This is a genomic window from Corallincola platygyrae (genome assembly GCF_039544265.1).
Lineage (GTDB): Bacteria > Pseudomonadota > Gammaproteobacteria > Enterobacterales > Neiellaceae > Corallincola > Corallincola platygyrae.
In genome coordinates, this window is the sequence record NZ_BAABLI010000007.1 from 115,344 (window position 1) to 173,014 (window position 57,671).

The following is a 57,671-nucleotide window of genomic DNA, read 5'->3' on the forward strand; positions in this document are numbered from 1 at the left end:
TTCATTCTGGTTCAGTACGGCCACCATCCCGAGAGCTACGGGTATTTCGACTTATTTAAACTGTCGTTGGGGCTGTCGCTAATCACCAGTCTAGCTAGCTTTCTAATCGCGATGGTTTTGTTAGTTCCTTTTTACAAACTGACAAGCCACTATCGTTTCGTTAGTTATTCCAGTATGGCTTTTTGTGGTGCATTGCCAGGTTTTGCTTTCTACCTGTATGAGTCGAATAGGTTTTATCTCTGTTGCATATTTATCGGCATGCTCATTGCGCTGTCATTCACCAAGCTAAAGGCTACACGCACCTCTAAACGGAATTATGGAAGAAAGTACGAAGAATAAAATTCTTAAGCTATACGATGATGGAGAGCTTGAAGAGCTTCATGAAATCCTTGCGCCTTATGTCGCCAATGGTGAGCCTTTCGCGCTTCATATAAATGCCAGTTTTAGTTTGGCTGGTTCGATGGAAACTGAAGCGGAGTACTCTAAAAGATACGTAGAGCAAATGAAGAAAGCTTCAGAAGGTGGTATTGCTGCAGCTTCTTACCGAATGGGTGTAAATCATCTGTATGGTGACGATGTGAAACAGGATTATAAACTAGCGTCCATGTACTTTGAGAGGGCGATTGCTCAAGGCGATTCATACACGAAGTTTACATATGGTTTTAGCATCTACTATGGAACAGATGAAAATCCCCAAGATAAAGTTCGAGGGCTCAAACTAATGCAAGAAGCTGCCGCAGAGGGTATCGAAAAGGCGGCTCGGGAGTTGGAGCTGATTAGTAAATCGCAGTAAAGCATAAAAAACTATCCGCATTAGTTGCTCGCATGTTCGCAGAGGTGTTACTGGTATGAGTTCAAATCGAATCGCCATAGTATTATCTGAAAACGAAATCGAGATAAAGAATCTCGCCGCCCAAATGCATGTTTGGATTGCTGGAACGAAATCGAATGTGAAAGTGGTGAAAGCTCTTTGGAAGAGTTCACTGCCGAGCCAACTAACACAAACATACTTTGATATTTCCTCAGACTCATCAAAGGAAGAGCAGTGCATTGGCGCAATAGATCAAGTAGATGCACACCATTGCACAGCTTTTGGCACTGAATCGTGGTCAGAAATACAAGTTCATGGCACACCTCTAACGCAGCGACTTTCAAATGAATTTGAAATGTTTGGCAATGTAGCAATCAAAAGAACAGATTATGGCTTCACAGTGCATAGACAGAGTCAAACATAACCCAGCAATGGAAGCCGCCAACTCTTCTCTACGCTCTTCGAGAACAACAAACACTACGCCACCCAACCGCCACCTTAACAAACTACTCCTCCAGCCAGTTCATCAAGCGTCGAGTGACATCAGGATGACTAAGCAGCTCCATGTGCGTCATTTGGAAAGCAACCCATTGGTTCGACGGCAAAAACGCAAGCGTGCGGTCGGGGTCTTTTTGTTGACCTAATGCGCTATTAAGCGGAACCAAGCCATCACCAACCAAATGGTTGGCTAACATGCTGCGCCTGGATGCTGTGGTTGCTGCAATGCAGTAGTGGTCAATATGTTCTGTCAAAGCCACGTGCTGATGCTCATTAGGTCTGGTATCAGATCGGCGGTGAGGCTGACCATGTTGGTCCATCCAATCATCATCCACAAGGTAGCCATAACGTAGGTCCGTGATCCCAGCGCTACGTAGCTTTGTTAACCTGACAAAGGGCGCGGTATAAGGCGTTTTGTCGAGAACAACATCCACTTTGCTACCGGCTTTTTCCAACGGAGCACCATGGTGGGGCGTACCAAGATACACAATCTTGTTAACCCGCTGCAGCCAACGACATTGCTGTTGCTCCCCGTAATAGCAGGCGCTGCGTATCACCAGCCCTCCCATACTATGGGCAACCACGGCGATCTCCTTAATCTGCTCAGCAGAGTCCGAAAATAACTGCTCCAATTGCATTGATAGCTCTTTGCCGTTTTGTGAAATATGCCGACCAGAGTTGTACCGGAGATATACAGGGGTATAACCCAAATGCTCAGCCAACATCTCCCCATGGTTGACCACGGTTTCATTATCCTTGGCGTTCCATTGCAGGTCGTTCATGCACAAGCCGTGAATCATCAGCAAGATCCTTGGCGATGGATGATCGCTATGCTCTCGTGCTAAACACTCTGGCGTAAGCAACTGCCCTTGGAAGCGAAGACTCATAGGCGTCGCAAGTGGATTAGCTGATTCCTCCAGGCGATCACCTACCACACCATTTAATGTGGCAATAATCGCTTCCCGCTCGGGCGTGCTGGGTTTGTCCTTATCGATGGCATCAAAGACTGGTTGTAGTTTTTGCAGGACTGCGTCGGCACTTTTTCCAAGCAGCGTGGTGATAGCGTAAATGGAGGCATAGCTGATGCGGGTGATGCCGCGAGTCTGACCCTCTGACTTTCCCTTTGGTGCACCAACCGATCGCCACACAGATTGGTGTACACCCTCCGAGATGCGGGTCACTCCCGTGACCGCTTGGGTACCTAATAGGCTAATACCTCTGAGATCGGAAGCACGGAGATGCTTGATTAGATCCTTACTTTTCCATTTGGTCATGTTGGCTCCATGCTTGGACGGCTAGGGACTCGTTAAGGTAAAGAGCCATCGAAACGCTTACTATCAGACTAGTTCTAAAGTCCGACCAGTACACGGATATGAGTGACCCCAAGCGCAGAAAAGTTAACTTTGGCGGAATAGCGCATTCAAAAAGCGCATATGTTGATAGGCTGCTTTCACCACTAAGGCAAAGTGGATGAGGGCGAAAAGCGAGTATTGTTGACGCTAGAAATGACCCGTTTCTACGAAGAGAATCAATCTACTTCAAGCAGTTCCATCCGCTCGGCGACTAGCTTCTTGAACTGCTTTAACTCTTTGCCTGAAAGAGACTTAGCCATAGGGATATTGGCTTTCATGGCATCCACCGGACGGCCATTGATATGAAATTCGTAATGAAGGTGCGCTCCACTTACCCTGCCAGTCGCACCAGACAGCGCAATCACTTGGCCGCGGCTTACACGTTGGCCCTTGCGCACTTTGGATCTAGACAAGTGCAGATAGCGGGTGCGGTATGAGCCACCGTGGTCAATCACCACATATTTACCCGCGTAGCGGTGTTTGGCCACAAGGCTGACCACGCCATCTCCAGCAGCCAAAATCGGTGTGCCGGTTGGGGTGGCAAAGTCGGTGCCGTTGTGGGGGGCGATTCGGCCTGTGACCGGGTGTTTGCGACGCGGATTGAAGTGGTCACTGATGCGGTAACGTTTCTTCAATGGCACACGGAGAAATGCTTTGGCTAAGCCCTGCCCTTGTGCATCATAGTAAGAGCCATCGCTATGGCGGAATGCCGAAAGTTGTTTTCCACGAACTTCAATCACCACCGCCTGAATATCGGTATTGCCAGTCCGTTCGCCATCAATCAGCTGCTCGTTGCGCAGCACAAAAAAGTTATCGCCGGCGCGGAAATCGCGGCCGAATTTCACCTTCTCTTTGAATAATCCCTCGATCTGTTGAACATCACGGGCAGTTAACCCCGCAGCAGCGGCAGATTGATAAAGGCTACCATGCACTTCGCCACGCAGCGGCACTGACTGCCACTCACCATCAACCAGTATCTCGTTGTAGGTAAAATGGCTATCGCTGACACGTTCGAAACGCACCTGGCGGGAAGGATCGAAATAGAGTTCTAACGCAGTCAACTCGCGGGTGAGGTCATCGACCCAAAAGCTCAGTCGGTTGCCGGGTTTTAGCGTATCCAGCGCAAGAATCGTCTGGTCACTCTCCAGCACCTGATACATGGTTTGTTGGCTGATGCCAATTTTGGAAAAGAGGCCGCTGAGGGTATCCCCCTGGGCAATGGTCAGTTGGATATTTGGTAATTCAACATCGACGGTTTCTTCGATGATGTCGCTGACAGGCTCAGCAGCATTCTGTGTTAAAGGCAGTTCAATTGAAATCGAGATAGGTGCATCAATGGGCGAACGGCTGGACGGCATCATCACGCCTACGGCTACCAGCAGCCCCACTCCCATCAGGATCATCCGCTGTTTAGAGGAGGAATTAAATCTATCTGCCGAAATAGCCGGAGGTAATACGTCACGTAGTCGCGCTAATGATTGAGTAAGCCATTGCTGCATGATTACGTAGTGCTCCGCTCGCTGATGCTCTGAAAAATCGAGCAAGGAGCATGTCAAAGAACCGCTGGGCGGTCAAACCACACAGCATGCTTTCTAGATCTGGGGCAAATAGCGTTTAGCCAAGCAGATCTTAATTAGGCTCTTTAACCAAGCTCAACTTTCCTCTGTTAAACTTGCACTAAGCTGTTAACCAATGCATTTTCAAAGCTTGCTAACACTATGAAATTATTGATTGCCTCCGATATCCATGGCTGTGCCCACGCCACCCGCGAGTTGATGCTCTGCTTTCATCAGGATGATTTTGATTATCTGGTACTGCTGGGAGATATCCTGAATCACGGCCCACGCAATCCCCTGCCCCTTGGTTATGACCCTCAGGCCACTGCAGAGCTGTTGAATCAGGATGCGGATCGAATTATCGCCGTACGTGGTAACTGCGACAGTGAAGTAGACCAGATGATGCTGACATTTCCGATGATGGCGGATTACAACCAGTTGCTGATTAATGAGCGCCGCTGGTTTCTGAGCCACGGCCATCAATATGGGCCGGATAGCTTACCGCCACTGCGCAGTCATGACGTGTTTGTCTCAGGCCATGTGCATGTGCCAGAGATTATTCAGGGACCGCACTGCTACCTGTTGAACCCGGGATCAATCACCATGCCTCGAGGCGGACACCCGGCGACATACGCGGTTTATGATAACGAGAGGATTAGCATCCATCGTTTGGATGACGATGTTGTGGTTAATGAGTTGAAGTTAGCGTAATAACTACCTGACTTGTCTCTCTGATGGGAGATAGATCTTTTTTTGTTTGTTGACCATGTGCTACGGTCACTAACCCAATTTCAATGGAATGAGATTAGATATGGCACTACCAGATTTCGCTTGGCAAATGGATAATAAAACCTCGCTGGTATCTCCGCTGATTAGAGAAGAGTTGACCGGACAGGTTTTCCGCTTCGCTGTAACTCGCAAAGAACTTCCCACCATACGCAGGCAAGTATTCCACCAAAGCAAAGACATAGATCGCATTACCCGAGAGGAAATACTTAAAGCCTTTGATGTTATGCTGCCGGGAGACCGTACCTGCTATATTGAAGCTGTTTTGATTAAACCATTAAGTCGCCGAACGGCAGAAAGCAAAAATGGTGACTATGACCAAATTTCGGATGGCGTTTCAGCAGTAGGAGCAGCCGCTGTAGGTGGAATATCGGGCTTCTTAACTACTGTTTATACTGGCAACCCCAAAGTTGGTAAACAAGTAGGCGCAGGGGTAACTACTGGAACGGGGTATGTATTAAACAAAGCCATCAGAGATGCGCTTCCAACGCTGCATGAAAACGATGTTTTGTTCTACCTGCACGCCTATGTAAGCGGTGGCATAGGTCCTCAAGTTAGATCCAGAATGCGAATAATCAAGCCGAGTGAATACTTAAAAAACCCTTATAGGTGATGACATGATGGACATAATGCAGTGGGTATTAATGGCTCTGGCGTACTGGTTTGTAGTAGCCAAGCTAACCCCTGAACGTTACCAACATTGGGCAGGAAGAGTATTGTTTGTCTTAGGCTTGATAGCTTCCTTTGCTTTCGCAGGGAGTGGCGCCGCTGCATACACTATTACTGCGGTTTGCATAGGATCTGTGTACTCCTTCAAAACTCCCCATAGATCTCAAAGTGCCTAAAAAGCCTCCTCACCAAATCGTCTCCCATGGGAGAAGAAATCGAAAGCCCTCTCGCTTCAGAGAGGGCTTAATCTTAACTCGCTTTAACGCTTAGTCGTGTATGGGTCTGAAGCCAGCAAGTAGTCTTTTAGCTCTGCAGCGTTTTCCTGCTCTGCCAACCAATCACGTATCTCGCGCAGGCGACGATAGTTTTCAGCCCCGAACTTTTCGATATAGTGCTTCTCAAAGTTCTGCTTGGTTTTGTCTGACTTAACCTTGTCCTGCCAGTGCTGGGTTACCAGAGTGTTGAGGATGTCCGCCAGGCCGCTGGCTTTAATCAGCTCCCACTCGCCTTTATCTAACCAGATACCACCAACTGCAGCGCTGTAATCGATACGGTGTGGTACGTCAGTGGAGATTTTCAGCTTACGCATCAAGCGGCCTGAAATTGGGCAGGCAATCGCGTGTTGAGTATCCGTGGCCTCAATCTCTTCGATCATCAGATCGGACATTAATAACTGGTCCGGGTTTTCTGCCTTCCAGCCAACGAAATGTTCGGTTAGTACCCAAACCCCACCACAATAGTCGCAGACATCGGCCTTAAACAAACCATCCAGCAATTGTGGCTGCAGGCGCCCTTCGTTACAACATGTACAGTTCATGAATGCTTCCCTTTCACATATACGGAGTGCACTGCCCGGCTCAGGCAAACTGCGCCCATAAAGTTTCAAATTGTTTTTGGAACGGTTTCACCAATGATTCGCTTTGTGTTACCAGAATGTTCTCTTCGTTCTTGTCTGTGGCACTGCGGGTCCAGTTAAAACTGCCATTCAGCAAGGTGTCACCATCCACCACCATAAACTTGTGATGCATATGGTATGGCGATGTATCCATGCGCAGGTCAACCCCTTTGCGCTGCAGATAATCAACATCACTACCTGCATCATTCGCCTTGTCGTTGTCAGTTACCACGCGCACAGTGACGCCCCGTCGATGCGCCTTCAGAATGGCCTCGGTGATCCTGTCATCCGAAATAGTAAACACACAGATATCCAATGACTTCTTAGCTTGATGACACAAGTCCAGGATCTGACGCAGACAAGTATTGCCAGGGCTAAAACACGCACGCTCGACACCCTTTTTATTGCTGGTCGGTGTCGACAACGTTTTGACTACTCGCTCCAGCCAGTTCATTGTTTTTATCACGGCTTGGCTGTCACCAGGAGACTTACTGAGTTGCTCGCGGGCAATGGCAAACGCCTTGTTACGTAGAAAGCTCTGTTTCTCGCTTGGCAGTTGGGCAACAGTGGCCGCCAACGTGCGGCGCTCATCATCGTCTAATCGACCGTCAGCAAAGCTTTCAATTAGCTGGTGTTCAAGCTCGGCGATGTTTGGCTGTTCCATCGGCTGCTACTCCATTTCCTCTGTTAGCGACTTGCTACCAGATTTGGCCCCGGTTTTAGCCAGTTGGGCTTCCAGCTGACCGATATTTTTCAGCAGGATATCGATCTGCTTACTCTCGTGATTGCTAAGTTTTTGGGTTTCAGCAAACAACCGCAGCAATTCAGCGATCTGTTTTGCCATCCGCTCCAGTCCCGGGATAGGTTGATTAACTACCTCCACACGCGACAGTGACTTGGAGAACACCTTGGCAAGCACCAGAAACGCTTTGGCTGACTTATTGAATTTGGTGCGTGAAGCCGCGTGTTGCTGTTCAATGATCTCAACCTGTCGGCCGCTTGCCTCGCGTTGAGACTCGGCCAGGTTATTGAGCGCCTGAACCGTCTGAGCACCGACCTCTTTCACTCCATCCTGCTGACCGTCAATCAGAGACACCGCCTGTTTTACGCCTGCCACCAGGTCATACAGTTGAGACACCACTTGCGTGCCGGTATCAGCGTCATCACCACCCAGCGAACGGGCACGAACAAAGTCAGCTTTAATCTGCTGCCAACGCTGTGCTTCCTGCTCGCTGTGTGTATCACGCATCTCACCCAGTTTGAGCAAGTTCTCTTCGGCGCCACCGGTCAGAAGCTGCGCTTCGCCCAAGTAGTGGTCAGCAATGACTTGCTGCAGTTCGGCGTCATTCATCACGGCAGAGATTTTTTCTGCCATCTTGTTCATGTTTCGATAAGAGCCCTGCAGCTTAAAGGCAGGCTCGGTACGATATTTCTCTGCCTGAGATGCACTGACAATGTACTGCTTGTTTACCTTCAGCAGCACATCACGCACCACCATCAACTTACGCAGCACATCGAGGATCTCGTTCACCTCGGCGCCACTGTAGCTATGGCTCAGGTCATTGGTATTTAGCGTGTTAGTCTCAACCATGCTGACAAAGCGATAGAGATCTTTCATATCCCGCGTTGCCAGCGGCTGAAGCACAGCGTTTGAGGTCAGGCTGTTCTCGATATAACTGAGCGCAAACTGCTCATCCATTCCACCTAGCACTTCACCCAGGTTGTAGATATCCGCACGGTTGGCCAGCATATCTGGGATTTTGAACACCTCACCGGATTCGGTGTAAGGGTTACCCGCCATCACCACGCAGAACTTCTTGCCGCGCATATCGTAGGTTTTTGACTGGCCCTGCCAGACGCCTTCAATGCGTCGGGTACCATCACACAGCGAGATAAACTTCTGCAGAAACTCTGGATTGGTATGCTGAATATCATCCAGATAAAGCATCACGTTGCTGCCCATCTCCAACGCCAGATTGAGCTTATCCAGCTCTTGTTTGGCGGTGGCGTTAGGCGCCTGAGTCGGGTCCAGTGAATCCACTTCATGACCGAGTGACGGACAGTTGATCTTCATAAAGATCAGGCCGAGTCGGTTAGCCACATACTCCATCAGGGTGGTCTTACCGTAACCCGGTGGTGAGATCATCATCAGCAAACCCATCAGGTCGGTTCGCTTGTTCTCCCCCACGGTACCCATCTGTTTGGCCAGGTTGTCACCAATAATGGGCAGGTAAACCTCGTTGATCAGTCGGTTGCGCACAAACGAGCTAAGTGGACGTGACACAAACTCATGCAGCTTAAGCTGTTTACGGCGATCTGAGATCACCTGCTGACGCACTTCCAGATAGTGATGATACTTAGGAACAAAGTCGTCACGGTGAGACTGGTAATTCGCCAGGAAACTGTCGAGACGCAGCTTAAGCGCTTGCTGTTCGATACGTTCGTGCTCGCCCAGCAACTCATCCACGGTAAAGTTGAGATCGGCTTCGCTGTGACGACGCCCTACTCGCTCTTCAGCATTGATAATGGCCACAGCCTCAGCAATGTAAGGCGCGCAATCAGCAAGCTTATCGCCCTGGCTATCAACCATGGCAGTCAGCCAGCTCTGGGTCAGAGCCCAGCGGTCTCCGGCCAAACCTTTAAGTTGTGACAGCGCAGTTTCGAAAACTTGGAATGTTCTTCCGGTGCTTAACGCTTGTTTAAGTGAAGCGACTAAGCGATCGGCATATTTACTGGTAACAAATTCAGTGCGGTCGCGGGCCAGCTCTTCTACCAGGTATACAGCAGCCGTTCTTATCTCCAGCTCAGACGCCGGAATGGGATGCTGTTGTATGAAGGCAGACAAACAATCAGTGACTTCCTGCTGTAACAGGGTCAGCGCCTGGTTGCTGGAAAACAGGCTTTGCATGGTAACGGCAGAGCGTGCGCGCTCAACCCAGCCTTTTACTGCGTTTGATTGCTGATTGTTGGCCCAGAATACGATCGCCAGACCACGGCTCTTCGGGTCATATACCAGTAGATCCACACTGGCTTTAAGCGGCACGACGGCGGCCAGGATCCGACCGGCATCATGGTCGTGAACGCCTTTTTGATAGCCCTCTTTGTAGCGTGGTGCAGCAAACTCACGCACTTTCTTGATCAGGGCTTCCTGATCAGACACCAGCTGTCTGAGGCTTTCAGGGCTCAGGTCATCCTGATACTGCTCAGCGGCATCGAGGATCTGCCCGGCCAGATATTCAGCTCGGTATAGTGCAGGCGATTCTGACGGCAGCTCAGCCTGCCAGAAGTCACTGAGTTCAACCAAACGTTGGTCATCAACCGCCTCGAAGTAATCGGTGCCGGTCAGGTGATAATTCAGCACCTTGTTACGCGGCAGGATGGTGATATCCAACGGCTGAGTGTTAACACTGAATTTGTGGCGAGGACCCAGTTTGATGACGTTGCCGCCCTCTTCGTAGATCTCACTTTTGTCGCGAAGCGATTTAAGGGCCTGGTCTTTGCCCATTTTAAAGCGGGCATCGATGTCATCGGCTTTTACTGGGTCGTCCAGTTGCCGAAGCTGCTCGCTGATCTCGCGTACTTTAAGTACCAGCGGATCAGCTGCATAGAAGCTGTTTAGTTCGTCGGGCTCAGTAAAACGGGTGACCCGTTTTTGAATATTGGAAAGAATGCGGCCCGCGGCATCCTGCAGGTTCTGGGCTTTGCGCTGGCGCTCATCAAGCAGCGCCTGTTTTTGCGCCTCAAAACTCTCGTAAACCTCTTCCCGCTTACTGAGAATGTCGGCAAGGAATTCATCGTGTTCGCTGAATTTGCTTTCTAACTCTTCGAGTTGAACCAGCAGCCGTGTTAGCTGTTCATCGCATTTTTCTGGCGTGGTCGCTGCGCCGAGGGCGTTGGTAATGCCCTGTGAGAACAACTTGAATGACGCAGAAAACTCAGCGACAGCTTCCGCCGAACCCAGCTCTTTTTGCTTAAGACGGGCTCTTGCACGGCTTTGATTTAACTTGGCATAGACTTCTGAAATCGCTTCAACGATAGCGGTACGCTGCTGTGCATCATCGACTTTCAGGCTGGTCATCAGCTCAGAGAGCAGGTCCAGCTCCGCGGCCATTTTCTCAAGGCCAGCGACAGGCTGTTCAACAGATTGCTGAGAATCCGCCTCTGCAAGCTCGCCGTCCAGCTTGTCGAGACGGTCATGATACGGCGCGATCGCCTCGGCGCTGGAGAGGAACTCGCCCGTCTTGATCGACACCTTTTCACTGGCATCAATCAGCTGTTGCTCCATCTCGTCAATACGCGCAGTATTGATATAGCGGTAATCACGAATGGTAAGCAGGTGGCCACGTAACTGTCTTAACTGGTCCAGCGCATCAACAAACTCATCGGCGCGATGCCAGCTATCGATATTTAGGCCTTTCAGTAACGCCGACTGCTGCGCTTCTGCTTCCACCATTGCCTGCGTGGATTGCTGGCGAATGCTTTCAACCTTTTCAAACTCATCCAGCACCAGTTCACTGGTTTGGGCGATCTCTTTAAGCAACGCAGCAATGGCTTCGATCTCAGGCTTATCAAGCCAGTAATAGCTATCGAACAGCTTCAGTGAGGTTTTGCAGAGCTCGTCGTATAACCGCTCAGACACCGCTTGGTCTTCAATTGCACGACAAACTGAATAGAAATCGGAAATAGCTCTTACTAATTCGGCGTTACCGATGCGGCCGTAGAAACTGTCTCGAACCGGTGCCTGGCTGGCGTGCTCGTCACTACAGTAAGGCGTCGACCACACCTGCATTGGATGCACTCGGGTTGGCTCTTCACCTTCGGCGTAGAAGATCACCATGGTGCCATCTTCCAACAGCGCGTAACCGTGGCCCAGCAGCGGTACCTGCAGACTCTTGTTGATCAGGTTGTAGGCAAACAGCGCAACGGTGCCATCTTCTGGTTTATAGAAGATGTACATGGCGTCTTCGCCGTTGGGCGAGCGCCTGACCCGGCGGAAACGCATGCCGGTCATATCTTCATCAAACTGTTTAAGGCCAGCAGATTCCAGATAGATGCCGCCGGGGAAAATAATGCCGTGGTTTTCTGGCAGAGAGACACATGCCTGCCCCACCGCATCCTGCCGGATCACCTCTTGGGTCAGACGGTTGAAAATGAAGTAGCGCCAGGTCTCTTCTCGATAAGGCAATACTTTCAGTAGAATCAGCTGGCCGACTTCGGCGTAGAAAATCTCTGCGTCATCAAGGGATTGGGTTTGGTCGGTCACCTCTTCGGCATAGATGCCCATGCCCGATTCGGTGTTGTCTTCAACCTTGATGGTCAGATCGCCACCAATAGTTTCCACAAACAAGGTGTCGAGGATATTGATATGGGGGTGTTTGCCGTTGACTGCATCGTCGCGGCCGGTTGTCTGCCACTCAAAATCATGGCTGGGAGGCAGTGCAATGTCGCGCTCGCCGCGGTTATCTATGTAACGGATATCTTTGCCATCGGCGCTGACAGACCAGCGGAATACCCGGATATCTTCCAACCGTTCACCGATCTGGAAGCTAACCAGCAGCTTGCCATCTTTCACCACCAGCTGAGACAGACGGGTGTTTTTGTAATAGGCGTATAACTCGTGAAACTCTTTAACGAAATTAGGATCCGCTAGGAAAGTTTGCTCAAGCGCCACAGGCTCAAGATCGAACTCGTCGTTATCACGGCTGAAGTGATAAAGGGCAAACACATCTGAGGTATGTGTTTCTTTTTTAAGGCCAATAAAAACATTAAAACCAAACAGCAAGTAGTCGCCGACACGAACAATGTCTTGCGCGATACAGTTGTTTTCGGTGCGCGTTCTCAAGCGCCCGATCACCTGCATCTCTGTGCTGCCAAACTCTTCTGTACGTGCTTGGTTTAACTGATCAACTTCACCGCGGAGACGTTTACCCTGATCGGTTAAACGTTTGCGGATCACCTCGTAAGCGCCACCTTCGGTGACCGCCTGATCGACGATTTGCTGATCGGTATTGGCTGGTTGAGATTCTTGTTGCACCTGGCACCACTCCCTGTATCAATCCATGGCAGGTTTGAATAGCACCCAACAGTGTTGCGACTGACACGTCACTGTTGGGAAAAGCAAAGGGTGAACGGAGCAGCTGATTCATGCCGCAAAGCACTTTTGGCTGTGCACTGCTCCGTTGTCACCGACTCTTAGTTACCAACACTTAGTCCCTAACTCAGGGGTTAAAGCGTCTCGCTAGGCGAAGTGCTTTTCGCACTACTTACGCCTGATTTACCTGAACCAAGAGACATCACTTTGCTAAGCAGTTCCTGTACAACAGGGCTTTTACCTACCACACCTTCAATGGATTTACCCACGGTGAGAGATTTCGCAAACGAGTCAAAGAATTCACCCTGACCACCGACAATATCGATGTTGGCCTTGGCCAGTGCCGTTGCCAGCACTTCTGCCTGCTCTTTGGCGATCTCTTTATTCGCCGCAATCGAAGCCATGGCCTCTTCAAACTGTTTCTCAAGCTGCATGCGGAACTCTTCGTGACCACGGCTCTGTTCGCTCATCAGATCCATCGACTTGAACTTGTCGACCAAACCTTCTGCTTCTGCGGTTAGCTTCTCGCGGATTACCGCAGCATCGGCCATGCCCTTCTCTTTCTCGGCGGTCGCTTGCGCCAGGCCGATCTGCTCGTCACCTTTCGCCTGCGCAATCAAGCGTTCTTCGAGCACCTTGGCTTCGGCCAGACCATCTTTCTCTTTCGCTGCTGCCTGAGCTTCAATAACACGGGCTTTCGCCAAGCCTTGCTGCTCTTCACCCTGCGCCTGCGCTTCCATCTTCTGTGCCAGAACCAGAGCTTCCGCTTTACCCTCTTTCTCTAGGGCTTCCGCTTTCGCTTCCTGTACACGGGCATCGGCAAAACCTGGTGCGGCGCGTTCAGCTTCTGCACCTTCCGCCATCCGTTTCATCGCATCCGCTTTCTTCGCGGCGGCTTCAAGCTCGGCTTGGGCGATGGTGTTAATCTCAATCGCTTTGTGCTTGGCTTTGGTTTCGTCAGCTTCTGCCTGTTTAACCTGTTTCACCAGCTCTTCTTCTGCCTGGGCCTGCGCTTCCAGAATCGCGACCTGTTTAGCACGTTCGGCTTCCGAAACTTCGCGTACTTCTTTAATACGCTCTTCCTCTTCCGCTACAGTCTTCTCAACCGCTACACGTTCACGGGTAACGTTGGCGATATTTGTTCGCTCTTCTTCAAGCGCTTTTTCTTTTGCGATCTGCTCCAGTTCCACTTCACGCTCACGGGCAACCGCTTCCAGTTGCTGCGCACGTTCAACTTTCTCTTTTTCGATAACCACAGCGCGCTCACGGTTCTGCTCCGCCACTTCCACTTCACGCTTGCGGTTCTCTTCGAGGATATCCAGATCCTGTTGAGTCTTAATGCGAGCCTGTTCAGCTCTCAGGCGCTCCTCTTCAGAAACACGCTGAGTTTCCGCTTCTTCGCGCGCTTTAATGGTGGCGATTTCACGGGCTTGTTTAGCTTCGGCATCAGCCTGCTGGCGTTCCAACGCAAGCAGTGACTCTTTGGTTTCAACGTTCTTCTTGGTGATCGCCAGCTCTTCATTCCGTTCAAATTCGTTGGTTTGAACATTTTGTGCAGCGGTTAGCTCAGTGATTTTACGAATACCTTCGGCATCGAGAATATTGCTTGGATCCAGGGCACTCTTCGGCGTTTGTTCTAGGTAATCAATTGCCACGTCTTCGAGGATATAACCGTTAAGGTCATCACCAATCACTTCAACGATTTTTTCACGGAATGTCAGGCGGTCTTCGAACAGGCGCACAAACTCGATCTGTTTACCTACAGTTTTCAGCGCTTCAGAGAATTTTGCGTTAAACAGCTCATTTACCGCCGCTTTATCAGACGCACGGTCAACACCGATCGCCTTTGCCACTTTCAGCACATCTTCCTGAGTTTCATTGACTCGCAGGTAGAAGGCGACGGTAATATCAGCACGCATGTTGTCGCGACAAATCAAACCATCTCGCCCACGACGATCGACCTCCAGGGTGATCAAGGAGATCTTCATCAATTCCTTTTTATGAATGACCGGGATTACCATGCCGCCGGTAAACTTAACCTTTGGCGTAGAGCTCATGTCGTTCACAATCAGAGCTGTGCCCTGCGGTACCTTCTCGTAGAAGGCTTTGAACATCATGGCCAATACAAACAGGACGCCGACTATCGAACCGATAATCGTAAGTACGCCCATGGCAGTTGCTGAATCGAATGGCATATTGAATTTTCCTTTTCCTAAACGTGCAGTGGTTACTTATCCACGGCAAAAAACAGTGTTTGACGATCGCGTTTGTCTAACGAATCTCATCAACTCAGTTAAATAGTTCTTGTTCGGTTGTTACCTGATAGGCATGGGACTCGGGAATATAAGAGAGCACCACGACCCGGTCGCCTCGCGAAAGCTTTAATGACTCGTCGGCACGCACACGCAAAATCATGCCAGCACCGCCGTCTTCCAGCGTGGCCTCGCCAAAGGATTGGTCTACGCGGGAGGTTCTCACCACGGCAATGCTACCCACCAGATCCCTTGTTGATGGGCCATTTACCGAACGAAACAACGGCCGCAGCGGTTTGATTAGTTGGGCAGTGACAGGAATAGAGACCAAGAAAGCACCGATGGCAACACCGATACCGAGCAGCAGATTAATAAAGCCGGAAGTCAGAGGGTTAACCAGCCAAAGCATCGAGAAATAGCTGACGCTCCAACCGGTTAAAGCAATAAGCGTGAGCACAACAGTAAGGGGGACACCGCCAAGCCCCAGTCTGAATACCAGACCGGCAAAGCCTTCGACGGCGCCGACATCAGCGTCGACATCGATATCGACATCCAGAACATCAATATCGACGGTACCCAGGGCAGCAATCAGCCAGTAAACCAGCATTACACCCAATAGCACCGTATAAACAACGGTGGGAAATTGCAGAAGATTGGCAAAAAACAGTTCCATTGGTACTCCTTCCTTTCTGAGTGCATTACTTAAAGCAGTCAGATATCGGGGCAACTCCCCCGAATTTCGTCCTTCACCAGACACACCTTGTGTCGCTATGTTCGGGCATACTAATGATGTCGCTGCACGATGTCGCTTCGTCAGATCAAAGAAGCGGAACAGATCACAGTAGGCCTAATAAACATACGGTCAATATATACACCTTATGTTTACCATTATCAACATTAAGTAACTATAAAGATCTTTATTACGAAAATATTGTGGCAGATTGTGGTAGGTAATTCAGGCAAGTGCTGCGGTTAGATGGGCGAAATCTCGGCACACAACATCAGCGTCTTTGGCGTAGGCGGGTACTTCTCTCGGCGCATACAAACAGGCAACCATGCCCGCTCGTTTAGCCGCCTGAATATCGTAAAGGTAATCGCCTACGTAGAGGATCTTCTCAACCGCCAGGTGCCACTGCCTTGCAACGCGAAGTAAGGCTTCAGGATCGGGTTTTGGCGGCGCATCTTCTCTGGTGATAACGATGTCGATAGGAATTCTATTTCTGGAGACTTTCAGCTGCGCTGCGCCGTGAAAGTTGCGGGTGACGATGGCTTGGGGGACAGAACTGGCTTTCAATGAGGTAACCAGCTTTTCCGCGCCAGGTAACCAGTTTGCCTGTTCGGCATCTGCCATCTCATGCTGTTTTATCTTGGCGTGGGCATCAGCCTTTTTGATATCACAGGCTAACTTATCAACGAAGCTAAGAATGTCTTGCGATGGGGGGCAGCCTATATGCCCTCGAATAGAAGCAAAGTTGAGGCTGGACTCGACCAGAGTCCCATCCAGATCAAAGATAACGCCCTCGATCTGTTCAAGCGAAGTTTCATCTATATCTTGCCCAGGGTTAAATACCAACATGGGAAGCCTCTCGTCTATCTATCCAGTCCAAACCTGCCAGAATGCAACTGCTCGCTTAACTTTCACTTGTGCCGTTTTCCAGATGCTGATGCTAAACGCGCGAAGCACTATCACTCACATCTATTCTGTCCAGCCGGTTTAACTGCGATATAAACGTATCAAGTTTATCTTGACCGTGATAATCCAGATCATACGAATTATGAAAGTGAATTGTGGCACTGACATCACGGTTTGACACAGTGATATCATAACCATCGTACCCTGAGCTTGCTGATAGCCCTTGGTAGTCATAAACATCCATCATCGCCCCTTCTCTCTTGGCGCCCAGTTGACGGATCTTTTCGAATGCGCGTAAACAGAGGTGAATATCCAGTTCGTTCTTCATAGCATTCTCCAAACCAACTTTTGTATCTCAAATTTTTCGTCTATCAAACTTTCTGTGTATCAAGCTACTGTGCATCAAACGTGAGAATCTTGTGGTGAACCATCTGCTTTCTGGTACAAACGGCAGTAGCGTCGGTTAGCCCAAGCAGCGTACAAGCGGTCAAACAGTGGTCTTAGCCAGCTAACGCGCAACGGAGAGACAACCCATTTATAACGAGTGTGAGACCATGCCCCTAACGTTGCATTAATCCCTTTGTGCCATGCGCCATCGGCAGAGCGAAGATGAAGCACTTCAAGCGCTTGCTGCTTGGTAACGTCAGCAGGCAGGTTTCCGATGTGTATATCTTGGAAACACAAATGTTCATCAGCATGCCGCTTTAAAAACGCAATCTCTCTGCTACACATGGCACAGCGTCCGTCGTAGTAGAGGATATCGATGCCTTCTGTGGTTGGCATGCCAACCTTTGTATATCGTTCGCTACCCATCAGCTTGCACTCCAAACGGCAATACCTAAGACATGAAGCGAAGCGACAATGCCAGTCAGGTATATCCGCATTTTTGCGTATCCGGACATGGAAGGGGGTTCGCTCGGTTTGCTTGCCAACTGTGGTACCGTACCGCCGCTGTCTTCACTTGTATTCAAGCAGGCATGCTCCACAGTAATCACTAGTAGATAACCAATCAGAAGTATCCAGAGCGTTATGTAGCCCTGCCCGGCCAACAACCCTAGCCAGGCAAGCAACGCAAAAAGATTGCTGAATACCAAAATGGTAGGACGTTCAAAAGACTCCTCGGATAAGTGGATCACCCTGCCCCAGAGTGCGCCTGATAAGAAGCTTAGAATTATCGCGCTGTAGGAAGTGAACAGTGTAATCCCCGTTATTCCCAGGACCGTCAGTTCAAACATCATCATCAACAGTCCAAAAGAGAAAGGCAGAAGCCCAGCATAACCTAGGGTTCGGAATAGATTACTGGATACCATGAAGTTGACGCCTGATTTGCTTATCTAAAACTTTTACGCAAACGGCTCTGGCGGGATCAGTACTTTTGGTAGATTAGAGAGGGATGCAAGGGGGCTGAGTGCGGGGCTGAAAAACAACCCCAACCAGAAGGTGGTGATTACATCAAGGCTACAGACTTAACCACATTTGGCGTGCAAGTACCCTCAGTAATGGTATCGAGTTGCAACTTATAACGATCTCCGACACTTGGCTGACCATCAAACATGTCGTAATCGACGACATAGCGGAAATCTTCGTCAGCCTGCATTAATACATACTCGTCCTGAAGGTTGGCGACGGTGGCCTCAGTTTGCCAACTTCGGTATTCGCATGGACCACCCACCATCACTTCATTAGTACATCCAGAAACCAGAGCGACACTCATCGCTGCAAACGCGAAACCCAATAGACCTAATTTTGCTGTTCTGTTCTGACGCATTCGTGTTTTCTCTCTTCCAATGAACTCCCTGACATTGAGTATAGAAAAGACTTGTTCATCAGCTTGTTTTTCTTCATAAATCTTTTTGTATGCTAAGTTAACTGGCGATCCCGGGATGAACAAATACCTCAGGTAAAATACAATAGGCCCAATTCCTCTGGCATTTAGTTCAATTTAGTAGGGTTAAAGATGGCGTCACTCCAGGAGCAACTGCTCAAAGCCGGTCTGGGCGATAAAAAGAAAGCCCAGAAAATCAACAAACAGAAGCATCAGCAGCGGAAAGCTAAAACAGCGCAAACGGCCGAATCAAGAGAGCTGGCAGCAAAAGCTAAGCAGGAAAAGCTGGAGAAAGATCGCGAGTTGAACCTTCAGCGCAAGCAGGAAGCAGAACAAAAAGCGATTACCGCCCAAATCCGCCAAATCATTGAGACCAACACGGTCGCCACCGACAACGGTGATATGGTTTATAACTTCACCGATGGCAACAAGGTTAAGCGCCTATACACTGACGCGGCAACACATAAACAAGTCACTCTCGGTAATCTTACTGTGGTCAAACTTGACGATAGTTACCGCCTGATCCCCACCGCAGCCGCGGACAAGATCAAACAGAGAGATGAAAGCTATGTTATCTATGTGGCTGAGCAAACAGATAGCAAAGCAGAAGAGGAAGATGACCCATACGCAGATTTCCAGGTACCAGATGACCTGATGTGGTAGTTGCCTCTCGATTCAGGGGCTTCACCTAACGAAGCCCCCATACTCTTTCTTGTTAAAAACCCATTTTCAAGACAATCCGTTAGCCCCAAGGCAGCCCCATACAAACGCCAACAAGTCCACTCAATCCCACCAGTGCAACCACTGGCAATTTTAGTTTGTTCAGCAAAAAGAAACCTGCCACAACCCACGCGAAATCAACGGCAGAGAGCACTGAGCTGACAAATATAGGTTGATACAAAGCCGCCAACAACAAGCCCACAACCGCCGCATTAATGCCTGCGACAGCGCCCGCCAACACAGGCTTTTGGCTTAGCGCCTCCCAGCTGCTTTGCAGCGCCAAGACCAGCAGCAGACCGGGCGCAAAAACTGCGAATGTTGCGATGAGTGCACTTGTCACCGGCGCATCCGGAACCGCCAATGCCCCAAGGTAAGTCGCCAACGTAAACATAGGACCAGGCACCGCTTGCGCAGCAGCATAGCCGGTAAGGAACTGGGATTGGGTTAAGGTATCACCCACAGTTGCTTGCAGCAGCGGCAGAACCACATGTCCGCCACCAAACACCAAACTACCTGCCTGATAGAAATCGCTGAACAAACCCAACATCACATGGTGGTGAGCAAAAAATGGCAACAACACAAACAGTGCAGCAAACAAAGCCAGCGCAGTCCAGCGGGGGTGAATTGACTCAGCGCCCTCGTCTACCAGCTTTTGCAGGGGATCTTTCTCTCGAAGTTTAAACGCACCAATGAGCGCTGCACCAACAAGCACCCCACCCTGCGCCCATAATCCCGGCGCTATCAGCAACACCACCGCGGTAACAACACAAAGGGCTGCGGTGAGGTGGGTTTTACAGAAACTGCTGAACATCTTCATAGTCGCATCCGCTACCACAATCACGGCAAGAAGTTTTAGACCATGAATAACACCCAAAACCAAGCTGTATTGTTCAAACTCTGCCGCCAGTAACGCAAGGGCTAATAGCGTTAGAAAAGAAGGCAAGGTAAAGGCGACAAAAGCGGTAAGTCCGCCCAATAGCCCCGCCTTTTTCAGACCAATAGCAAATCCAACCTGACTGGAGCCTGGCCCAGGCAGAAACTGACTGAGAGCGATTAATCTCGCGTATGAGGCATCATCCAGCCAATTAAGCTTTTCGACAAAATGGTGACGGAAATAACCCAAATGAGCGGCTGGCCCACCAAAGCTAGTCAGCCCCAACAAGAAAAAGTGTTTAAAGATGGCGAACACAATCAACCTCAATGATCGCGAAAACGGGTTGAAGCGCAGTGTATGACAGTTTTGTTTCAGCCAAATGACGGTTAACCAGTGGTCTCCTCCTATGTTTGCATGGCACAAAAAAAGCGCCTTTCGGCGCTTTTTCGGGGGTGAAAGAGACTACTAGTCTTTGATCACCTTACCGCCTTTCATAACAAAGTCGACATCCAGAAGTTCGGCTAGGTCATCAAGTGGCGAGCCATCAACGGCAATAATGTCGGCCTGTTTGCCTACTTCCAGCGTACCCAGGCTGTCGCTCATATCGATCAGAGCTGCGGCATTCACGGTGGCGGTTTTAATCGCTTCCATTGGTGGCATACCCGCTTTGTGCATCAACAAAAACTCCTGCGCATTGATGCCGTGCTTAGATACGCCACTGTCAGTACCAAACGCGATGTTCACCCCCGCTTTATAGGCTTTAGCGAAGTTACCCTGCATATCCGCGCCCACTCTCAGCGCTTTAGCCTTTTGCCATTCGCTCAGCACATCGGTATTTCTAGCCATCTGTACCACTGTGTCTCCCGCTAAAAGGGTTGGTACCAGATAAGCTCCTGTTTCCTTGAACAATTCAATAGCGTCGTCACTGGCATAAGTGCCGTGTTCAATACTGGCTACACCTGCCTTAAGCGCCGCAACAATGCCATCTTCCTGGTGGGCGTGACTGGTCACTTTGCGTCCCATACGCTGTGCCGCCAATACCACTTCATGCAGCTCATCGGCTTCCATCTGCTGACCCGTGCCGGTTGCACGGTCGGTCAAAACGCCACCTGTCGAGGTGATTTTAATCAGGTCAGCCCCGTATTTAATGGCGTGTCGGGTTGCTCGGCGGCAGTCATAGGGTCCATCACACACGGTGTGATTCTGCTCGTCGAGAAACTCCATAAACTCAGGTTTGATACCACTGATATCCGCATGACCGCCTGTGATACCAACAAACGCAGCAGCAATAATCCGTGGACCATCAATCCAACCGCTATTGATCGCATCACGCATTGCATACATCTCTTGCGTGCTGGAACCCACGTCTCGAACGGTTGTGAATCCAGCATTCAGCGTGCGCATGGCAAACATGTATGAACGCATCTGCATCAACTGATTCGACATTTTCAAGGTTTCTGAATCGTTTTTGGGCCCCAGTTCGCCCTGCAAATGAACATGCATGTCCATCAGCCCGGGGAGTACAAACTGATCTTTGAGATCTATCAGTTTGGCGTCTTTTGCAATGCGGGCAGGATCTTCATAACCATTGAAGGTGGCAGTAATGACACCGTCCCGGATAACCAGGGTCTGCGCCTTTAATGGTTTCTCACCCGGTATTGCCAGTAAGGTACCGGCATGAATGACTGTGGTGCTGACGGCTGCGTCACTTGCCCAAGCCTGTTGCGCAGGCATTAGCAATGCCTGGGTGACAGCCACTGCACCCAATACTGCGGAGCGGATTAGATTCATCTGGAGATCTCGTTTGTTATGGTTTTTTTATACCAATCCGAATAAATATATGGTCAACCAGGAAGCCTGGGCAAGTTCAATTCAAGGCGCAGTCATGCAGCAATGGTTTTTCCCTCGCAAATGTCTGCAACGTAGAAGTGGGCTTGCCCAGACTTCCCCGTAGGGCGGGTTTTAAATCACTTCATGCTGCGTTAACTGATTTCGGCGTAGAACAACTATGCCTTCAATCACCTGCCTTGCCTCAAGTGATTTAAATTCCCGCTGGTAAATCATATTCTTATTAGGATTGGTATTATCAATTTCAGTTTGCCTCAGATTGGACTATTAGCAAAGACAGTTAGCAAAGACACTAGGATTCAGGTTAACCGTAAATTCAGGCAGAATATCGCCAATGAAGAGAGAGCATGGTTATATCAAACGACTATTTCTGACTTGGGCGGCGCTGTTATGCGTGTTGCTTGGGTTAATTGGTGCCGTGCTTCCCGTATTACCCACCACACCCTTTTTAATTCTGGCCACGGTGTTGAGTTTCAACGCCTCTCCGTCATTGCGCCGATGGTTGCTGAAACACCCGCTTTTTGGACAAACTATTCGAAATTACCTGAGACACAGAGCGATCTCTGCCAAAGCCCTGAGAGCGGCTCTTATCACTTTATGGTGCTGCATAGCCCTGAGTATCTGGTTGACCCAAATAGTCTGGCTAGCAGCAATGCTGCTGGTGATCGCAACATCGGTAAGCTGGTACCTGTTGTCACTGCAGCGCGTTTAGTTTGGCTAAGTAGATTCCCACGGGCATGCCCGTGGTTCTTACCGTTACAGCTCCATTCGGAGCTGAGCTGAATCCTTTCGACCTTGATGCTCAACGTAGTTTCGTATTACTTGCTCGTCCAAGCCTACGCTGCTAACGAAGTAACCGGGCGACCACACAATATTTTCTTTCCAATACACTTTCGATAGCCACTTGAAAGTCTTTCTCATGTGAGACGACGATTGGCTTTTTAATCGCCCTATTACATCTGAAACCGCATACTTCGGTGGGATCGTCATAACCATATGAAGATGGTCAAGGTCGAAGCCAATCGTCTCGATCTGCACGCCCGGCGTACTTCGAAGCAGCTTCGGTACGACGACCCGCAAATACTCCACAACGAAAGGTTTCAGAATCCTCCGTCTGTATTTGGTTACCCACACAACGTGGTATTGGAGCCTGTAAACTCCGTGCCCTGAAAAAAATACTTCCATGCTCAGAGAATACAGACGAAGGACTCATTCATCCACGGGTGAACCCGTGGTGTTCTGTCGCTGCGCGACCGTGTACATAAAGTATTGTGCTTATTTAGCGAGATCACACTCTTACAGATCAATTTATTAGAAAACGTGAGCCTGCCCACTTACTGAAATAAAACCCTGATAATTGGCGGTTCTATGACTTTTATCAGTCTCTTGGGTTATTTAAACTCGGTCGCAGATAAGCGGTTGTGTGACTCCATAAATCGGATGAAATTTTTGATTTCAGGAGCGTTTTTTACCGCAGGCATAACCAGGGCTAATAAAGGGATTAACAGGGAAGCATGATGACGTGGCGGCTACTGACATGTGCACTGACTATGCTGCTCTCTGGTTATTGTATCGGTGCCGATGCACCTGAACAGCCAAATACTCTGGATATCCCCACCTTTATCTCAAAAAATCAAAGCGCTGCCACCGTCCCTCTATTGCTCAAACCTTCGGAATTGGTCAACTACCTGCGGGTACGTTACGCCTATCAACCTATCGACGTAGCAATCGACCAAGGCTTGATGACCCTGGCATGGAAAAATGTTGCGCCCGAATATGTGGTAGTAAATCGTCCCAAAGGTCGCGCGCTTCATGACCGATCTTTCTGGCAATCTGTCCTGACAAACTACAAGGACAGCAGCATCAGAGAAACGCAATTTACCATTGAAAACTATACCCAGTATGCCAATAGCAATTTTGAAGTTATCGCTATCAACCAAATTAATGACAGACCGCGCTTTACCGTTATTGGTCAGGTGACAATTCCCAGTCAGGCAGAGGTTCTTGCTGAAACCGGGATGATTGTGTCACCCACGGTGATAGATGCTGAGCTGGAGAACTCCCCTATTCTCTCGGCCACGCCCGACAAATGCGTCGTTCAAAGCAAGGGAGAGCCCTGTCGAGCCAGCATTAGCTTGACCTGGCAACTAGATACCCCGCAGAACGTTTGTCTCTACCTCGGCAGACGCTATCGCCCTCTGCAATGTTGGGAAAATCAAACCAGTGACGTATTTAGTTATGAGTTTGACTCAACCCAGACACTTAATTTTTGGCTATCTCGTATGCCAGACCGACGACGTTTAGCTGAAAAACGGATCAGTGTGGTTTGGGTGTACGAACAACAGAAGAAACCTCGCCGTTGGCGGATTTTCTAGATATGGATATGAAGAAATCAATATTGCTGGTTGAAGATGATCTTTCGCTGGCCGACTGGATCCGGGAATTCCTGGTCGACAATGAGTTTGATGTGACCCATGTTGATCGGGGAGACAAAGCCCTTGAGGTATTTAATCACAGCAAATTTGATCTGGTGTTACTTGATGTCATGCTGCCTGGCATGAATGGTATCGAAGTTTGCCGACAGATCCGAAATCAATCTGATGCCCCTATCCTAATCATGAGCGCTCGCGGTGATGAATATGACGAAGTAATGGGGCTGGAAGCGGGTGCCAATGATTATGTGATTAAACCCGTTCGCCCGCGAGCCTTGCTGGCTCGTATCAATGCCTTTATCAGCCGGACAGGGCAAACCAACAGAACAGATCAAATCCGGTATGGTGCGCTTGAGCTTAACCTGACCTGCGAACGCGTGCATTGGTGTGGTGAAGAGGTCGAGCTATCCAGTGGATTGTTTTCTTTCCTCTGGTTCCTGGCTAGCCATGCGGGTCAGATAGTGTCCCGAGAAACCGCGTTCAAAGAGCTTCGGGGCTTCGACTATGACGGCATAGACCGTAGATTTGACGTCATGTTATCAACATTAAGACGCACTTTCGGCGACGATCCCCAGCATCCACAAAAACTGAAAACGGTCTGGGGCAAAGGTTATCTGTTTGTACCTGACGCCTGGCATACCGAGCCTGCGACCTTAGATGCAGATGGCCAATGACCCGTTTATACCTCAGCATTATCATCTCTGCGCTTAGCGGGCTGTTTCTGCTGGGGTGGGGATTTGATCTGATCGCGACTCAGTCGGAGCCTTCCTCTGCGGATTCTCATACCAGTTATCACAGGCAATTGGTTGATGGCATCGCTTCTCAGCTTTCTCGCGTAACGGCAGAGCAACTGCCTGCAACACTCCACCAGATTGGCCAGGACTATCATCTGTCTCTTGGATTAGAGCGCCGTAATGACTTTGCCCTACCCCAGGAACTTGCTCAGCAACTCTCAACGCCGGGCGGCCTGCTGCTTGGTTCTGAATCAGGTCCAACCCTATATCGCGCTCTTCCGGGCAACCCAGACACACTTTTGTTGCTCCACTTGCCGCCCGCTGAACAAACATACAGTGACGTCGATGTGGCTATGAGTCTTGCCTTTTACGCGGGACTTTGTGGGATCCTGATACTCTGGCTTTGGCCACTCACCCGTAGCCTGTTTGGCCTGAACCACGCTGCTGCGAAAATAGCTAAAGGTGAGTTAAAGGTAAGAGTTACGCCACCAAGGTTTTCCTATCTCGAAAAACTGGAAACCAGTTTTAACCACATGGCATCTCAGATAGAAAAGCTGATGACCGACAATAAGGTGTTGGCCCGCAGTTTGTCCCACGATATTCGCACGCCGATGGCCTGCCTGCGATTTGGCTTAGAAGCGGCACAAGAGAGCCAGGACCTAGACAAATGCCACTCGTATCTGAGCCGCATGGACGCCGAACTGACCCGAATGGAATCAATGACCACGGCATTTCTGGATTTCGCCTGTATGGAACAACATGGGCAGCGACTGAAGAAAAATGAGTTGGACGCACGTGAACTGGTTTCCGGTATTGCTTCTGAATTTGACCTCCTGGCAACACAGAAGAATCTCATGCTGATGATAGAGCAGCCAGACCATGCAGTAATCTCAAGCTTTGACTTTCAATGGTGCCAACGAGCACTACAAAATCTGGTGGGCAATGCCCTCGCCCATGCTAACAAACAGATTAAACTGACACTTCGAGAAGACAATAACTACCTTGTCATTATCGTTGAAGACGACGGTGACGGTATCCCCGACTCAGAACTGGACAAAGTGTTTACCCCGTTTGTAAAACTGGCACCTGACCGCTCCCGGGAAGATGGTAACTATGGACTAGGCCTTGCGATCGTAGCCCGCGTGATGGAGTGGCACAAAGGTAGTGTCTCTGCATCAAACTCTGATTCTCTTGGTGGTGCCCGATTCGAGATGGTACTGCCAACTGTCTGATTTTGTGACCAATCGCACTGGCTTACAGTTTCTTACAGCCCCTTACATCCATCGTCTTTTTTCCAGCCCACGCTGAGTCAAAATCTCCAACGTCTATCAAGCCGAGCAATTCGGAAATTTACGCACATGGAGATAAAAATGGATAAGAAGGTTCTGGTTAGTGCCATATCTGCAGCACTTTTGCTAAGCGCATGCGGTGGCTCGTCAGGTGGTGAAGAAGTCACCCCTGGTACAGCTGAAGGGTTGTTAGATATGTCCCCGGTAGAAGTCAACGATCAACCGGCCATGCCAGAAGGTTGGCACGAGGGCGCGGTGTTTGCTGAGATCTATGTGCGTGGATATATGGATTCTGATGGCGATGGCATTGGTGATTTCCGCGGCTTGACCTCACGCCTAGATTACCTGCAGGAGTTGGGAGTTGAAGGGATCTGGCTGATGCCGGTAAACGAAAGCTCAGACAATGATCACGGCTACGAGGTTGAAGACTATCGCGCCATGGAAACGGATTACGGCACACGCGAAGATTTCGATGAGTTCTTAGCAGAAGCGCACGCCAGAGGCATCGGTGTGATCATGGATTATGTTGTTAACCACAGTTCTGGCGCTAACCCTTTGTTCCTGGATTCGGATAACGATTTAGGAGGGAAGCGCGACTGGTATGTATGGAGCGATACCAACCCTGTGGATGAAGATGACCGTTGGATTGGCTACTGGGGGCCAGGTTGGCACCCAGGCCAAAACGGCGGTTACTATTACGGTATTTTCCAGCACTACATGCCTGACTTTAACCTGCACAATCAGGATGTCATTAATTTCCACCATGATAACCTCCGTTACTGGCTCAATGCCGGACTCGATGGATTCCGTTTTGATGCTGTCGGTCAGCTGTTTGAAAATGGTCCAGGCCATGAAGGCCAAACCAATCAGCCTGAAAACATGGAAGTACTGTTTGGGTTACAGCAACTGGTCATGGAGGACTACACCAACAGATACATCATCTGTGAAAATCCCTCCAATATTGGAGACACCAACGGCGAACAAGGTTGTGGTTCAGCGTTTGCGTTTGGTATGAACTACCAATTGATCAACACAGTCAGAAATCGCGAAACCGATGAGTACCTGGCTGGTTACTTGAGCTACGACCGTTTAGGCGAAGCGGGCATCATATTGGCCAACCATGACGAATTTGCTGGTCACCGCGTTTACGAGCAGTTGAATGGCAATATCGACAAATACAAGCTGGCTGCCGCCGCTTTGCTAACACTCCCTGGCCGACCATTTATCTACTACGGTGAGGAAGTAGGCATGGGACACGCAAGCGGCATGACCGGTGACTGGGCTCTTCGTGCGCCAATGAGCTGGACACCTCAAGGCGGATTCACCAGCGCTGAGACGCCTTTCCGCAGTTACGCCAGCAATGTGGCAGACTACAATGTTGAAACCGCTCAGGCGGATCCCGACTCACTGCTGAATCACTACAAAGCGCTTATCCATCTGCGTAAAGATAATTCTGCTTTACGTCACGGTGACGTCAATGTGCTTAGAGACGACGAAATTCTCGCTTACACTCGCCAATATGAAGACGAAAGTGTGCTTGTAGTGCTGAATCTAAGTAATGCTGATGCGAGCATCAGCTTGGATCTAGGCGCTCAAGACGCAGCTCTCACTCCTCTCGCTGGCTTTGGAGCTACTGATCTCATGACATCCGAATATGGAGAATTGGATGTTGATCTCACAGGCAACAGTATAGGTATCTTCAGCTACTAGGCTGGATCTTCACCCTGCAAATCGCGGCGCATGCCCATGTGCACCGCGATTTGTGCTACCCGAAGGCTAAGCTGTCTGTTCAATCATTCTTTCTATCCGGTCCGTCCAGTGAATTAGAAATCTTCGATTAGAGTGGGATTTCCTATTAGATATTCAAAACTTATCGAGATTCGATATCTGTTATCTCGTCTATGCTTTGTCGTGAACGTAGCAAGGAGTCTTCCCCACATGAAGCGCACTTTTTCTCATCTTTTCAAACCACTTTTGCTGGTTTTTGCATGTCTGGTGACATTTAATGCTGCCGCATTTGAAGGTCATGCAGACCAACTGGAGGCATTAAACCACCCGCTCGCACTAGTGGCCCTCGCTATTTTTATATTTGCCTATGTTCTGGTGATTTTTGAGGAGCAGCTTCACCTGCCAAAGTCCAAGCCGATGATTAATGCGGCAGGCGTTCTATGGGTACTGGCGGCACTGGTTGGGGCCGAGATGGGCATGACCCATGACGATATCGAACAGGCGGTCACCCATAACCTGGCGGAGTATGCGTCACTGTTCCTGTTCCTGCTGGTGGCGATGATTTACATCAACGCACTGGAAGAGCGCAATATCTTTGAAGCGCTTAAAGGCTACCTGGTAAGCCGCGGGTTCAGCTATCAAAAGCTATTTTGGGTGACCAGTGTAATCGCTTTCTTCCTGTCACCGATTGCAGATAACCTGACCACCGCGCTGATTATGGGCGCTGTAGTGATGGCCGTCGGCAAGGATAGCCCTCAGTTTATTGGCCTGACATGTATCGCTATCGTTGTTGCAGCCAACGCTGGTGGCGCCTTTTCACCGTTTGGTGATATCACCACCTTGATGGTGTGGCAGTCTGGCCATGCCACCTTCTTCGAATTTTTCGAGCTGTTTTTGCCGTCAGTGGCGAACTATCTGATCCCTGCTTTGATCATGTCGCGCTTCATCCCTGAAGGGCAGCCGCCTGCACTGGAAGACAAAGTCATAGTTAAACCCGGAGGTTACCGCGTTTGCGTGCTGTTTTTAGTCACCATCGTTTTGGCTGTGACCTTTGAGAACTTGCTTGGTCTACCGCCTTATCTGGGCATGATGACCGGCCTGTCATTGCTGTTCCTGATGGTTTACTTCGCTCGCAGAAGAGCGCCGGCAGATAGCCCAGACAAGGAATACAATGTGTTCAGTAAGCTGGCGATCCCCGAATGGGATACGTTGCTGTTCTTCTTTGGGGTTATGTACTGCGTGGGCGCGCTGGGCTTTTTGGGGTATCTAACGGCAATATCGGGCGTTATGTACGGCGAATGGGGCGCAACCAATGCCAACATCGCTGCCGGTGCTATCTCCTCGGTGATTGATAACATCCCGGTCATGTTTGCCATTTTGACCATGGAGCCAGAGATGAGCCACTTCCAGTGGTTACTGATCACCTTTACTGCGGGTGTTGGCGGTAGCCTGCTTTCTGTAGGCTCAGCAGCAGGGGTTGCACTGATGGGAGCGGCCCGTGGCCACTACACCTTTATGTCGCACCTTAAATGGACCTGGGCCGTTGCGCTGGGCTACGCCGGCGGTATCGCCGTGCATTTTGCGGTAAATGCTTAATCTCACCACTGTGCTAAGCATCAAAAAAAGCGCCGGCTTTATGTCGGCGTTTTTTTAAACAGCGGAAAGCTGGAGAGCAGTTACGACCGCTTAATTAAACCGGAACAGCCTCACGCACGACCATACCCTTGCTGATCGATTCTATATCTGAAGTGATCGCATCCTGGCTTACGTCTGCCGGCAAATTCAACGTGATATCAGCGGTAAACATGTTGAGACCAAGATCTGTTACCCCCATACGGTGACTTTCCAAATCAACAACCTCAATTCCCTGTTGATCAAACAATTGCGTCAACTCACTGACAAGCCCGGGCCTGTCTCCAGCGTCAACGGAAAACTTCAATCTGGCAGATTTATCTGGGTTAGTCTCTGCCACGTCTGAGAACCTGACGTCTATTCCCTCGCATGTTTCAAAGATCTGATGGAGTTTTTCAGCGTTATCCCTGGCGACTTCAACACGGATCAGCGCAGAAACCTGACCGCCAAGATAACTCACTTTACTGTTAAGCCATGTCGCTCCAATATTGTGGCTATGCTCGACAAGCTCTTTCAGCAATCCAGGGCGAGAATTGCCTACCAAACTTACCAAAGTAACTAGCTTCATATACGTTTTCCCTAATTATTAGAATTGGCCTTGGGGAGGGCGAGGTTAGTCCGAGTAATCTCATCATCTGCAATATAGAAATTGCATTTTTTATATAGGTTATGTGAGCCACTCCAACTACTAGGGAGTTTAGTCTGGTCGTTATTTGATCGTTTGACATACATCAATCTAACTTTGTTAACATCTCAGTTACATTTCATGCAAATAAATAACACCGAAAGGCCCTGAAATGAAAAACCGCTGGCTCATTGCCGCTGCCGCTGTCGGCATTCATGTATCGATTGGATCTGTCTACGCCTGGAGCGTATTCAACCTTCCTCTCGAACAAGCATTTGGCTGGTCCAAAAACGAAGTTGCATGGACCTTCAGTTTCGCCATTTTCTTCCTGGGATTATCGGCCGCTATCGGTGGTCATTTCGTTGAAAAGAATGGCCCACGAAAAGCAGGGCTTGTAGCGGGTACCTTTTGGGGGTTAGGCATGTTGGGGGCTGGTGTAGCCACCTCATTTGGTAACCTCTACATGCTGTGGCTGACCTATGGTGTTATGGGCGGTATTGGTCTCGGTATTGGCTACATCACACCAGTATCAACGCTGGTTAAGTGGTTCCCTGATCGTCGAGGCCTGGCAACCGGGTTAGCGATCATGGGCTTTGGCTTCGGCGCCATGATTGGTGCGCCCATTTTCAACGCCATTATGGACAACATCAGCATCCCAATGACCTTCTTTATCATGGGTGCTGTTTACATGGTGATGATGTACGCATCAGCCCTGTACCTGGAGCGTCCGCCAGAGGGCTGGATGCCTGAGAAAATGAAGCAAGCCATTGATTCAGGCAAGCAGAAGAAAGTAGAAGACCTTTCTCAGCTGACGGCGAACGAAGCAGCGAAAACCGGACCTTTTTATGGACTGTGGATCATGATGTTTATCAACATCAGCTGTGGCATTGCTGTTATCTACTCTGCTTCACCACTGGCACAGGAAAGCATCGGGCTTTCAGCCGTTGAAGCGGCTGCTATTGTGGGTTTGATGTCGCTGTTTAATGGTTTAGGGCGCATCACATGGGCGTCTTTGTCAGACTACTTGGGCAGACCTACTACCTATATGGCGTTCTTCCTGATTCAGATTGTAGCGTTCTATCTGCTGCCCAATATCTCCAGCGTTATCCTATTCCAGATCGTTCTGTATACCATTCTGACCTGCTACGGCGGTGGCTTCGCTACCCTACCCGCTTATATTGGCGACTTGTTTGGTACCAAAGAGTTGGGTGCGATCCACGGCTATGTGCTTACTGCATGGGCGGCGGCAGGACTTGCAGGCCCACAGATCGCAGCTTATGTCCGTACCGTCACCGGCAGCTATGAGATGACCTTGTACATCTTCGCTGCGACATTTGTGATTGCACTTATCGTCTCAGCACTGATGCGTCGTTACGTAAACAAGGTCCGTGCGGAGCAAGAAGTGAAAGGGAATACCGCCACAGCTTAACCTCTAATTAGTTGACTAAAAAAGCCGCTCACGAATGAGCGGCTTTTTACTATACTCTGGACCACAAAGTTTGCGTTTAACTACTCAAGCAAATTCCTTTTATTGCTCCGCAAGCCTTAAAGCCTACTTACCTCGTTTCAGCCAGGCTCTACAAGTTGTCTCTCTCTACCGCCAACAACTGGGCGTTGAAGTCCTTGAGAGCTTTCGCATAGGTGTATTGAGGCGAGATACGCTCGGGCTCATCCAAAACTTGCATCAGCAAGTTTTGATTCTCAGGGTGTTCATTAGCGAAACTTCTTGCGTGTTTACAACCCGGAAGTATCCATAAAGCTTTTTGACCTGAAGCCATGTCGTACATTCCTTTTGTGAATTCCATTGGAATGAGCGCATCAGTATCGCAATGGCTAAACAATATAGGTGTATCAGGGAGGCCGTCTAACCTGCTTTCTGGAGCATATTTGTCATCAACAAAAATTGCCGGCAGCCACGTAATCAATCCTCCCAGCGGGTATTGGCTTACAACGTGTACCGCTGTTTTCTGGTAGCTGTAGAAGCTGGAATCAACGATGACCAACTCGAGGTCATGGGATTCAGCGCTACTGCTCAACCCACTCATCATGATAGCGCCACCCAAAGAGGTACCCCATACGATCTTTTTGTAGTGGTTATTTGGTCGTTCAAACTTGTTCAGGAAACTAAGCATTGAGCGAGCGTCGAGATAGGTCGTCTCAGGGGTGGGAGTTCCGTCGCTTTTGCCGTAACCTGAATAGTCAAAAACCACCACGTCAAACCCTTCATCTAGCAACCACTCCACCTTTTCGAAGGTCTCGGTAATGTTTCCTCTGTTGCCGTGGAAATGCATTACCATACCGGCTGGATTAGACCCCCCTGAGAAATGGATTTGGGCATTAAGCCGATTGCCGGACTCACTATCGATCCAAATCTCTTCATAAGCATACGAATAACTGTCTGGCGAACGAGATATTTCGTGCGTTGGCGCATAAAATGCCCAGTTGCTTGAACAACCCGTGAGGCAAATCAGAGATAGAGCAACAAGATACGCGCGTAACATGGTGGTCCCCTGCGAAGATGGCTTAGAACCTCTAACGGGTGGGACTTCCTCGTCGATCACAATTTCCCTTTATTTCTAGCATAGTCAACTATTTGACAAGCATCACACTTTGTTGACAGTTGAGTACTTTCGAGCCGTTAGATGGCTCATTACTGTCACTCAATCTGTAACCATTGCTCACCTCGCTCAGAGTAATTAAACTTGAGCAAACTCAACCACCTAACAACCCTCTATTGTGATAAAGAAAGTGACTAAGTTAATGCTATGCCTCTGCTCCTTATGTTTCTTCAGTCCAACAACTCTCGCTGAAACACAATGGCTTTTTAATACAGGTATAGGCCCACAGCCTGGTGCTGACCAAGACAATCACACGGTAGGAGTTGACGCCATTTTTTGGCGCTATGATCGCAGTTCACGACAGTCCTTCATGATCGGTACGGGTATCACTTACCTGGGTACGGATGCGAGTAACAACAAAGATTTAGTGGCTTTCTCACTCTTTCCCCAGCTCAACTTGTACGCTGAGCCATGGCAAGACACGCAGCCCTTCTTTTTTGTCAGAGCTTTAGGACCGACCTATATGTCTGATAAGCGGTTAGGTGAGCGAAAGCAAAGTGAGCGTTTTAGCTTTCAAGCACAAATAGGCGCAGGGGTATATTTTGGAAAAGACTTGAATTGGCTGGCAAGTATTTCATATAAACACTTCTCAAACGCAAACTTGTTCAACGAAAACGATGGATTTGATGTGCCAATTGTTTTGACGATAGGTCGACGTTGGTAACTGAAACAGACAGAGATGAATTGCTCAATGCCGCTACCGCGATGAAGTGCTTGTTTCCAAGTCTATCGCACCATAAACGTGCGCCCATAGCAGATGCATAGCTTTCCACAGGCTGCTGTAAACAGGCACTTATCCCCTCCCCGCTCATTTTAGCGAGAGCTTCTTTCATTACCCAGAGACGATTAAACTGCTCACTTTTTTTGGTTTCTGATTCGCAATGGCGAAGTAACTCAGCCTCACTTGCAGAAAAATAGCTGTCAGCAATAGCTTGGTTACGCCTATTGGTTTTCAAAGCTTCCAGATCTACGCCGACGGCGACCGTAGATAAGGCAACAACAACACGATCGCCACAATGAGAAATACTAAAAGTAGGTGTATTAGAGTTAGTACAGAAGGGTTTACCATCGTTAGTCACACCGATACCAACATCAGAGTGTGGTAAACCCATTTCAGCAGACAATAGCCTTCTTAGGAGTATTCGCGCAGTAACGAATTGATTGCGCCGTTGTGGTCGAGAAAAGGTCTTTAAGCGTCTCAATTCGTCTTCAGAGAGATAATTGGTGGGCCACAGCTGTTCTGGCATCAAACCTGAAACATAACAGTCTACAGAGATCGGATGGTTATGTTTGTTTTCAGCTTTGCTCTGCACGTGACCTCGTTCTTCTACCATCGCTTGAAGATCAACGATGTATTGATACCTCCAAAAGCAAAGTTATTGCTCATGACGATGTCCGTATCCAAGGCCAAACCTTGACCAGTGATATAATTCAAATCTCCACAAGCTGGATCTACGTTTTCCAGATTTATGGTTGGAGCAAACCAACCTTCTCTCATCATTTCAATCGCCCACCACGCCTCTAAAGCTCCGCAAGCCCCCAGAGTATGGCCCACATAACTCTTTAAAGAGCTGATCGGTACTCTGCGATTAAAAGTGGCTTGGGTTGCTTGAGTCTCAGCGATATCGCCTCGTTCTGTTGCTGTACCATGTGCACAAACATAGCCAACCTCATCGGCCAGAATCCCCGCGTCAGCCAATGCTAGCTCCATTGCCACCTGCATGGTTTCAGAAGTCGGTTGCGTCACATGCTGAGCGTCACAATTTGTGCCGTAACCAATTAGTTCTGCATAGATTGTTGCCCCGCGAGCCTGAGCATGTTCCAATTCTTCTAGGATAAGCGTTCCAGCACCCTCGCCAATCACTAAGCCATCCCGAGAAACATCAAATGGCCTGGGCGTCATTTCAGGTTGGTCATTTTTCAAGCTTGTCGCATAAAGCGTGTCAAACACTACAGCTTCCGTAGGGCACAACTCTTCTGCGCCTCCAGCAACCATTACTTTTTGGTAGCCGTGTTTGATCGCCTCATATGCATAGCCAATCCCCTGGCTACCAGAGGTACACGCACTACTTGTGGTATGTACTCGACCTTTGAGTTCGAAAAAAAGACTCAAATTAACAGCCGTGGTGTGAGCCATCATCTGAATATAGGACGTTGCCGTTATCCCCGAGCAATCTCCACTGTTTAACATGTTTCCAAACGCAGCAAACGGGCCCGTACTGCCTATGGATGAACCGTATGCAATACCAGTATTACCATTAGTTAATACTGGATCATCGAGTAAACCGGCATCTTCGAGTGCCTGACGTGTTGCAACGGCAGCAAGCCGAGATACGCGTCCCATACTGCGTACTTTCTTTCTAGGAAAGCTCTTGGGCATTTCAAAGTCATGAATAGCCGCTCCAAGCCGAGTGTTCAGCCCTTGAAAACGCTCCCATTCATCAATAGCACCGATAAAGTTTTTTCCCGCTCTTAAGTTGCTTACGGTGGTAATCCAGTCTTTGCCCATAGGCGAAACACCGGACATGCCAGTCACAACGACACGTTTGTTCTGGCTCATCAAGCCAAACCTCCATTCACTGAGATCACCTGTCGTGTAATGTATGCAGCAGAATCAGACATCAAGAATGCAACAGTGGCCGCGACTTCCTCTGGTTGTCCCATTCGCTTCGATGGGATCATCTTCATCGCGTGATCAATCACCTCTTGTTCCACCATACCAGTCTCTATCAAACCAGGCGCTACACAATTGACAGTGATCTTACGACTTGCAAGCTCTAGTGCGAGAGATTTAGTCGCACCAATAATTCCAGCTTTTGAAGCGCTGTAATTAACCTGTCCACGATTTCCAATCACGCCAGATACGGAAGACAAAGTGACTATTCGGCCTCCTTTACGACTGCGAACCATTGGCATGATACAGGGATGCAACACGTTAAACAGGCCATCAAGGTTGGTATGAACAACACGGTCCCAGATTTCACCGTCCATAGCAGGGAAAGCTGCGTCATCGCATACTCCAGCATTGCAAACGATGCCGTAATAAGCCCCATGCTGCTCAATTTGTGCTTCGAGGATCTTCGCAATCTGCTCGCGCTCTGTCAGATCAAATTGCAATACCTCGCCACTGCCACCAGCATTTACGATAGATTCCAGAGTTTGCTCTGCACCTTTAAAATCGCCGCCAAAATGTACTACAACATGAAATCCGTCTTTGGCTAACTGCAGTGCGATCGCACGCCCGATGCCTTTGCTAGCACCGGTGACCAGAACCCTTCTATTCACTTTTATCTCCAATTACTTCTTTTAATTGCTCTTCGTTTGGTTGATAGGTGTTCACTGTCGCATTAACAACTGGCTCGCCATTTTGAGTTACGGCACAAGAGAACGCAGCCATCCCATCTTCTAGGTAAAGCTGTTCAACATCTACGGTAAATTGTTCCAAAGCATTAAATGTACCTCGAGTGCTACGGAATCGACGAGTACCTAACAGAAACCCAAGTTGAACCGGGCGCCCTTCTTCACATGCTTTGTAACCTGCGTGCGCTGCAATGGTTTGTGCCATCCACTCAATCGCTATAGAAGATGACACTTTTCCTGTCCCATCAAGTAACAGGCAGTCTTCTGTTAAGGTAACTTTTGCTGTTGCTGAACTATCGGTTATACCAACTAGCCCATCGATTAAAATCATAGGGTGATCATGTGGCAATAACACCTCGATAGGGTAGCGAAATGGATCCATATGTTAAGCCTCCCTGCCAACAATCAAACTGACGTTGCTACCACCAAATGCAAAATTATTCGTCATACATATAACCTTGGTAAGCCTACTTTCGGGACTGGCAAGGTTAATTTGTGCAAGCCCCGGATCAGATTCACCATCCCAGACATGCGGGGGTAGAAGCCCAGCGGTATTTGATACGTCCAGAGTCAAACAACAAAACGCTAATTCAAGTGCGCCGGCAGCACCGAGCGTATGACCCGTCAGTGCTTTGGTTGAGCTACAAGGTAACTCTACACCAAATACACGATTAACTACTCGGCTTTCCATCTCATCGTTCTTTGGTGTGCCAGTGCCATGAAGGTTTAGGTAGCCTATCTGCTCAGGGGCAAGTCTAGCCTGTTCTAAAGCTGCCATAATCGCCCTTTCAGCGCCGGCGCCAGATGGTTCGGGAGCAGAAATATGATAGGCATCTGACGATTCACCTACGCCCAGCAAGGCTAGTGGTGCAGGCTCTTTGGATACGACAAACAGCGCTGAAGCTTCACCAATATTGATACCGCTGCGATTAACGCTGAAAGGGTTTCCTAGTTCGGTCGAGACAGATTCGAGCGCATCGAATCCATTTACAGTCAATTCGCAAAGACTATCACCACCACCGCATATGACAACGTCACAAAGATCAGCCTGAACCAGTCGCCAAGCAGAAGCGAGCACCTTTCCTGACGACGAGCACGCTGTGGATACCGTGTATACAGGACCTTTGACTCCTGCAGCTTTGGCGATAAATTCTGCAACACTTCCCAGTTCTTGTTTGAGGTAGTGATATGACTCAGGAAACTTGCCCTGCTCAGCAACTTCAATTAGGGCCTGTTCACCCTCAGCAATTCCCGCGGTACTGGAACCTAACACTACACCTATACGAGATGCACCATAGCGACGCTTCAACTCGGTGACTTTGTCTGCAATCTGCTGATAGCTATGAAAAAGCAATCGGCTGTTTCGACATTCATAGTCTGCTAATACACGAGGCAATTGAGACAGTTCGACAGATACACGCCCCAGATAGGTTTGTCTGCCGGAGATAAGCTGATCAGAAGGTTGAAGTGCAGAGCGATCACCACTAAAAAGTCGCTGAGAGATCTTTTCCGGAGAGTCTCCCAAAGGACACGTTACGCCCATTGCATTTATGTACAGTTTTTCACTCATTAGTTCTTATTCGTGTCCAAAGGCTGAATTTCCAATTGATAGCCTAGCCGCAATTGTTCGAATTTCACCGTTCCCTGCCACCTATCAGCATGGCTATAACGGATTTTTATTACCGCCTTATCGTCGCTGAAAATAGTACGGCTATCGCCATTGTCAGCAAGGCTGTATCCGACCTTTGCAAGCTCTTTCTCCAGCGATTGTTGTGGCCAATAAGTAAGGAACACGTCTGTCAACACAAACTCTGGTTCCAATCCTGTATCCACCACAGGGTCTTGAAGATAATTGATACCTATACCGTCATAACGCAACACGAAAAGCGGACTGCCCCAACCAGCCATGGCGCTCATTAACATGTGCTGTTCTGAAAACTGGAGCAAAAAAGGAATACTCTGCGAGTGATTGCCATAATAGAACGTCACCAGTTGTGCCAAACTTTCTGGAACACTTGATTGATTAGCGAGCAAAGGGGGACGGATCTGGTAAAGCGCTGTCGACAAGACGCCTTCAGATAATGCGTCAGGTTCGGGTGCACTGCTACAAGATGCCAGCAATAGAGTTCCAACAAGAGCTATTACCAGAGTGGAAAAACGCAAAGTAACTCCCTGAATTGCGCAGCGACAAAAATTGGGGGCGATTTTACGGATTTGTTGAGTACAGCTCCATTAGCAAGCTCTATCTTTTTGATCCTGATTGCCGAAAAACGCTAGCGGACCGAGCAAATAGGCAAAAAGTATCCCCAGACTAACGGTCACTCCAACGGACTGCACCGCAGGTGTAGCGCTCAATGCGAGCAAGCCAAAGCTTAAGAGAGTGGTGGCGGATGCTAATGCTATTGCGAGGAGAGTTGCATTGGGTTTCCGCTGAGTTTCGGCAAAAAATACCGAATAATCGATACTGATTCCGGTTACTAGGGTTAAGGCTAACATGTGAAAAAGATTCATTTGAACGCCGCAAAGCGAAAGCCCCCCCAGAGTCAACAAACTCGCCCCCGCAGGCACAGCCAAGACTGCGGCAGCACGAAACCAGCTATAACGAATTTTCAAGAGAGCGAAGATCGCACCATAGGCGAATAGGAGTAACCAAGCGATTTCTTCCCGGTAACGCCCAAAAAGAGACGAAAACTCTGCTGCTTGATCAATCAACTCAACCTGTTCGCTATTCAATACAGTCAGATTTTCTGTTGGTAGTTTTGAACGCATTAAAACGATTGAAGCAACACTACCTTGCCTTTGTTCTAACCATAAAAAGCGCCATGGTATAGATGCATTGCTCTGCAGCCATGTATCGAACATGAGTGGCTCAAAAGGTTTCTCTGCAAGTTGAGCTCTTCTTTTTGCCGCCAGGTCTTCAGGAAATCCTGCTTGTGTCAAAGCATCCGCTACGTGTGGCAAGACCATTTGTTGGTATATATGCAGGTTTTCCTGCTGCCTTTGCCTACTAGGCACAAATTGGCTGACCGCATACAAACGGCTGTCTTTATCACGAGCCTCAACTTGAGCAAATAACTGCTCCTCTCTTTGTAGCAATTCCTCAACTGTATTCGCTCTGACAAGCCAATATCGTGGCGAAGTAGTTAATCCAATTGCTTCACTAATCTCTAGCTCCATCTGGCTTAATGCAGGGTCGAGTCCTTGCAAACTGCGCACGTCGTCATCCGACGGCAGAAACCAAACCAATGGCAGCGTAATCAAGGCGCCAAACAGCCAAATCGAAAAGCGACGACGAGGAGACCACTGGCTCCATAGACTGATCAAACCAGACTGAGCCCAAGGCACTGTGCGCACAGAAGCCAACTGGAAGTTAGCCAAAATAGGGAAAGCCAACATGACTGTTAAGTAGGCCATCAGTAAACCGACCACCGAAAACAGAGCTACTTGCCGCAAACCAGGAAAAGGCGCACATGCTAGGGCCGCATAGGCCAATCCGCTTGATAATAGCCCCAGGGATATACCGGGAAAGATTGCTTTGTGGCTTTCGGAAGCAGAACACGCTGTTTCCTTATGGAAGCGGTGCGCAAAAAAGTGAAATGCATAATCAATAGAGACTCCGATAAGGCACGCACCAAAAACCAGAGTAAACAAATGAACGTTTTCAAAGAAAAAGTGAGTCACGACAAATGCCGCAAATACTCCTGAACCAATAGCAATGAGCGCTAGCACCAATGGCTTCAATGATCGAAAAACATAAGTAATAAGGAGTAAAATTCCAACCAGCGAACCAACTCCGATGGTACTGATCTCTGTGCGAGCAGAGTTTGCACCTGCGGCTGCATAAAACGCAGTTCCCGTATAACTGATCTGAAAATCAGGCCAACGCTCTTCTATCTGCTCTATCAGATTGAGAAGACGGTCCTGAATATCAAAATCATATGGTTCCTCTCGGAGCAACAGAGGAAGCAGGTAAGCTTCTTGCCCATCAACATTTGTCCATAGCCTGCCCTGTTCCATCCGCAGGTTTTGGCCTTTTGCATGTGAGAGTAAAAAATCTCGTTGGACAAGCACTGGATCTGTAAAGAACTCTTGGGGTGAGACTCCGGAAAAGGGATTATAAAAATCACTAATCCCTCTCATAACTGCTACATCAGGCTCTTGTCTGAGTAGCTCTCGCATTTGAGCGCTAAGTAGTTGTGGAAAGAAGGGCTGATAAAGTCGGGACAATTCAGTTCGATACATTAGTCTATCGTCAGGCTCAAACAACTTGCTGCTTGCGACAACCGACTCAATGTGGGGCGCTTGCTCTTGCAATCGTTTTGCATCGGCACTTCGAACCAACAATACAACTCTTCGCCCCTGTGAAAATGCAAGCTGAAAAGAGGCCTGTTCCTGTAGCTCTGACTGCTCGAACTCCGGAAACAAGGCCATCAAGTCGGCACTGACATTCACTCCACTCCCAAAGGTGTGAATAGCGGAGAGAGCAAAGAGCGCGATAAGCGCTAGCCAGAGAGAGAAACCAATACGTGAAAGGTTCAAGGCTGCAAACGCTCCCGCTGCTCAAGACTCAGTTCAGATGCGGCAACAATAGCCCCAAAGATGAATTCCTGAACGTTGCCCTGGCTATCCGTTATTTTTAGCGAGCGGATCTGGCGGTCACCATCGACCTCAATTTGTTGAATGACTTTCGCTATCAGTGCATCTGTAGGGCGCAAACCTAATTGCCAATGCTGTTCACTTCTGAGCAGATAGGGCTCAAACGCTGTCCTTAGCTCATCGAATTCACCACGAAACAACGCAAAAAATATACGGCCAATGGTGAACGGTAGCGGATTTTCAGATGAACTTATCTCTACTGGTGAAGCGCTGCCATTCTGCTGCACGATACGTTGTTGATTCATCCACAGACGGGAGAGAAACGGCATTGTTTGTTCCCAAAGTAATCCCATCTGTTGATCAATCAGGAACTCCCCTTCACTGCGAATGGCAACATCCATCTGAGCCACATGCCTGATCTGCTCAAAATGCCCGGCCAAAACGGGTTGCCGTGATGCTAACTGAGGGAACTCCTGTTCTGATGATAGGCGGTTTTCAGGAGAGAAAAGGGGTTCAGCAAAGACGATATCCGTAGTTAATAAGATCAAGAACAACGCCTTAAACCAAAGTTTCATTTTGCTAACTTCTCCGTCAGTACATCTGGTGAGCAAAAACACATTTCTCCACTTTCGATGTCAACAGCTACCTGAATGGTGTGTCCCTTGGTCAATACAACATTGGACTTTGAATCAACAATACGATATTCGATTTTCAGTCGATTCTCGTATTCGACAATACCGGCCCACACCTTCACTTTTTGATCGAAGGTCGTAGACTTTACATACTTAACTCGCATATCTACGATAGGCCAGGTGTAACCAGAACGCTCCATCTCGCGATAGCCAAAGTCAATCTGTTCCAGCAATGCACAGCGCGCCAGTTCAAAGTACTTAACGTAGTTCCCATGCCAAGTAATCCCCATAGGATCGGCATCGAAAAACGGTACCTCAAGTTCTATTTCATGGCTAAAAAAGGCTGATTTACGCCTCGTCATAAAGCGCCCACTCCTGCTGCTGGATAAGAGAAACGGTTGCCCTTAAGGTATGTTCGAGGGGGCGGTCTTCATCTAAAAATGGGCAAAGAGCATCAAGTTGTTGCTTCATTTTCAGCATTGATGGGGTTAGCTGCACCTCAGTCAACTCGCCTCGACGCAATCTTAACTCTAACGATTGTTTCGCTGCCAGCAGCACAGCTGCAGCGACTTGTTCAGTCAACTGCAATACTCTTAAGCAATCTCGAGCTGCAATCGTTCCCATGCTCACCTTGTCTTGGTTGTGACACTCAGTAGAACGACTGAATACACTCGCAGGCATAGTCAGCTTCAGTGCCTCAGCAGCCCATGCGGAGGTGCCTATTTGCACCGCTTTAAAACCATGATTAATCATGGTGCGATCCGATTGTGCACCAGAAAGGTTAGCCGGTAACCCATGGTTAAAACGAGTGTCCATCATCAATGCCATCTGTCTATCCATAAGGTCAGCCAGATTAGCAACTGCATTTTTCAGGGAGTCCATTGCAAAGGCAATGTGTCCCCCATAGAAGTGGCCCCCGTGCATAACGTGCTCGCCTTCACCATCAATGATGGGATTATCATTTGCACTGTTCAGTTCGTTTTCAACAAATTGACGAGTAAATGGCAATGCATCCTGCAGCACGCCAATAACATGAGGCGCACAGCGCAAAGAATAGCGATCCTGCAAACGTTTGGAATTACGCGGCATCTCTTCGTGACTTAGATCAGAACGCAGCCAGCTGGCAATTTTTTGTTGACCAGGGTGTGGTTTCACAGAGAAAAGCGTCTCATCAAAATGAAATTCATTGCCCTGCAAACCAACCACGGCCATCGAGGTAATTCGTGTAGCAAGCTGAGACAGGTATTCCGCTCGTTTGTAGGCCAAACATGCAATACCAGTCATTGCAGCGGTACCATTCATTACCGCCAGCCCCTCTTTAGGACGCAGAGTAATGGGTTTGAGTCCATGACGAGCCATCAGATCACTGACGGGTACAAATTGTTCGCCATCGTAAGCATCACGTTCGCCTACCAATGCAGCTGCGACATAGGATAACGGAGTCAAATCACCACTTGCTCCTACAGAGCCTTCTTGGGGAATTAAAGGAAGTACGTCTTGGTTTATAAACTCTTTAAGTAGATTGAGCAGGTCTCGGCTAACACCAGAATAACCTTGCGCTAACGAGGACAGGCGGCATGCTAAGATGGCTCGAGTTTCAAACTTGGAGAAGTATTCTCCCAACCCACAGCCATGGAAACGTGTCAAATGTAGCGGCAGTTCTGGCACTAGGGAAGCTGGTACTTCCACGGTGCAAGAGTCCCCGTAACCAGTTGTCACACCGTAGATCGCACCATCTTCTTCTAGCAGTCGCTCAAGGAACTCAACACCACTGTCGACACGCTTCCAAAACTTCGAATCTTGGGTGAAAGCTACTTTGCTACTTTGCTGGCTTATCGCGACTACATCTTCGATTGTGATCCTATCAGCACCAAAGACGACTTCATTTACCACTTTGCTCACGTTACTTGCTTCTCTGTTCAATAGTTTCCGGTTTGCGCCAGAAATCAAAAAAGTTAAACCACTGCTCTGGATATCTCACCACCCAAGACTCGAGGGCTTCGCTAAAACGTTTCATATAGGCTTGCAAGGCTGTACTTCGCTGGGCACGCGGAAGATCGACCTGCTCAGCAAGCATCTCAAACCCGACATCAAATCTGTTGCCATCTCGCGCACAAAACATCATAAACGTCGGGCACTGTAATACGCTTGCCAAGATAAATGGCCCTTCCGAGAAGCTGGCTGGTACGCCAAGGAAAGGCACAGAAAGTACGCGCTGACGTGCACCAACGGGTGTGCGATCTGCTGCAATAACGATAACTTCTCCGTTGTCCGTCATCTCTTTCAGCCTGATAGCCACATCTATACCGATTTGATCCAGATGAATAAGGTTTACATCAGCATCCGGGTTGACACGTTTCATCACCTTAGCAAATTTTTGCGCATGCTCATTAAAGACCAAGGCATTGATTTTCTTTATTTCAGGCACCTTACTGCCCAGAGCTCTACAAACTTCAGTGTTGCCAAAATGGCTGGTTAAGAGGACCGCCCCCTGCCCTTTATTAAGCGCTTCACGAAGTTGCACAGATCCACTGATATCCAGGTCGTCGATCCCTATATCGCCCGACCATACTGCCAACTTATCTAGCATCGCCTCGCCAAAACTCACGAAGTGGCGATAAACCAGCCATGAGCCGCTCGATGCAGTTACCGATGAAGGACTAAACTCTTTAAGGCGCGTCCAATAGAGTTTTGACACACGTCGAGCCTCACTACTGGTACCAAAATAGTAAAACATGACAACGCGTAATAGTGCTGAAAAAACCTTACGCCCCATCACCTTGTAACAGCGATAAAGCAACATCATGGCCGTCACAGCGCCCTTTTCGGATGTTTCTGACCAGTGTTTTGCGCGACGTCTGAAGAGAAGTTTAGGTGCTCTCACTAACATGCCGAAAAACAAACGCGTATGCATCCAAGAGATTCGGACGTTGTCTTCAAACGGGCGGAAATGAGAAATGCCCTGTTCTGGATAAATAACTTTTGTCGGCATGGGGATAATATCCACACCTGACCAATACAGCCGAACCATGATCTCAGGATCAAAGTCCATACGGGTGCCTAATTGGCAACGATTGATAATACGAATACAGGAATCAACGGGGTACGCTCGAAACCCACACATTGAGTCTTTAATTGAGAAGGAAAGTGTTTCTATCCAAACCCACACATGAGTGAGATAGCGAGCCCAGAACCTGTGTCTAGGAACGGATTCATCATACATGGGCTGACCGCTCACCAACGCATCCGGGTGCTTTTCAGCTAGCTCTAATAACCGAGTCAGATCAGAAAGGTCATGCTGTCCATCGGCATCAACCTGGATAGCGTGGCTATAGCCGAGAGTATGAGCCTGCCGGAATCCAGCCATGACAGCGCCCCCTTTGCCCTGGTTCTCATCCAAATGAACCAAGCATAATTGTGGGTACTTTGCCGCTAGCCGCTCGAGGACACAACGAGTACCCTCTTCACTGCCGTCATTGACAATAATTATAGGTAAATCATAAGGCAATAGCGCTTCCACAGTGTCGCCAATGGTGGCACCGTGGTTGTAAATAGGTATGAGTATGCAAGGGGAAAACATTATGATTGGAACTTAATTTTACCAGAGGCATGACGTTCATCATCGCTCTCAAAAACAAACTCAACCACTTGCTTTTCAGCCTTGTGGGTAAGTTGGAGCGTGACCGTTTTGCTTGGCGAGACTACTCGCTGGAACTTGAGATTGTCTACCCCAATAAATTCATCTGTGATACCAAACTGCTCACGTGCAAAGGTTTCTGCCCAGTTCAGCATCGCTACACCGGGCAAAATTGGGGCTTTAGGAAAGTGCCCCTGAAAGATGGGTAACATTTCACTGATAAATAGCGTTAGGATTACTTGGGTCGAGCTTTTGACCGATTTAGTCACTTCTGGAAGTTCCATCTATTACTCTTCCTTCTCTAAAAACAAAGCGTTTAAAGCCGTTTGCACCCGTTTTCCCTGCGAGTTTACAGGTATACAGTCACAATAGCGGAAAAATCTCGGCAACAAAACGCGCTCAAACCGTGTTATTAAATACGAATTGATTTCGAGGTTGCAATGACGTCGACCCTGCTCTAACAGCAAGCGATGCCCCTCTGGGCTAAGCGACACTGCAAGCCCTACGCACTCCCTACGCCCACGCGTTACGAGAACAGCAGCAGCTTCTTTGACTAGAAAGGATTGCTCGGCAAACGCTTCCAACTCAGCAAGACTTAACCTTTTTTCAGCCACTTTTACGATACGGTCAGCGCGCCCCTTATGATCAAACAGGCCATTTTCATGTAGCTCGATTTTGTCCTGTGAATAATGAGTCCCGCCGGCATACGGCGACGTCACAACCAAATTGCCAGCATCGCAGATATCAACCTTTACACCTGGCAGGGGCTGCCACAAAACACTGCCAACTTTCTGTTGCCGCCACGCGATGCCACCTGTTTCAGTGCTACCCAATACTTCTGTAACACGGCAACCCAAAATATCTCTGGCTTTTGCCGCATGCTTAACAGATAGAGGCCCACCAGAAGAGAACACGTGACTTAACTCAGCAAGTGCGCCGTCACCTTGCTGTAGATGCTTGAGAAAGGCTGGACTTGAAATAAGCGTGTATGAGGAAAAGCTCTTGTCCGAGCACCGAAGCTCTTTCAACTGCTCTTGGAACTCTATGTTCTCTCGACAAAAAGCTTGCCCTGACCGCAATGGCCATAAGATTCGAAACAAAAGTCCATAGATATGCTGATGTGAAACTGTAGAAATCACTGCAGAGCCCGCATCAGTTGGACAAAACAATTCACCAAGTGCATCAACTTCTTCGATTAACTGTGATAACCGTTTATGAATCGCTTTAGGCTCGCCCGTCGAGCCTGACGTATACATGACTATGTTTGAAGCCTGCCAGCCAAAGACTGGCTGATATGCTTGGCTATACGTGTCAGTTAGTTCGATGAAGAGTACCTGTTTATTAATTGTCGGGAAATCAAGTACGTCTGTCAGTATTAGATCGAACTGTCCTTGGTGTGCATCTATTGTTTTTGGCTGGTGATTAGGCAGAAGTACTAAGTCAAGACCAAGTGCATTTACAGCGCGCAAAGCAACAGCAAAGTGGTAGCTGTCAGCACAACACAAAGCGACCTGAGCAGTGCGCGAACTCACAACGGATTTCAGTAACTGCTTTACATGGAGCTGATGCGAACTAAAGTCTCGCTGGCAAATCTCCTCTCCAGATAAAGAGAATGCTACAACCTCTGACTCGCCCGATCGACTTTGTGCGATAGTTGGAGCTTTACAATCCATTGGTTAATTTACTCTCAGGACCCAACGGCGATAACAAATTTCGCCGACTAACAAAACTCCCATCATGAAATAAGCAATCAAGCCGTTATATAACGTCCATGTAGCCATAGATGCATAGGTGGCAGTCCATAGCGCGACCATGCCATTCAATACAAAGAAAGCCACCCAGATCCAGGTTACCTTTCGTGTGTATTGAATCGCTTCGTTTGGGAGTTCAGGCTCACGCAATCGAGCCAACCGCTCAATCATACTGGGTGGGGAATACAAGCTGTAGGCAAAAACAGCAAACATACACAGGTTTACGACTACAGGGTAAAACTTCAGCATTTGAGGCGAATCTAGTAATGCACTCGCCCCTGCCAAGACAATACCAACGATAGCCATCGGCACGCCAATAGCCCTCCCAACCTGCCTGGAGGATAAGGCAAGCCGAAAAGCAAAGAGCGCCACCAACACCCAGCATATTTGAGATACTTCAAAGTGCTGCAGCCCTAAAAATACGAGTATCGGATATGCAGCTAAAAGTACCACCAGAGTGGCTGAGATTATGCGTTTGAGCATTCACCCAGGAGCCCTTGTAATGCAGCCACAACATCGTCAACTGTGCGCACAGAGCGAAACTCTTGTGGGGCTAGCTTCTCGCCTGTAAATGCTTGCATACGAACGACAAGGTCGACGGCATCAATTGAGTCGAGCTCAAGTTCATCATAAAGAGTTGCTTCAGGCACCACTTCTGATGGCTCAAGCTCAAAGAGTTCAACCATAGCCTGTTTAACTTCTTGGAAAATTTGGTCTCTAGTGTACATCTCAACCACCTTTATGCTGCTGCACCATCAATAAATTCAGCTAATGACTGAACTGAATGAAAGTGCTTGCGCGTCTCTTTGGAGTCGGTTTCCAGCATGACGTTATAGCGCTTCTTGATCGCAACACCCAGCTCTAAAGCGTCAATTGAATCAAGGCCAAGCCCTTCAACAAATAGGGGCGCATCATCTTCAATGTCATTTACATCGATATCCTCTAAGTTCAAGGCATCAATGATTAACTGTTTTATCTCTATTTTAAGTTCAACCACTTAAGCAATCTCTCTATCTAAGGCTTCAGTTAGGCGGCTATTCAAACGTCTTGCAGCAAGAGAAAACGCAACAGAATCACCACAAAACCCTTTAGATTCAACCAGCTCCCCGACCTTTAAACGAAAGTGAGGACGTAATGGCGGCACATCATACCACTTTTCCCCCTTTGTTAAGGTTGTTGGAGAACAAACTATATTCACCAGCCGCACAGGGGCTTGAGTTCTAACCGCTATCTGAGCAGCCCCCCTTTGCAGCTTGATTTTTTGTCCTGGTACAGTTCGAGTTCCCTCAGGAAAAATCACCAGGTTCTCACCTTCCTCTAAGCGCTCTCGGCAGGTGTTAATCACCTCTTCTCCTGCGCTGTTCGGAATAAAACCAGCCGCATTAACTACGCCCTTCAAAAGTGGGTTATGCCACAAGGCCTGCTTTACAATGCAGTCAAACCTTGGCATCACAGCCCCCAACAGAATCACATCGATCAGTGATGGATGATTAGCCACCACTATTGTGCCTTTATCGGTCGTCAACTTATCTATATCTTCGGCACTAAAAGTCATCACACCAAAGGCTCTCATTACACCAATAAAAAAACGGAACGAACGACTGATCGCTGCTTGAACTCGCTTTCGTCGCGTCACCTGGTCTCTGGAGAACAGAGCAATTGTTGGAAACACCAGCAACGCTAGAAACAATCCGCCCAAGCCAAAGAAGGCGAAACAAAATCCTGTCGCAAGCATTCTCCAGACTCGCCAGATAGCACTAATCATGTAACGCTCCAGTGGGAAAACTTACCGGAACTTGCTTGATCGGCACAAACTAACGCTTGCATAAATTGCCATGGACTGGAGCGCCCACCACTATCCAGTTCGACGTATCGCGACAAGTCTTTTGTACTCAGGCTAACCATAACCCCCTCAGCGCTACTCGACTCCGCTCCCAATTGCAATGCAAATGCGATGTCTTTCTGCTGCTCAACAAAAGTCTGGTATTGTTCTGGAATGGTTTCATCAAATACGACCAGTAAAACTGAGTGTTTGGGGTTGAGCTTTAAATAACTATAAGCTTCAATCCAAGCCTGCTCCGTCAAGCCTGCTCTCGCGGCAATAGAGGTTGTAGGAATGGTTTGTTTGCGGGTAATACCAAACAAACCAGAAGCCGTGTTATGAACAGACTGTGAAAAGGCAGTTGGTGAAAGGCTCTCTCGATCAACTATGTTCTTTAGCAGCTGGAACGTACGATGAATCTCTCCGTGACGACTGGCAAAAACCCCGAAATCAACGGGCTGCTCAGAAGATTGAAGGAGTTGCTCGGTAACCTGAAGAGCCATTTTAGTCAACCTACTGCAGCGTCGTCTCACCATAGCTGGGACAGATGTGGCTTTTGGATTCTGTTCAAGAACTTCAAATAAGTTCCTGCCATCCCACTGCTTCCAATCTTCAGTGCTTGGCAGTGAAGGCGACCATGCTGACCACCCTTGCAGCTTTAACGTTAAACCCTTTGACGACATAACAGGAACGATTCCCTTCTTACCTTTTCAATCTCGCATCACAGCAGCACATTTTAACCGAGTTCTAACAAAGTGGACAAACCTTAGATAACCCATCTCTTAATTAGGGTTGCATATTTTTGAGCGCGCGCAACTTCTCCCATTTTGTTAACAAAAATTGCTCCTTTAGTTTCTTGTAGCTGTGGTATGTTCGTGCGCCTCCGCGCAATCTTGCGCGATAGCACAGCCAGTCAGGACGAGAAGGAAGATGACTATGACTAAAAAAATATCTGTGACCTTAATGTTTCTATTTGCATTCTCATTTCTAACCGGGTGCAAGAGTACTCCTGTTGCAAACCTTGAGGGTGAGCAAATACCTTCGGGTCTAACAGAGGCTCAATTTGTCAAAGCCGTGACGGAAGCCGGACACTTGAGGGGATGGGTTATAAAAAAGGAAAGTGATGGTCATCTAGTCGGTGATATACAGGTACGTAGTCACTATGCAGCCGTAGACATCAACTATTCAGCATCAGAATACTCTATTACCTATAAAGACAGTGAAAACCTTAAGTACGATGGTGAGCGCATTCATCGAAAATACAACCAATGGATATCCAATCTAAACCTCGACATCCAGAAAGAACTTCGAATGTTAACTCTCTAATTTAACGCCAAGAGAACAATATGCCCGAATACTATACAAGCGATGATAAAAGTGCGCTTGAAGCCCGCTCAGATGCACAGCGTATCGCGTTTGCACCATTTATCTTTCAAGCCACTGTCGCCGCAAGGAACTTGGGGCTACTAAATGCACTTTATGAAGCACGCGATAAAGGCATGACCGCCCAAGAGCTTTCCGATAGAACCAAGGTTTCTCTATATGGCGTAAAAGTTCTGTTGGATATGGGATTAAGCGCAGGCATCGTGTGGAAGAGTAAATACAAATATGTTTTGTCTAAAACTGGTTTCTTTATAGTTAACGACCCGATGACAGGTGTTAACTTGGACTTCACTAAAGATGTCTGTTACGAAGGACTAAATGCTCTGGAAGAGTCCATTAAAAGCGGTAAACCAGAAGGTTTGAAGGTTTTCGGTAACTGGCCCACTATTTACCCTGCCCTATCCCAGTTACCAGAGCCAGCCCAAACAAGTTGGTTCGAATTTGACCACTACTATTCAGATCATTCTTTTCCCGAAGCCCTGCCCTTGGTGATGGATTCAGCGCCGAAAACCTTGATGGATATTGGTGGTAACACCGGCCAGTGGGCACGCTACTGTGTTGAGAACACTGATGCGCTTGAGGTCGTTGTCGTAGACCTGCCAGAGCAGATTGCGCTTTTAGATAAACAAATGGAAGGTCATAGCCAGACAGAAAGAGTCACTGGCTGGCCAACCAATATGCTTGATAGTGAATCGAAACTTCCGGCACATACCGATGCCATTTGGATGAGCCAGTTCCTCGATTGTTTCTCTGAGCCTCAAATTCTAGAGATTCTAAAGAAGTGTCATGATGCGCTCCCGGAACATGGCAAACTTTACATTATGGAAACGTTCTGGGACCGCCAGCCATTTGAGATGGCCGCGTTATCAGTAAACGCTACATCGCTCTACTTCACCACAATGGCCAATGGAAACAGTAGAATGTATCACTCAAATGATATGAAAGCGCTGCTTTCAGAAGCCAATTTAGAGGTTAGTACCCAAGTAGACAATATTGGTGTTGGACACACGCTACTAATATGTAAGCGAAAGTAGACGTAACCACCTGTAAGCAGTTTATAAAACGGATTTAATAATGAAATCACTAATCATTGCCACTATTTCAGCGCTAATTATATTCTCCAGCCCCTCGCAAGCTCGCGATGACCTGGTGCACCTGAATATTGAGCAAGTTCTTACGTCATCGAAAGCAGCCGGTGTATTAAACCCCAACATCAAGCTGTACTTTGGAGAGCAAAGCTACCCAGCACCGTCCGAGCATTATGGTGAGGTAGTCACAAACAAGAAGACTAATGCGTTTGGCAAAAGCGATGAAGAGGCTTGTTCATGGGTGTTCCTCTCAGCAATTAAAGCACTGCAGCAAAGAGCAGTGCGAGAGGGCCACAATGCTGTCGTTGACATTACATCCTACTACAAGAAAAACGAATACAAGAGTAATGAAGAGTTTGAATGTGGTGCGGGCACTCTTATGGCTGGCGTTGCACTAAAAGGTAAAATTGTATCCCTTTAGGGTAGAATGCTCTCAAAATAAAAAGGCTCTGCATCATATGCAGAGCCTTTTTATATATGCGTGTCATATTAGTGCGTCGACACCCACCACTCATATACCTCTTTTGATTTTAATATGGATGTATGAGTTTCATTAAAGCCGCGGATATCTAACGCATCTTCCTGGGCGTGAATTGCCAGCTGACTTTCCAAAGTCACAGCGCCATCGTTATTTTCACGGCTAAGCCCTTTACTTCGATAAGCAAATGCCATATTGAATTTAAAGCTATCAGGTAACTTTTCTAACTCTAGCCATTTTAAAAATTGACTTTCTGGCTGCATATCAAACCAAGACGGTACAGCTAATGGTGCCATTGCCACGCCAGTCTTCGCACTCTTGTGACCGCTCCATGGTGTCGCTATGCTTGTTAGCACACCAGAGAATGGGCAACTGCTTCCGCATCGTAACAGCGCGCCCTTACTCACCAGCCCTCCCATACTATGAGCTACGATGTCTATTTCAGAGAATTGGTACTCTTCATATAAATGACCTAACAGTAGATTAAGGTGATAACTAACTAAACCGAGGCGCATTCCTGAAGGGTATGAATAAACCCAAGGCTGATAACGAGTTCGATCCAACCTGTCAATAAAATCTGAAAACTGTTCAGGAAATCCACCCATCCCATGAATGAATAATACTGGTGTTTTGTCTTTGCTATATGGCTGAAGTTGCAATATACCAAGCGGCTTTGTTTCTAAGAATTTATTGGGCTGCCAAACCCCCATCTTCCCCCCTGACAGCCCGATATTAAGCTCTGAGAGGTTAGAGACTGCCCCCATTTGATTCACCTGCCTAGCGGGCAAATAAGCGATGCCAAAGCTAAGCACATCTGTAACAAATGTGGAGGACAACGGCTCTATTTGATTTAATTCGATGGATATGTCGCTTATAGGTGAGTCAATAGTTAACGCCGTAGGCTCCCCATACTGGCCGTAGCGCTCACCCTTATCGTATTTGCCATTTCGATTTTCATCTTCGATGGCAATTAGGTAAGAGGGTTGAGAGTCGAGAAGCACCAAAAATTGATTATTGTCCGGTAACCTCTCATACATTCGAGCAATATGACGCTCACCTTGCTGGTAATAGCGGACCAATACTATTGGTGCAGTATTCGAGCTTTCCTCAGCGCTAAGAACCTCGCCATCAATCAAACGGTATTGCTTTTTAATGGCCTCGAGGTCACTACTCAGCTTAATAAAACTACACCCTCCAAGAGCCCAAATAACCACGGCTAGAATTAGAGAAGCTTTAGCCCCACTCAATCGCCGATAACTCCATCCAGTAGTAAGCACAGCCAATACGCCTCCGAGACGATTACATAGGTGGTTTTTCTCTTTATATTATCGATATTTATCAGCATCACAACAGACAAATGGTAGGGAATGACTTTTACACAAAGTTGATATGAAGCTTCAAGTACAAATTCGAGGCCCACTCTGTTAGGATTTAGTCTCCATTTTAATAAGTAAGACTACTCACTCTCATGATTGAGTATGGAATTGGCATGCATGGATGTACTCAAATGAATAAAAATCAGCCACTGCTATATACACTGATCGTTGTAACACTCGCTCTTAGTTTTTTTTCACACGCCGCCACAAAAAAAACATACTCGTTTGCGCTTCACCACAATCAATCTAGTGATGAAGCGGTAAAAGCATCTATCCTTGCTGCCTTAGAAAAACGAGGCTGGACCGTAGAGGAAAGTAAGCCGCCCAAAATTCTAGCCACGCTAAACCATAGAGGGATCGATGGTCGACTGCATATCCGCTATAACGCAACCACAGTGGCTATCACCAACGACTCATACAGACAGGCGATATCGGATGACCCCAGGCAGTTTTCAGAGGAGCGCATGGAACCATACTACCCCAGGGGTTGGATTAAGAACCTCCGTGTAGATATAGAAAGTTTTCTGCCACAAATGGTGAACCTAAAACAAGAGACTAAAATTGATGACGCTCTAAAGGTTAAGCTTGAACAGTTGAAGTCACTGCACGAGGACGGCCTGCTATCTGATGAAGTCTACAACTCCAGACAACAGTCATTACTTGAAGAATACGGTGTGGAATAGAGTTGGCAACGCTTAAAAATTAGCACTCCCCTCACAAAAGCCTAAGGGAAGGATTGAGAAGGCACGCTTTTAACATAGAAATGCCTTTTCACTCATAAGTTCGGCTAGAGCGCATTCTTCAAGTTGGATTAAATTTACGCCTCAACCCTTACCTGAAGGTTGCTAGATAAAATATAGGTAGATAAGTCAAACGCCCAGCGATATTAGACTGATAAATCTCAACTGAGAAAGACTGTATTCGAGATATCAGAACGGGTACCTGGAATTGGACCTGATGAGTACACGTTTTTTGCTTATAGCGCAGAAACAAGAAGGGAGCGCCAATCGCTCCCTTCTTGTTTAACTTAAAGGTTCAACGTCAAAACAAGTCAATCAATCTCTCGGTAACGTCCAGAGCCTTATCAACGTCATCCAAATCGATGTCACCTACTTCAAACATTTTGGCATCGTCATCTTTAACATCAAGGGCAGAGCCGCTCGTTACTTGTAGCACCTGTGGGTTCAATGCAACAATTTCGACTCGACGATTCTTTGCCTTTCCGGACTCGGTGCTGTTATCACCAATTGGTGCTGACTCGCCTTTACCCATGGCATTCATCCGATGTGGCCTTATGCCGTAGTTACGACTCAATTTATTTTGTACCGCATTTGCACGACCATCTGATAGTTTTTGGTTAAAGTCATCGTTACCGACACTATCGGTATGGCCGACGATAAGGATCTCCAACTCAGGATAAGTAATCATCAACTCCGATAATTGCTTCAGTTCCGGCTCGGATTCTGGCTTTAACGTCGATTTGCCTGAGTCAAAATAAAGCCCGTAGAGATCGATCTTGCCGTCTTTTGCAAGGGATTCAGCCATTGGCGACATCTTGTCATCATCCAAGGCCTCTTTGTCTGTCACGAAGAGAAACACATGTGTATTGCCACTCAGTTGGTTTACAAACAGCGATATATACGTTTCATCGACTTTGGCCGCCAAGTATTGAATCTCTTTGTGACCATTCATGTACAGATCTCGCGCCTTCACAATCTTTTTAAAGGTTGAAAGATTTTCTCTAAAACACGGACGCTCACAGGTGAAGAGGAACTCGCCGCCAGATTTTTGAATCGTTTTCTGGTAGTTGCGAAACACTTGCAGTGTAGAGGCGGAACTGGGCAGTTCATAGTGGATGTAGGTTACCTGCCCTTCCAAAGGCAGCAGCTTATCAACTGTCCATTTGCCCTTTTCTTCATAGGGCTTGCTGAGCATAAGTTGATGCTCTTCATACTCTCTGTAATCGTAGTCATTAATGACAGCCCCTGGGTAGCGTTCAAGTCTGGGATGATCTTTGCTGCCCCTGGCGTCAGAGTCTCTGGCTACAGCACTGCCAATGCCAACGATAAGTAGAATAGATAGTAGAAAGGTATTTCTTACGCTGTTCATTCCTTTGCCTTTTCCATGTTACGCATGAACATTTTGAAAGGGCATTCTATTGATATTCCAGTCAAAAGTAATGGGGCAGCTCAAAGTTTTGCCATTCAGCCCCTACCTAGCTTCCAAAAAACGTACGTTTTACTGAAGAAGAGTATAAAAGTCAGAGTTCAGGGGCTAAACGCTAAATAAAGAGACATCGAATGGCGAGAAGCAGTACAACTATCAAAGGAGATAACAGAAGTGGTGCCCGGGGCCGGACTTGAACCGGCACGCTCTTGCAAGCGAGGGATTTTAAATCCCTTGTGTCTACCAATTTCACCACCCGGGCTCAGTTCTTCTCTGTGGGTGTTAGCACCGTAAGGATAACGGGGAACTGCTTACATGAGAGAAGAAATGGAGGCGGGTCCCGGAGTCGAACCGAGGTCCACGGATTTGCAATCCGCTGCATAGCCACTCTGCCAACCCGCCAGGGTATTGCCTGTGAGCATCCAAAATCTTGGGAGAAATTGGAGCGGCACACGAGGTTCGAACTCGTGACCTCAACCTTGGCAAGGTTGCGCTCTACCAGCTGAGCTAGTGCCGCATCACAGTGTTACAGGGCATCTCCCTGAAACGTGGGCTGCATTCTACCGAACAAAATGAGTGAGTCAACCGCTGTTTGGTGCGTTTGCCTATTTCTCAATCAGGTTTCGGAACAAACGCTCATTTTTTAGCAGAATCAATGGCTACGATCTGTCTCCAGGCCACGCCAACATAGATCATCATCGACCAAATCGTCAGTGCGGTCGCGATATAGAGTAGCGCATACGCCAAGCCGATAATGAAGCCATTGAAGTGCGAGATCAGACCGATAAGCGCCAGCATCTGCGCCGTTGTTTTCCATTTACCTATGGTTGCCACAGCCACTTCAGAGCGCTTACCAGCTTCAGCCATCCACTCTCTTAGTGCTGAGATAAGAATTTCCCGCGAGATAATAACGATCGCAGGAATGGTGATCCAAAGTGTGTTGTAGAAGTCGACCAGGATAATCAGGGCTGCACACACGGTGACTTTGTCTGCCACTGGGTCCAGAAAGGCACCAAATGCAGTCTCCTGTTGCAGTTTGCGAGCCAAATATCCATCAAAATAGTCTGTGACCGCTGCCAGCCAGAAGAATACCGCGGCAGTGAATTGCGCATGTTCCCAGGGAAGATAGAAGCAAACCAGAAAAACGGGGATAAGAACGATACGAAAAGCAGTGAGAATGTTCGGAACAGTTAACATGCAACCAACAGAATCTGGAGAAACGACCCGCTAGTTATATCCGAAAATGGTGCAGAGCACCATCTCAGACTTACTCTTGCAACGAATCATGGATAGTTTGCGCCATTTTTGCACTGATGCCAGGTACTTTGGCCAACTCTTCGACAGATGCAGCCTTCACTTGCTGCATGCCTCCCAAGTGACTAATCAGCGCCTGGCGACGAGACGCACCAATGCCTGGAATATCTTCCAGTGTTGAGCGCTTGGCATTTTTCCGGCGTCGCTCTCTGTGGCCCGTGATGGCAAATCGGTGTGCTTCGTCCCTCACCTGTTGAATCAGTAGCAGAGCGGGAGAATCTACAGGTAAGTTAAATGCCTGGTGTGAGTCCCCCAGAATAAGCGTTTCCAGGCCTGGTTTTCGTGATTCGCCCTTGGCGACACCTACCAACAATGGTTTGAGCGGCGCTTCGCTCCAATCCAACTCCGCCATCACCTCTTCAGCCATTCCCAACTGCCCTAACCCGCCATCAATCAGCAGCAGATCCGGCACCTTGCTCTCGGCACCTAACTGTTTAAAGCGACGCTGAAGCGCTTGTTTCATTGCAGCGTAGTCATCTCCCGGCGTAATACCAGCGATGTTGTAACGTCTGTATTCGCTCTTATGTGGACCTTCCTGGTTAAACACGACACATGAAGCAACGGTCTGCTGACCAGAGGTATGGCTGATATCAAAGCATTCGATGCGCTTCGGAATAGTATCTAATGCCAACGTCTCAGTCAGTTGGTGCAAACGCTGCTGGATAGACTGCTTATGTGCCAAACGGCTTTCAAGTGCTGTTTCTGCATTGGTCTGAGCCAACTTGAGAAAACGCGCACGGTCACCGCGCGGCTGAAACACCAGCTTGATTTTTCTCTCTGTCAGCAATTGAAGGTCGTTAGTTAGCTCATCCGTGTTTTCAAGTTTAAACGGCAGTAATATAGCGCTGGGCACCTGGCCGCTGCGCCCTTCTGCACCGTAAAATTGAGTCAGAATGGATGAAAGCAGTTCCTGTGTATCCGTATCAGCCGGAATAGATGGATATAACGATTTACTGCCCAGCAGTTTACCGTCTCGAATAAACTGCAAATGCACGCAGCATTGGTTGCCATTAACCGCCAAACCAATCACATCGATAGCATCTTTGCCCGCTTCGACACTATGCTGAACCTGCACCTGCCGGAGCGCAGTGATCCTGTCTCTCAGTGTTGCAGCCATCTCAAACTCAAGCTCAGCGGATGCCTGCTCCATGTCGGTAACCAGCTGCGCAATCACCTTTTCACTATTACCTTTCAGGAACA

57 protein-coding genes and 3 tRNA genes (2 of these 60 cut by a window edge) are annotated in these 57,671 nt (G+C 48.3%); 18 read left to right on the top strand and 42 right to left on the bottom strand.

Translation table 11 applies throughout. From position 1 onward, the window contains the following. The 3 genes in view from ABEA14_RS04935 to ABEA14_RS04945 are tightly spaced (at most 55 nt apart) and all read left to right on the top strand, a layout consistent with a single transcriptional unit that may run on beyond the window. On the top strand, nt 1-339 hold the 3' portion of the coding sequence (locus ABEA14_RS04935; protein WP_345338764.1) for a hypothetical protein. The gene continues 93 nt to the left of window position 1, outside the view; only the last 339 of its 432 coding nucleotides appear in the window; its start codon lies off the left edge, out of view; its stop codon occupies nt 337-339. After that, nucleotides 317-793, top strand: coding sequence for a tetratricopeptide repeat protein (locus ABEA14_RS04940; protein ID WP_345338765.1), 477 nt, complete (start codon nt 317-319; stop codon nt 791-793). Before ABEA14_RS04935 ends, ABEA14_RS04940 begins: the two co-directional genes overlap by 23 nt. 55 nt (nt 794-848) lie before the next feature. Then, on the top strand, nt 849-1,235 hold the full coding sequence (locus ABEA14_RS04945; RefSeq protein ID WP_345338766.1) for a hypothetical protein: 387 nt from the start codon (nt 849-851) through the stop codon (nt 1,233-1,235). Nucleotides 1,236-1,317: 82 nt separating this feature from the next. Here ABEA14_RS04945 and ABEA14_RS04950 read toward each other — a convergent pair whose 3' ends face one another. Together ABEA14_RS04950 and ABEA14_RS04955 are read right to left on the bottom strand one after the other, a co-directional pair. Next, entirely contained in the window at nt 1,318-2,583 is a 1,266-nt protein-coding gene (locus ABEA14_RS04950; protein ID WP_345338767.1) for an esterase/lipase family protein, read from the bottom strand. A 254-nt stretch (nt 2,584-2,837) separates the two neighbouring features. Further along, the gene (locus ABEA14_RS04955; RefSeq protein ID WP_345338880.1) at nt 2,838-4,064 is read right to left on the bottom strand and encodes a peptidoglycan DD-metalloendopeptidase family protein; all 1,227 of its coding nucleotides are present in this window, start codon (nt 4,062-4,064) and stop codon (nt 2,838-2,840) included. A gap of 315 nt (nt 4,065-4,379) precedes the next feature. Between ABEA14_RS04955 and yfcE the strand changes: the two genes are divergently transcribed. After that, nucleotides 4,380-4,928: a phosphodiesterase gene (yfcE, locus tag ABEA14_RS04960; protein WP_345338768.1), complete on the top strand. Its 549-nt coding sequence runs from the start codon at nt 4,380-4,382 to the stop codon at nt 4,926-4,928. 100 nt (nt 4,929-5,028) lie between these two features. Beyond that, a complete protein-coding gene (locus ABEA14_RS04965) occupies nt 5,029-5,616 on the top strand; it encodes a hypothetical protein (RefSeq protein ID WP_345338769.1) in 588 nt (195 codons plus the stop codon). Nucleotides 5,617-5,931: 315 nt separating this feature from the next. Here the strand turns inward: ABEA14_RS04965 and ABEA14_RS04970 are convergent, their stop codons facing one another. From ABEA14_RS04970 to ABEA14_RS05015, 10 genes are all read right to left on the bottom strand, one after another. Further along, nucleotides 5,932-6,489, bottom strand: a complete 558-nt coding sequence (locus ABEA14_RS04970; RefSeq protein WP_345338770.1) for a TFIIB-type zinc ribbon-containing protein — start codon at nt 6,487-6,489, stop codon at nt 5,932-5,934. Between the two features lie 40 nt (nt 6,490-6,529). Then, complete coding sequence (locus ABEA14_RS04975; protein WP_345338771.1) at nt 6,530-7,231, bottom strand: phospholipase D-like domain-containing protein; 702 nt, start codon at nt 7,229-7,231, stop codon at nt 6,530-6,532. A gap of 6 nt (nt 7,232-7,237) precedes the next feature. Continuing rightward, nucleotides 7,238-12,601: a DNA repair ATPase gene (locus tag ABEA14_RS04980; protein WP_345338772.1), complete on the bottom strand. Its 5,364-nt coding sequence runs from the start codon at nt 12,599-12,601 to the stop codon at nt 7,238-7,240. A 191-nt stretch (nt 12,602-12,792) separates the two neighbouring features. Next, complete coding sequence (locus ABEA14_RS04985) at nt 12,793-14,853, bottom strand: hypothetical protein (protein ID WP_345338773.1); 2,061 nt, start codon at nt 14,851-14,853, stop codon at nt 12,793-12,795. Nucleotides 14,854-14,947: 94 nt separating this feature from the next. Next, on the bottom strand, nt 14,948-15,583 hold the full coding sequence (locus ABEA14_RS04990; protein ID WP_345338774.1) for a hypothetical protein: 636 nt from the start codon (nt 15,581-15,583) through the stop codon (nt 14,948-14,950). Nucleotides 15,584-15,865: 282 nt separating this feature from the next. Next, nucleotides 15,866-16,486, bottom strand: a complete 621-nt coding sequence (locus tag ABEA14_RS04995) for an HAD family hydrolase (RefSeq protein ID WP_345338775.1) — start codon at nt 16,484-16,486, stop codon at nt 15,866-15,868. A 91-nt stretch (nt 16,487-16,577) separates the two neighbouring features. Further along, nucleotides 16,578-16,871, bottom strand: coding sequence for a DUF3081 family protein (locus tag ABEA14_RS05000; RefSeq protein WP_345338776.1), 294 nt, complete (start codon nt 16,869-16,871; stop codon nt 16,578-16,580). A gap of 74 nt (nt 16,872-16,945) precedes the next feature. After that, complete coding sequence (locus ABEA14_RS05005; protein WP_345338777.1) at nt 16,946-17,356, bottom strand: thiol-disulfide oxidoreductase DCC family protein; 411 nt, start codon at nt 17,354-17,356, stop codon at nt 16,946-16,948. Beyond that, nucleotides 17,356-17,853 (bottom strand): DUF3429 domain-containing protein, encoded by a 498-nt coding sequence (locus ABEA14_RS05010; protein WP_345338778.1) that lies wholly within the window; start codon nt 17,851-17,853, stop codon nt 17,356-17,358. Before ABEA14_RS05010 ends, ABEA14_RS05005 begins: the two co-directional genes overlap by 1 nt. A gap of 137 nt (nt 17,854-17,990) precedes the next feature. Then, nucleotides 17,991-18,311 (bottom strand): hypothetical protein, encoded by a 321-nt coding sequence (locus ABEA14_RS05015; RefSeq protein WP_345338779.1) that lies wholly within the window; start codon nt 18,309-18,311, stop codon nt 17,991-17,993. A 189-nt stretch (nt 18,312-18,500) separates the two neighbouring features. Between ABEA14_RS05015 and ABEA14_RS05020 the strand changes: the two genes are divergently transcribed. Then, nucleotides 18,501-19,031, top strand: a complete 531-nt coding sequence (locus tag ABEA14_RS05020; RefSeq protein WP_345338780.1) for a DUF2058 domain-containing protein — start codon at nt 18,501-18,503, stop codon at nt 19,029-19,031. Between the two features lie 79 nt (nt 19,032-19,110). On the opposite strand, the gene chrA is transcribed toward ABEA14_RS05020, so the two are convergent. Then, nucleotides 19,111-20,277, bottom strand: a complete 1,167-nt coding sequence (chrA, locus tag ABEA14_RS05025) for a chromate efflux transporter (RefSeq protein WP_345338781.1) — start codon at nt 20,275-20,277, stop codon at nt 19,111-19,113. A 150-nt stretch (nt 20,278-20,427) separates the two neighbouring features. After that, entirely contained in the window at nt 20,428-21,753 is a 1,326-nt protein-coding gene (locus tag ABEA14_RS05030; protein WP_377776155.1) for an amidohydrolase family protein, read from the bottom strand. Nucleotides 21,754-22,144: 391 nt separating this feature from the next. On the opposite strand from ABEA14_RS05030, the gene ABEA14_RS05035 reads away from it, so the two are divergent. Then, a complete protein-coding gene (locus ABEA14_RS05035; RefSeq protein ID WP_345338782.1) occupies nt 22,145-22,522 on the top strand; it encodes a YbaN family protein in 378 nt (125 codons plus the stop codon). A gap of 44 nt (nt 22,523-22,566) precedes the next feature. Here the strand turns inward: ABEA14_RS05035 and tnpA are convergent, their stop codons facing one another. Beyond that, nucleotides 22,567-22,995, bottom strand: a complete 429-nt coding sequence (gene tnpA, locus ABEA14_RS19325; protein ID WP_377776156.1) for an IS200/IS605 family transposase — start codon at nt 22,993-22,995, stop codon at nt 22,567-22,569. Between the two features lie 329 nt (nt 22,996-23,324). Here tnpA and ABEA14_RS05040 point away from each other — a divergent pair, with 329 nt between their 5' ends. From ABEA14_RS05040 to nhaD, 5 genes are all read left to right on the top strand, one after another. Further along, nucleotides 23,325-24,185, top strand: a complete 861-nt coding sequence (locus ABEA14_RS05040; protein WP_345338783.1) for a DUF3019 domain-containing protein — start codon at nt 23,325-23,327, stop codon at nt 24,183-24,185. A 2-nt stretch (nt 24,186-24,187) separates the two neighbouring features. Next, nucleotides 24,188-24,916, top strand: a complete 729-nt coding sequence (locus tag ABEA14_RS05045; RefSeq protein WP_345338785.1) for a response regulator — start codon at nt 24,188-24,190, stop codon at nt 24,914-24,916. Further along, nucleotides 24,913-26,208 (top strand): ATP-binding protein, encoded by a 1,296-nt coding sequence (locus ABEA14_RS05050; RefSeq protein WP_345338786.1) that lies wholly within the window; start codon nt 24,913-24,915, stop codon nt 26,206-26,208. Before ABEA14_RS05045 ends, ABEA14_RS05050 begins: the two co-directional genes overlap by 4 nt. Nucleotides 26,209-26,346: 138 nt before the next feature. After that, nucleotides 26,347-27,975: an alpha-amylase family glycosyl hydrolase gene (locus ABEA14_RS05055; protein ID WP_345338787.1), complete on the top strand. Its 1,629-nt coding sequence runs from the start codon at nt 26,347-26,349 to the stop codon at nt 27,973-27,975. A gap of 228 nt (nt 27,976-28,203) precedes the next feature. Next, nucleotides 28,204-29,589: a sodium:proton antiporter NhaD gene (gene nhaD / locus ABEA14_RS05060; RefSeq protein ID WP_345338788.1), complete on the top strand. Its 1,386-nt coding sequence runs from the start codon at nt 28,204-28,206 to the stop codon at nt 29,587-29,589. 94 nt (nt 29,590-29,683) lie between these two features. On the opposite strand, the gene ABEA14_RS05065 is transcribed toward nhaD, so the two are convergent. Continuing rightward, complete coding sequence (locus tag ABEA14_RS05065; RefSeq protein WP_345338789.1) at nt 29,684-30,193, bottom strand: glycine cleavage system transcriptional repressor; 510 nt, start codon at nt 30,191-30,193, stop codon at nt 29,684-29,686. A gap of 229 nt (nt 30,194-30,422) precedes the next feature. On the opposite strand from ABEA14_RS05065, the gene ABEA14_RS05070 reads away from it, so the two are divergent. Continuing rightward, entirely contained in the window at nt 30,423-31,679 is a 1,257-nt protein-coding gene (locus ABEA14_RS05070; protein ID WP_345338790.1) for an L-lactate MFS transporter, read from the top strand. A gap of 148 nt (nt 31,680-31,827) precedes the next feature. Here ABEA14_RS05070 and ABEA14_RS05075 read toward each other — a convergent pair whose 3' ends face one another. Beyond that, entirely contained in the window at nt 31,828-32,811 is a 984-nt protein-coding gene (locus ABEA14_RS05075) for an alpha/beta hydrolase (protein ID WP_345338791.1), read from the bottom strand. A gap of 367 nt (nt 32,812-33,178) precedes the next feature. Between ABEA14_RS05075 and ABEA14_RS19330 the strand changes: the two genes are divergently transcribed. Further along, the gene (locus ABEA14_RS19330) at nt 33,179-33,532 is read left to right on the top strand and encodes an acyloxyacyl hydrolase (protein WP_377776161.1); all 354 of its coding nucleotides are present in this window, start codon (nt 33,179-33,181) and stop codon (nt 33,530-33,532) included. Here ABEA14_RS19330 and ABEA14_RS05080 read toward each other — a convergent pair. The 18 genes from ABEA14_RS05080 to ABEA14_RS05165 all read right to left on the bottom strand — a co-directional run bounded on the left by ABEA14_RS05080 (nt 33,474) and on the right by ABEA14_RS05165 (nt 49,349). Further along, nucleotides 33,474-34,181: a 4'-phosphopantetheinyl transferase family protein gene (locus tag ABEA14_RS05080; RefSeq protein WP_345338792.1), complete on the bottom strand. Its 708-nt coding sequence runs from the start codon at nt 34,179-34,181 to the stop codon at nt 33,474-33,476. The two genes, ABEA14_RS19330 and ABEA14_RS05080, sit on opposite strands and share 59 nt — an antisense overlap. Before the next feature lie 14 nt (nt 34,182-34,195). Then, nucleotides 34,196-35,428, bottom strand: coding sequence for a beta-ketoacyl-ACP synthase (locus tag ABEA14_RS05085; RefSeq protein WP_345338793.1), 1,233 nt, complete (start codon nt 35,426-35,428; stop codon nt 34,196-34,198). Next, entirely contained in the window at nt 35,428-36,153 is a 726-nt protein-coding gene (gene fabG / locus ABEA14_RS05090; protein ID WP_345338794.1) for a 3-oxoacyl-ACP reductase FabG, read from the bottom strand. The genes ABEA14_RS05085 and fabG overlap by 1 nt, the downstream gene beginning before the upstream one ends. Further along, on the bottom strand, nt 36,146-36,610 hold the full coding sequence (locus ABEA14_RS05095; protein WP_345338795.1) for a hotdog family protein: 465 nt from the start codon (nt 36,608-36,610) through the stop codon (nt 36,146-36,148). The genes fabG and ABEA14_RS05095 overlap by 8 nt, the downstream gene beginning before the upstream one ends. A gap of 3 nt (nt 36,611-36,613) precedes the next feature. Further along, the gene (locus tag ABEA14_RS05100; protein ID WP_345338796.1) at nt 36,614-37,798 is read right to left on the bottom strand and encodes a beta-ketoacyl-[acyl-carrier-protein] synthase family protein; all 1,185 of its coding nucleotides are present in this window, start codon (nt 37,796-37,798) and stop codon (nt 36,614-36,616) included. Continuing rightward, nucleotides 37,798-38,391: a DUF3261 domain-containing protein gene (locus ABEA14_RS05105; RefSeq protein WP_345338797.1), complete on the bottom strand. Its 594-nt coding sequence runs from the start codon at nt 38,389-38,391 to the stop codon at nt 37,798-37,800. The genes ABEA14_RS05100 and ABEA14_RS05105 overlap by 1 nt, the downstream gene beginning before the upstream one ends. A gap of 69 nt (nt 38,392-38,460) precedes the next feature. Beyond that, a complete protein-coding gene (locus ABEA14_RS05110) occupies nt 38,461-40,767 on the bottom strand; it encodes an MMPL family transporter (RefSeq protein WP_345338799.1) in 2,307 nt (768 codons plus the stop codon). After that, complete coding sequence (locus tag ABEA14_RS05115; protein WP_345338800.1) at nt 40,764-41,399, bottom strand: outer membrane lipoprotein carrier protein LolA; 636 nt, start codon at nt 41,397-41,399, stop codon at nt 40,764-40,766. Before ABEA14_RS05115 ends, ABEA14_RS05110 begins: the two co-directional genes overlap by 4 nt. Beyond that, the gene (locus tag ABEA14_RS05120; RefSeq protein ID WP_345338801.1) at nt 41,396-41,818 is read right to left on the bottom strand and encodes an acyl-CoA thioesterase; all 423 of its coding nucleotides are present in this window, start codon (nt 41,816-41,818) and stop codon (nt 41,396-41,398) included. Before ABEA14_RS05120 ends, ABEA14_RS05115 begins: the two co-directional genes overlap by 4 nt. Next, nucleotides 41,805-43,358: an HAL/PAL/TAL family ammonia-lyase gene (locus tag ABEA14_RS05125; protein WP_345338802.1), complete on the bottom strand. Its 1,554-nt coding sequence runs from the start codon at nt 43,356-43,358 to the stop codon at nt 41,805-41,807. Before ABEA14_RS05125 ends, ABEA14_RS05120 begins: the two co-directional genes overlap by 14 nt. A gap of 1 nt (nt 43,359) precedes the next feature. Beyond that, nucleotides 43,360-45,036, bottom strand: a complete 1,677-nt coding sequence (locus ABEA14_RS05130) for a glycosyltransferase family 2 protein (protein ID WP_345338803.1) — start codon at nt 45,034-45,036, stop codon at nt 43,360-43,362. Further along, on the bottom strand, nt 45,036-45,377 hold the full coding sequence (locus tag ABEA14_RS05135; RefSeq protein WP_345338804.1) for a 3-hydroxyacyl-ACP dehydratase FabZ family protein: 342 nt from the start codon (nt 45,375-45,377) through the stop codon (nt 45,036-45,038). Before ABEA14_RS05135 ends, ABEA14_RS05130 begins: the two co-directional genes overlap by 1 nt. A gap of 3 nt (nt 45,378-45,380) precedes the next feature. Then, a complete protein-coding gene (locus tag ABEA14_RS05140) occupies nt 45,381-46,562 on the bottom strand; it encodes an AMP-binding protein (protein ID WP_345338805.1) in 1,182 nt (393 codons plus the stop codon). Nucleotides 46,563-46,769: 207 nt separating this feature from the next. After that, the gene (locus ABEA14_RS05145) at nt 46,770-47,327 is read right to left on the bottom strand and encodes a COG4648 family protein (protein WP_345338806.1); all 558 of its coding nucleotides are present in this window, start codon (nt 47,325-47,327) and stop codon (nt 46,770-46,772) included. Next, nucleotides 47,312-47,572, bottom strand: a complete 261-nt coding sequence (locus ABEA14_RS05150) for an acyl carrier protein (protein ID WP_345338807.1) — start codon at nt 47,570-47,572, stop codon at nt 47,312-47,314. Before ABEA14_RS05150 ends, ABEA14_RS05145 begins: the two co-directional genes overlap by 16 nt. Nucleotides 47,573-47,583: 11 nt before the next feature. Next, complete coding sequence (locus tag ABEA14_RS05155) at nt 47,584-47,841, bottom strand: phosphopantetheine-binding protein (RefSeq protein WP_345338808.1); 258 nt, start codon at nt 47,839-47,841, stop codon at nt 47,584-47,586. Then, entirely contained in the window at nt 47,842-48,609 is a 768-nt protein-coding gene (locus tag ABEA14_RS05160) for a lysophospholipid acyltransferase family protein (protein WP_345338809.1), read from the bottom strand. Next, on the bottom strand, nt 48,606-49,349 hold the full coding sequence (locus tag ABEA14_RS05165) for a beta-ketoacyl synthase chain length factor (RefSeq protein ID WP_345338810.1): 744 nt from the start codon (nt 49,347-49,349) through the stop codon (nt 48,606-48,608). The genes ABEA14_RS05160 and ABEA14_RS05165 overlap by 4 nt, the downstream gene beginning before the upstream one ends. A 253-nt stretch (nt 49,350-49,602) precedes the next feature. On the opposite strand from ABEA14_RS05165, the gene ABEA14_RS05170 reads away from it, so the two are divergent. From ABEA14_RS05170 to ABEA14_RS05180, 3 genes are read left to right on the top strand one after another with little or no spacing between them, the layout of a single operon-like run. After that, on the top strand, nt 49,603-49,992 hold the full coding sequence (locus ABEA14_RS05170; RefSeq protein WP_345338811.1) for a hypothetical protein: 390 nt from the start codon (nt 49,603-49,605) through the stop codon (nt 49,990-49,992). A 20-nt stretch (nt 49,993-50,012) separates the two neighbouring features. Next, on the top strand, nt 50,013-51,083 hold the full coding sequence (locus tag ABEA14_RS05175) for a methyltransferase (protein ID WP_345338812.1): 1,071 nt from the start codon (nt 50,013-50,015) through the stop codon (nt 51,081-51,083). Nucleotides 51,084-51,123: 40 nt separating this feature from the next. Continuing rightward, entirely contained in the window at nt 51,124-51,558 is a 435-nt protein-coding gene (locus ABEA14_RS05180) for an excinuclease ABC subunit A (protein ID WP_345338813.1), read from the top strand. Between the two features lie 68 nt (nt 51,559-51,626). Here the strand turns inward: ABEA14_RS05180 and ABEA14_RS05185 are convergent, their stop codons facing one another. Then, nucleotides 51,627-52,862 carry an esterase/lipase family protein gene (locus tag ABEA14_RS05185; protein ID WP_345338814.1) on the bottom strand — a complete coding sequence of 412 codons (1,236 nt, stop codon included), beginning with the start codon at nt 52,860-52,862 and terminating at the stop codon, nt 51,627-51,629. A 260-nt stretch (nt 52,863-53,122) separates the two neighbouring features. On the opposite strand from ABEA14_RS05185, the gene ABEA14_RS05190 reads away from it, so the two are divergent. Next, entirely contained in the window at nt 53,123-53,674 is a 552-nt protein-coding gene (locus ABEA14_RS05190) for a hypothetical protein (RefSeq protein ID WP_345338815.1), read from the top strand. 358 nt (nt 53,675-54,032) lie between these two features. Here ABEA14_RS05190 and ABEA14_RS05195 read toward each other — a convergent pair whose 3' ends face one another. The 6 genes from ABEA14_RS05195 to uvrC form a co-directional block, all read right to left on the bottom strand. After that, nucleotides 54,033-55,100: an OmpA family protein gene (locus tag ABEA14_RS05195; RefSeq protein ID WP_345338816.1), complete on the bottom strand. Its 1,068-nt coding sequence runs from the start codon at nt 55,098-55,100 to the stop codon at nt 54,033-54,035. A gap of 232 nt (nt 55,101-55,332) precedes the next feature. Next, a tRNA-Leu gene (locus tag ABEA14_RS05200) sits at nt 55,333-55,419 on the bottom strand. A gap of 66 nt (nt 55,420-55,485) precedes the next feature. After that, nucleotides 55,486-55,559 (bottom strand) — tRNA-Cys (locus ABEA14_RS05205). Between the two features lie 39 nt (nt 55,560-55,598). After that, nucleotides 55,599-55,674, bottom strand: a tRNA-Gly gene (locus ABEA14_RS05210). Between the two features lie 119 nt (nt 55,675-55,793). Continuing rightward, entirely contained in the window at nt 55,794-56,354 is a 561-nt protein-coding gene (pgsA, locus tag ABEA14_RS05215) for a CDP-diacylglycerol--glycerol-3-phosphate 3-phosphatidyltransferase (protein ID WP_345338817.1), read from the bottom strand. A gap of 70 nt (nt 56,355-56,424) precedes the next feature. Further along, nucleotides 56,425-57,671, bottom strand: partial view of an excinuclease ABC subunit UvrC gene (uvrC, locus tag ABEA14_RS05220; RefSeq protein WP_345338818.1) — the 3' portion only. It continues 583 nt past the right edge of the window; the window shows 1,247 of its 1,830 coding nt (coding positions 584-1,830); its start codon lies beyond the right edge, outside the window; the stop codon is at nt 56,425-56,427.

Coding starts and splice junctions, on each gene's coding strand:
- ABEA14_RS04940 (WP_345338765.1), top strand. CDS start 317: ATGGAAGAAAGTACGAAGAATAAAATTCTTAAGCTATACGATGATGGA.
- ABEA14_RS04945 (WP_345338766.1), top strand. CDS start 849: ATGAGTTCAAATCGAATCGCCATAGTATTATCTGAAAACGAAATCGAG.
- ABEA14_RS04950 (WP_345338767.1), bottom strand. CDS start 2,583: ATGACCAAATGGAAAAGTAAGGATCTAATCAAGCATCTCCGTGCTTCC.
- ABEA14_RS04955 (WP_345338880.1), bottom strand. CDS start 4,064: ATGATCCTGATGGGAGTGGGGCTGCTGGTAGCCGTAGGCGTGATGATG.
- yfcE (WP_345338768.1), top strand. CDS start 4,380: ATGAAATTATTGATTGCCTCCGATATCCATGGCTGTGCCCACGCCACC.
- ABEA14_RS04965 (WP_345338769.1), top strand. CDS start 5,029: ATGGCACTACCAGATTTCGCTTGGCAAATGGATAATAAAACCTCGCTG.
- ABEA14_RS04970 (WP_345338770.1), bottom strand. CDS start 6,489: ATGAACTGTACATGTTGTAACGAAGGGCGCCTGCAGCCACAATTGCTG.
- ABEA14_RS04975 (WP_345338771.1), bottom strand. CDS start 7,231: ATGGAACAGCCAAACATCGCCGAGCTTGAACACCAGCTAATTGAAAGC.
- ABEA14_RS04985 (WP_345338773.1), bottom strand. CDS start 14,853: ATGCCATTCGATTCAGCAACTGCCATGGGCGTACTTACGATTATCGGT.
- ABEA14_RS04990 (WP_345338774.1), bottom strand. CDS start 15,583: ATGGAACTGTTTTTTGCCAATCTTCTGCAATTTCCCACCGTTGTTTAT.
- ABEA14_RS04995 (WP_345338775.1), bottom strand. CDS start 16,486: ATGTTGGTATTTAACCCTGGGCAAGATATAGATGAAACTTCGCTTGAA.
- ABEA14_RS05000 (WP_345338776.1), bottom strand. CDS start 16,871: ATGAAGAACGAACTGGATATTCACCTCTGTTTACGCGCATTCGAAAAG.
- ABEA14_RS05005 (WP_345338777.1), bottom strand. CDS start 17,356: ATGGGTAGCGAACGATATACAAAGGTTGGCATGCCAACCACAGAAGGC.
- ABEA14_RS05010 (WP_345338778.1), bottom strand. CDS start 17,853: ATGGTATCCAGTAATCTATTCCGAACCCTAGGTTATGCTGGGCTTCTG.
- ABEA14_RS05015 (WP_345338779.1), bottom strand. CDS start 18,311: ATGCGTCAGAACAGAACAGCAAAATTAGGTCTATTGGGTTTCGCGTTT.
- ABEA14_RS05020 (WP_345338780.1), top strand. CDS start 18,501: ATGGCGTCACTCCAGGAGCAACTGCTCAAAGCCGGTCTGGGCGATAAA.
- ABEA14_RS05030 (WP_377776155.1), bottom strand. CDS start 21,753: ATGAATCTAATCCGCTCCGCAGTATTGGGTGCAGTGGCTGTCACCCAG.
- ABEA14_RS05035 (WP_345338782.1), top strand. CDS start 22,145: ATGAAGAGAGAGCATGGTTATATCAAACGACTATTTCTGACTTGGGCG.
- tnpA (WP_377776156.1), bottom strand. CDS start 22,995: ATGGAAGTATTTTTTTCAGGGCACGGAGTTTACAGGCTCCAATACCAC.
- ABEA14_RS05040 (WP_345338783.1), top strand. CDS start 23,325: ATGATGACGTGGCGGCTACTGACATGTGCACTGACTATGCTGCTCTCT.
- ABEA14_RS05045 (WP_345338785.1), top strand. CDS start 24,188: ATGGATATGAAGAAATCAATATTGCTGGTTGAAGATGATCTTTCGCTG.
- ABEA14_RS05050 (WP_345338786.1), top strand. CDS start 24,913: ATGACCCGTTTATACCTCAGCATTATCATCTCTGCGCTTAGCGGGCTG.
- ABEA14_RS05055 (WP_345338787.1), top strand. CDS start 26,347: ATGGATAAGAAGGTTCTGGTTAGTGCCATATCTGCAGCACTTTTGCTA.
- nhaD (WP_345338788.1), top strand. CDS start 28,204: ATGAAGCGCACTTTTTCTCATCTTTTCAAACCACTTTTGCTGGTTTTT.
- ABEA14_RS05065 (WP_345338789.1), bottom strand. CDS start 30,193: ATGAAGCTAGTTACTTTGGTAAGTTTGGTAGGCAATTCTCGCCCTGGA.
- ABEA14_RS05070 (WP_345338790.1), top strand. CDS start 30,423: ATGAAAAACCGCTGGCTCATTGCCGCTGCCGCTGTCGGCATTCATGTA.
- ABEA14_RS19330 (WP_377776161.1), top strand. CDS start 33,179: ATGATCGGTACGGGTATCACTTACCTGGGTACGGATGCGAGTAACAAC.
- ABEA14_RS05085 (WP_345338793.1), bottom strand. CDS start 35,428: ATGAGCCAGAACAAACGTGTCGTTGTGACTGGCATGTCCGGTGTTTCG.
- ABEA14_RS05095 (WP_345338795.1), bottom strand. CDS start 36,610: ATGGATCCATTTCGCTACCCTATCGAGGTGTTATTGCCACATGATCAC.
- ABEA14_RS05100 (WP_345338796.1), bottom strand. CDS start 37,798: ATGAGTGAAAAACTGTACATAAATGCAATGGGCGTAACGTGTCCTTTG.
- ABEA14_RS05115 (WP_345338800.1), bottom strand. CDS start 41,399: ATGAAACTTTGGTTTAAGGCGTTGTTCTTGATCTTATTAACTACGGAT.
- ABEA14_RS05120 (WP_345338801.1), bottom strand. CDS start 41,818: ATGACGAGGCGTAAATCAGCCTTTTTTAGCCATGAAATAGAACTTGAG.
- ABEA14_RS05130 (WP_345338803.1), bottom strand. CDS start 45,036: ATGTTTTCCCCTTGCATACTCATACCTATTTACAACCACGGTGCCACC.
- ABEA14_RS05135 (WP_345338804.1), bottom strand. CDS start 45,377: ATGGAACTTCCAGAAGTGACTAAATCGGTCAAAAGCTCGACCCAAGTA.
- ABEA14_RS05145 (WP_345338806.1), bottom strand. CDS start 47,327: ATGCTCAAACGCATAATCTCAGCCACTCTGGTGGTACTTTTAGCTGCA.
- ABEA14_RS05150 (WP_345338807.1), bottom strand. CDS start 47,572: ATGTACACTAGAGACCAAATTTTCCAAGAAGTTAAACAGGCTATGGTT.
- ABEA14_RS05160 (WP_345338809.1), bottom strand. CDS start 48,609: ATGATTAGTGCTATCTGGCGAGTCTGGAGAATGCTTGCGACAGGATTT.
- ABEA14_RS05165 (WP_345338810.1), bottom strand. CDS start 49,349: ATGTCGTCAAAGGGTTTAACGTTAAAGCTGCAAGGGTGGTCAGCATGG.
- ABEA14_RS05170 (WP_345338811.1), top strand. CDS start 49,603: ATGACTAAAAAAATATCTGTGACCTTAATGTTTCTATTTGCATTCTCA.
- ABEA14_RS05175 (WP_345338812.1), top strand. CDS start 50,013: ATGCCCGAATACTATACAAGCGATGATAAAAGTGCGCTTGAAGCCCGC.
- ABEA14_RS05180 (WP_345338813.1), top strand. CDS start 51,124: ATGAAATCACTAATCATTGCCACTATTTCAGCGCTAATTATATTCTCC.
- ABEA14_RS05190 (WP_345338815.1), top strand. CDS start 53,123: ATGAATAAAAATCAGCCACTGCTATATACACTGATCGTTGTAACACTC.
- ABEA14_RS05195 (WP_345338816.1), bottom strand. CDS start 55,100: ATGAACAGCGTAAGAAATACCTTTCTACTATCTATTCTACTTATCGTT.
- pgsA (WP_345338817.1), bottom strand. CDS start 56,354: ATGTTAACTGTTCCGAACATTCTCACTGCTTTTCGTATCGTTCTTATC.